This is a genomic window from uncultured Rossellomorea sp. (assembly GCF_947488365.1).
GTDB lineage: Bacteria > Bacillota > Bacilli > Bacillales > Bacillaceae_B > Rossellomorea.
Genome location: NZ_CANKZT010000001.1, coordinates 748,550 through 806,220, shown reverse-complemented (window position 1 = coordinate 806,220; position 57,671 = coordinate 748,550). Strand labels below are relative to the sequence as shown.

Annotated in this window: 54 protein-coding genes and 1 pseudogene (1 of these 55 cut by a window edge); 47 read left to right on the top strand and 8 right to left on the bottom strand. The window is 41.0% G+C overall.

Annotated features, from left to right (window positions below; translation table 11 throughout):
- Positions 1-161: 161 nt before the first annotated feature.
- A complete protein-coding gene (comER, locus tag Q1B03_RS04315) occupies positions 162-983 on the bottom strand; it encodes a late competence protein ComER (protein WP_299738548.1) in 822 nt (273 codons plus the stop codon).
- Positions 984-1,063: 80 nt separating this feature from the next.
- Here comER and Q1B03_RS04310 point away from each other — a divergent pair, with 80 nt between their 5' ends.
- From Q1B03_RS04310 to Q1B03_RS04300, 3 genes are all read left to right on the top strand, one after another.
- Positions 1,064-1,669, top strand: coding sequence for a helix-hairpin-helix domain-containing protein (locus tag Q1B03_RS04310; RefSeq protein WP_299738546.1), 606 nt, complete (start codon positions 1,064-1,066; stop codon positions 1,667-1,669).
- Positions 1,670-1,748: 79 nt separating this feature from the next.
- Positions 1,749-2,312 (top strand): ComE operon protein 2, encoded by a 564-nt coding sequence (locus Q1B03_RS04305; protein WP_299738544.1) that lies wholly within the window; start codon positions 1,749-1,751, stop codon positions 2,310-2,312.
- Positions 2,313-2,358: 46 nt separating this feature from the next.
- Positions 2,359-4,584 carry a DNA internalization-related competence protein ComEC/Rec2 gene (locus Q1B03_RS04300; protein WP_299738542.1) on the top strand — a complete coding sequence of 742 codons (2,226 nt, stop codon included), beginning with the start codon at positions 2,359-2,361 and terminating at the stop codon, positions 4,582-4,584.
- Between the two features lie 150 nt (positions 4,585-4,734).
- Here Q1B03_RS04300 and Q1B03_RS04295 read toward each other — a convergent pair whose 3' ends face one another.
- A complete protein-coding gene (locus Q1B03_RS04295) occupies positions 4,735-4,869 on the bottom strand; it encodes a YqzM family protein (RefSeq protein WP_044339687.1) in 135 nt (44 codons plus the stop codon).
- 294 nt (positions 4,870-5,163) lie between these two features.
- Between Q1B03_RS04295 and holA the strand changes: the two genes are divergently transcribed.
- On the top strand, positions 5,164-6,192 hold the full coding sequence (holA, locus tag Q1B03_RS04290) for a DNA polymerase III subunit delta (protein ID WP_299738540.1): 1,029 nt from the start codon (positions 5,164-5,166) through the stop codon (positions 6,190-6,192).
- Between the two features lie 72 nt (positions 6,193-6,264).
- Here the strand turns inward: holA and rpsT are convergent, their stop codons facing one another.
- On the bottom strand, positions 6,265-6,516 hold the full coding sequence (gene rpsT / locus Q1B03_RS04285) for a 30S ribosomal protein S20 (RefSeq protein ID WP_044339591.1): 252 nt from the start codon (positions 6,514-6,516) through the stop codon (positions 6,265-6,267).
- Positions 6,517-6,717: 201 nt separating this feature from the next.
- Between rpsT and gpr the strand changes: the two genes are divergently transcribed.
- The 14 genes from gpr to deoC all read left to right on the top strand — a co-directional run bounded on the left by gpr (position 6,718) and on the right by deoC (position 24,930).
- Positions 6,718-7,827: a GPR endopeptidase gene (gpr, locus tag Q1B03_RS04280; protein ID WP_299738538.1), complete on the top strand. Its 1,110-nt coding sequence runs from the start codon at positions 6,718-6,720 to the stop codon at positions 7,825-7,827.
- A 468-nt stretch (positions 7,828-8,295) separates the two neighbouring features.
- Positions 8,296-9,504 (top strand): stage II sporulation protein P, encoded by a 1,209-nt coding sequence (locus tag Q1B03_RS04275; RefSeq protein WP_299738536.1) that lies wholly within the window; start codon positions 8,296-8,298, stop codon positions 9,502-9,504.
- 20 nt (positions 9,505-9,524) lie between these two features.
- Positions 9,525-9,860 (top strand): DUF3679 domain-containing protein, encoded by a 336-nt coding sequence (locus tag Q1B03_RS04270; RefSeq protein ID WP_299738534.1) that lies wholly within the window; start codon positions 9,525-9,527, stop codon positions 9,858-9,860.
- 207 nt (positions 9,861-10,067) lie between these two features.
- The gene (gene lepA, locus Q1B03_RS04265) at positions 10,068-11,903 is read left to right on the top strand and encodes a translation elongation factor 4 (RefSeq protein ID WP_299739635.1); all 1,836 of its coding nucleotides are present in this window, start codon (positions 10,068-10,070) and stop codon (positions 11,901-11,903) included.
- A gap of 65 nt (positions 11,904-11,968) precedes the next feature.
- A complete protein-coding gene (gene hemW, locus Q1B03_RS04260; RefSeq protein WP_299738532.1) occupies positions 11,969-13,126 on the top strand; it encodes a radical SAM family heme chaperone HemW in 1,158 nt (385 codons plus the stop codon).
- A 451-nt stretch (positions 13,127-13,577) separates the two neighbouring features.
- The gene (gene hrcA, locus Q1B03_RS04255) at positions 13,578-14,612 is read left to right on the top strand and encodes a heat-inducible transcriptional repressor HrcA (RefSeq protein ID WP_044339688.1); all 1,035 of its coding nucleotides are present in this window, start codon (positions 13,578-13,580) and stop codon (positions 14,610-14,612) included.
- A 97-nt stretch (positions 14,613-14,709) separates the two neighbouring features.
- Positions 14,710-15,276 carry a nucleotide exchange factor GrpE gene (grpE, locus tag Q1B03_RS04250; RefSeq protein WP_299738530.1) on the top strand — a complete coding sequence of 189 codons (567 nt, stop codon included), beginning with the start codon at positions 14,710-14,712 and terminating at the stop codon, positions 15,274-15,276.
- A 39-nt stretch (positions 15,277-15,315) separates the two neighbouring features.
- The gene (dnaK, locus tag Q1B03_RS04245; RefSeq protein WP_044339598.1) at positions 15,316-17,145 is read left to right on the top strand and encodes a molecular chaperone DnaK; all 1,830 of its coding nucleotides are present in this window, start codon (positions 15,316-15,318) and stop codon (positions 17,143-17,145) included.
- A 194-nt stretch (positions 17,146-17,339) separates the two neighbouring features.
- Positions 17,340-18,467 (top strand): molecular chaperone DnaJ, encoded by a 1,128-nt coding sequence (dnaJ, locus tag Q1B03_RS04240; RefSeq protein ID WP_299738526.1) that lies wholly within the window; start codon positions 17,340-17,342, stop codon positions 18,465-18,467.
- Positions 18,468-18,491: 24 nt separating this feature from the next.
- A complete protein-coding gene (gene prmA, locus Q1B03_RS04235; protein WP_299738524.1) occupies positions 18,492-19,433 on the top strand; it encodes a 50S ribosomal protein L11 methyltransferase in 942 nt (313 codons plus the stop codon).
- A 32-nt stretch (positions 19,434-19,465) separates the two neighbouring features.
- Complete coding sequence (locus tag Q1B03_RS04230) at positions 19,466-20,212, top strand: 16S rRNA (uracil(1498)-N(3))-methyltransferase (RefSeq protein ID WP_299738522.1); 747 nt, start codon at positions 19,466-19,468, stop codon at positions 20,210-20,212.
- Positions 20,213-20,217: 5 nt separating this feature from the next.
- The gene (gene mtaB / locus Q1B03_RS04225) at positions 20,218-21,552 is read left to right on the top strand and encodes a tRNA (N(6)-L-threonylcarbamoyladenosine(37)-C(2))-methylthiotransferase MtaB (RefSeq protein WP_299738520.1); all 1,335 of its coding nucleotides are present in this window, start codon (positions 20,218-20,220) and stop codon (positions 21,550-21,552) included.
- 236 nt (positions 21,553-21,788) lie between these two features.
- A complete protein-coding gene (locus Q1B03_RS04220; RefSeq protein WP_299738518.1) occupies positions 21,789-23,453 on the top strand; it encodes an alpha-glucosidase in 1,665 nt (554 codons plus the stop codon).
- Positions 23,454-24,258: 805 nt separating this feature from the next.
- Positions 24,259-24,930, top strand: coding sequence for a deoxyribose-phosphate aldolase (deoC, locus tag Q1B03_RS04215; RefSeq protein WP_044339604.1), 672 nt, complete (start codon positions 24,259-24,261; stop codon positions 24,928-24,930).
- Positions 24,931-24,963: 33 nt separating this feature from the next.
- On the opposite strand, the gene Q1B03_RS04210 is transcribed toward deoC, so the two are convergent.
- Entirely contained in the window at positions 24,964-25,896 is a 933-nt protein-coding gene (locus Q1B03_RS04210; protein WP_299738516.1) for a Na/Pi symporter, read from the bottom strand.
- A 337-nt stretch (positions 25,897-26,233) separates the two neighbouring features.
- Between Q1B03_RS04210 and rpsU the strand changes: the two genes are divergently transcribed.
- The 15 genes and pseudogenes from rpsU (at position 26,234) to recO (ending at position 38,390) form a co-directional block, all read left to right on the top strand.
- Positions 26,234-26,407, top strand: a complete 174-nt coding sequence (rpsU, locus tag Q1B03_RS04205) for a 30S ribosomal protein S21 (RefSeq protein WP_032087602.1) — start codon at positions 26,234-26,236, stop codon at positions 26,405-26,407.
- Between the two features lie 14 nt (positions 26,408-26,421).
- Positions 26,422-26,868 carry a GatB/YqeY domain-containing protein gene (locus tag Q1B03_RS04200; protein ID WP_299738503.1) on the top strand — a complete coding sequence of 149 codons (447 nt, stop codon included), beginning with the start codon at positions 26,422-26,424 and terminating at the stop codon, positions 26,866-26,868.
- Between the two features lie 385 nt (positions 26,869-27,253).
- Positions 27,254-28,537, top strand: coding sequence for a nodulation protein NfeD (locus tag Q1B03_RS04195; protein WP_299739625.1), 1,284 nt, complete (start codon positions 27,254-27,256; stop codon positions 28,535-28,537).
- A 27-nt stretch (positions 28,538-28,564) separates the two neighbouring features.
- The gene (gene floA / locus Q1B03_RS04190; RefSeq protein WP_299739623.1) at positions 28,565-29,566 is read left to right on the top strand and encodes a flotillin-like protein FloA; all 1,002 of its coding nucleotides are present in this window, start codon (positions 28,565-28,567) and stop codon (positions 29,564-29,566) included.
- Positions 29,567-29,595: 29 nt separating this feature from the next.
- Complete coding sequence (locus Q1B03_RS04185; protein WP_299738501.1) at positions 29,596-30,060, top strand: hypothetical protein; 465 nt, start codon at positions 29,596-29,598, stop codon at positions 30,058-30,060.
- Between the two features lie 57 nt (positions 30,061-30,117).
- Complete coding sequence (yqfC, locus tag Q1B03_RS04180; RefSeq protein ID WP_034757499.1) at positions 30,118-30,402, top strand: sporulation protein YqfC; 285 nt, start codon at positions 30,118-30,120, stop codon at positions 30,400-30,402.
- Between the two features lie 11 nt (positions 30,403-30,413).
- Positions 30,414-31,601 carry a sporulation protein YqfD gene (yqfD, locus tag Q1B03_RS04175; protein ID WP_299738497.1) on the top strand — a complete coding sequence of 396 codons (1,188 nt, stop codon included), beginning with the start codon at positions 30,414-30,416 and terminating at the stop codon, positions 31,599-31,601.
- 3 nt (positions 31,602-31,604) lie between these two features.
- On the top strand, positions 31,605-32,564 hold the full coding sequence (locus tag Q1B03_RS04170) for a PhoH family protein (protein ID WP_299738496.1): 960 nt from the start codon (positions 31,605-31,607) through the stop codon (positions 32,562-32,564).
- A 208-nt stretch (positions 32,565-32,772) separates the two neighbouring features.
- Positions 32,773-34,932 (top strand): HD family phosphohydrolase, encoded by a 2,160-nt coding sequence (locus tag Q1B03_RS04165; RefSeq protein WP_299738494.1) that lies wholly within the window; start codon positions 32,773-32,775, stop codon positions 34,930-34,932.
- Positions 34,929-35,402 carry an rRNA maturation RNase YbeY gene (gene ybeY / locus Q1B03_RS04160; RefSeq protein ID WP_299738492.1) on the top strand — a complete coding sequence of 158 codons (474 nt, stop codon included), beginning with the start codon at positions 34,929-34,931 and terminating at the stop codon, positions 35,400-35,402. The genes Q1B03_RS04165 and ybeY overlap by 4 nt, the downstream gene beginning before the upstream one ends.
- A complete protein-coding gene (locus Q1B03_RS04155) occupies positions 35,377-35,775 on the top strand; it encodes a diacylglycerol kinase (RefSeq protein WP_299738490.1) in 399 nt (132 codons plus the stop codon). Before ybeY ends, Q1B03_RS04155 begins: the two co-directional genes overlap by 26 nt.
- Before the next feature lie 238 nt (positions 35,776-36,013).
- Positions 36,014-36,424: pseudogene (locus tag Q1B03_RS04150) on the top strand (cytidine deaminase); the annotation flags it as partial.
- Positions 36,417-37,337 carry a GTPase Era gene (era, locus tag Q1B03_RS04145; protein WP_044339614.1) on the top strand — a complete coding sequence of 307 codons (921 nt, stop codon included), beginning with the start codon at positions 36,417-36,419 and terminating at the stop codon, positions 37,335-37,337. The pseudogene Q1B03_RS04150 and the gene era, both read left to right, overlap by 8 nt.
- 111 nt (positions 37,338-37,448) lie before the next feature.
- Positions 37,449-37,592 (top strand): YqzL family protein, encoded by a 144-nt coding sequence (locus Q1B03_RS04140; RefSeq protein WP_299738481.1) that lies wholly within the window; start codon positions 37,449-37,451, stop codon positions 37,590-37,592.
- Positions 37,593-37,637: 45 nt separating this feature from the next.
- Positions 37,638-38,390, top strand: coding sequence for a DNA repair protein RecO (gene recO, locus Q1B03_RS04135; protein WP_299738479.1), 753 nt, complete (start codon positions 37,638-37,640; stop codon positions 38,388-38,390).
- 197 nt (positions 38,391-38,587) lie between these two features.
- Here the strand turns inward: recO and Q1B03_RS04130 are convergent, their stop codons facing one another.
- Complete coding sequence (locus Q1B03_RS04130) at positions 38,588-39,961, bottom strand: glycine--tRNA ligase (RefSeq protein ID WP_299738477.1); 1,374 nt, start codon at positions 39,959-39,961, stop codon at positions 38,588-38,590.
- 473 nt (positions 39,962-40,434) lie between these two features.
- Between Q1B03_RS04130 and Q1B03_RS04125 the strand changes: the two genes are divergently transcribed.
- The 9 genes from Q1B03_RS04125 to Q1B03_RS04085 all read left to right on the top strand — a co-directional run bounded on the left by Q1B03_RS04125 (position 40,435) and on the right by Q1B03_RS04085 (position 50,181).
- Positions 40,435-41,061 carry a helix-turn-helix transcriptional regulator gene (locus Q1B03_RS04125; protein ID WP_044339617.1) on the top strand — a complete coding sequence of 209 codons (627 nt, stop codon included), beginning with the start codon at positions 40,435-40,437 and terminating at the stop codon, positions 41,059-41,061.
- Between the two features lie 13 nt (positions 41,062-41,074).
- A complete protein-coding gene (locus Q1B03_RS04120; protein ID WP_299739618.1) occupies positions 41,075-41,887 on the top strand; it encodes a pyruvate, water dikinase regulatory protein in 813 nt (270 codons plus the stop codon).
- A gap of 315 nt (positions 41,888-42,202) precedes the next feature.
- Positions 42,203-42,667 carry a YaiI/YqxD family protein gene (locus Q1B03_RS04115; RefSeq protein WP_299738475.1) on the top strand — a complete coding sequence of 155 codons (465 nt, stop codon included), beginning with the start codon at positions 42,203-42,205 and terminating at the stop codon, positions 42,665-42,667.
- 47 nt (positions 42,668-42,714) lie between these two features.
- Entirely contained in the window at positions 42,715-44,526 is a 1,812-nt protein-coding gene (gene dnaG / locus Q1B03_RS04110) for a DNA primase (RefSeq protein WP_299738473.1), read from the top strand.
- Positions 44,527-44,562: 36 nt separating this feature from the next.
- Entirely contained in the window at positions 44,563-45,693 is a 1,131-nt protein-coding gene (rpoD, locus tag Q1B03_RS04105) for an RNA polymerase sigma factor RpoD (protein WP_044339621.1), read from the top strand.
- A gap of 798 nt (positions 45,694-46,491) precedes the next feature.
- On the top strand, positions 46,492-47,634 hold the full coding sequence (locus Q1B03_RS04100) for an acyl-CoA dehydrogenase (RefSeq protein WP_299738470.1): 1,143 nt from the start codon (positions 46,492-46,494) through the stop codon (positions 47,632-47,634).
- A gap of 230 nt (positions 47,635-47,864) precedes the next feature.
- The gene (gene cccA, locus Q1B03_RS04095; protein WP_044339623.1) at positions 47,865-48,239 is read left to right on the top strand and encodes a cytochrome c550; all 375 of its coding nucleotides are present in this window, start codon (positions 47,865-47,867) and stop codon (positions 48,237-48,239) included.
- 116 nt (positions 48,240-48,355) lie between these two features.
- Positions 48,356-49,066 carry a tRNA (adenine(22)-N(1))-methyltransferase TrmK gene (locus Q1B03_RS04090; protein WP_299739616.1) on the top strand — a complete coding sequence of 237 codons (711 nt, stop codon included), beginning with the start codon at positions 48,356-48,358 and terminating at the stop codon, positions 49,064-49,066.
- Positions 49,063-50,181 carry a Nif3-like dinuclear metal center hexameric protein gene (locus Q1B03_RS04085; protein WP_299738464.1) on the top strand — a complete coding sequence of 373 codons (1,119 nt, stop codon included), beginning with the start codon at positions 49,063-49,065 and terminating at the stop codon, positions 50,179-50,181. Before Q1B03_RS04090 ends, Q1B03_RS04085 begins: the two co-directional genes overlap by 4 nt.
- Positions 50,182-50,221: 40 nt before the next feature.
- On the opposite strand, the gene Q1B03_RS04080 is transcribed toward Q1B03_RS04085, so the two are convergent.
- Both Q1B03_RS04080 and vrrA read right to left on the bottom strand, forming a co-directional pair.
- A complete protein-coding gene (locus tag Q1B03_RS04080) occupies positions 50,222-51,178 on the bottom strand; it encodes a 4-hydroxy-3-methylbut-2-enyl diphosphate reductase (protein WP_299738462.1) in 957 nt (318 codons plus the stop codon).
- A 174-nt stretch (positions 51,179-51,352) separates the two neighbouring features.
- Positions 51,353-52,072, bottom strand: coding sequence for a VrrA/YqfQ family protein (vrrA, locus tag Q1B03_RS04075; protein ID WP_299738460.1), 720 nt, complete (start codon positions 52,070-52,072; stop codon positions 51,353-51,355).
- A gap of 311 nt (positions 52,073-52,383) precedes the next feature.
- Here vrrA and Q1B03_RS04070 point away from each other — a divergent pair, with 311 nt between their 5' ends.
- Together Q1B03_RS04070 and Q1B03_RS04065 are read left to right on the top strand one after the other, a co-directional pair.
- Positions 52,384-53,691 (top strand): DEAD/DEAH box helicase, encoded by a 1,308-nt coding sequence (locus Q1B03_RS04070; protein WP_299738457.1) that lies wholly within the window; start codon positions 52,384-52,386, stop codon positions 53,689-53,691.
- Positions 53,692-53,760: 69 nt separating this feature from the next.
- A complete protein-coding gene (locus Q1B03_RS04065; RefSeq protein ID WP_299738455.1) occupies positions 53,761-54,654 on the top strand; it encodes a deoxyribonuclease IV in 894 nt (297 codons plus the stop codon).
- 55 nt (positions 54,655-54,709) lie between these two features.
- Here Q1B03_RS04065 and Q1B03_RS04060 read toward each other — a convergent pair whose 3' ends face one another.
- A complete protein-coding gene (locus Q1B03_RS04060; RefSeq protein ID WP_299738453.1) occupies positions 54,710-54,964 on the bottom strand; it encodes a DUF2624 domain-containing protein in 255 nt (84 codons plus the stop codon).
- 97 nt (positions 54,965-55,061) lie between these two features.
- Between Q1B03_RS04060 and Q1B03_RS04055 the strand changes: the two genes are divergently transcribed.
- From Q1B03_RS04055 to Q1B03_RS04045, 3 genes are all read left to right on the top strand, one after another.
- On the top strand, positions 55,062-55,943 hold the full coding sequence (locus Q1B03_RS04055; protein WP_299738452.1) for a YitT family protein: 882 nt from the start codon (positions 55,062-55,064) through the stop codon (positions 55,941-55,943).
- Positions 55,944-56,094: 151 nt separating this feature from the next.
- Positions 56,095-56,877, top strand: a complete 783-nt coding sequence (locus Q1B03_RS04050) for a metal ABC transporter ATP-binding protein (protein WP_299738450.1) — start codon at positions 56,095-56,097, stop codon at positions 56,875-56,877.
- 18 nt (positions 56,878-56,895) lie between these two features.
- Positions 56,896-57,671, top strand: the 5' portion of a protein-coding gene (locus tag Q1B03_RS04045; protein WP_299738448.1) for a metal ABC transporter permease. The gene runs 82 nt beyond the window's last position; 776 of the gene's 858 nt are visible here — the first part of the coding sequence; its start codon is at positions 56,896-56,898; its stop codon lies beyond the right edge, outside the window.

Here is a 57,671-nt window from a genome sequence, read left to right as displayed (position 1 = left end):
CCAAACGTCCGCGGAAAGCGGAGCAGTTCCCCTCACCATCCAGCACACATTAATTGACAGAGCAATGCAGAACTTATGTTAAAAATAACAATCTTTGCGAAAAGAGCGTTAAAAAAGAAGGGAAAATTCATTTTATGTCGAAATATAAAAAAGGAGTCCTGCTAGACTCCAAATTGTGATTTCGTTCCTTCAATGTCATCCACGAACTTTTCTTGTGTAGCTTCAAATAATTTTTCGAAAACATCTCCTAATTCCCTTTCCATGACTGAAATGCCTATTCCGGTCACTCCTCCTTTTACACAAACTTTCTCTTGAAGTGTCGGTAATGTATAAATATTTTTCTTTAATAAGTCCCCAAGACCAACTAGCATTTCGGATGCCAGAACAGTAGCCGTCTCCCTGTCAATTTCCGTCACTTCCACAGCAGCGTTAATAAATCTTTGTGTGACATAACTGAAAAAAGCCGGCCCGCAGCTGACAATGTCAGAAGCCACTCGCGTCACATTTTCATCAATCACTACAGGTGTGGAAATATGCTCAGCCAGCCTCGTTAAATCTCGTCTCCATTTATCTGAACAATGACTTCCATACGTTAAAAGTGACACCCCGCTTAGTGCGCGATTTGTAATGCTTGGAATGAATCGGGCGCAGGAACTGGTCAGTAACGACTCTAGCTGATCCACGCTAACTGGACTGGTTATCGAAACAACGCATTTGTCCTTTGTAAAGCTTTTCTTATTCTCCTGAATCACATCATACACATCATGAGGTTTCACACAAAGGAAGATCAAGTCAGATGACGCAATTACGTCTTCATTTGAATACCTCACATTCACTTTGTTCCATTTCTCTTTTATATCCTCGGCCTTTTTTATTGAACGATTCGTAATATGAAGATGTGAAGGAGAAATCGCTTTTGATTCAATGAGAGCTTCAATAATGATTTTCCCCATGTTTCCCGTTCCAATGATACCTACTTTCATGTGCAGCCCTCCTTCTATCACACTCTCTCCTAAAACTTATGAATTTCTTGCAATGAATATTCCACCAGAGGTGATTTCCTGTGCAGTCCCTAATTGAAAAATACAGAACAGTCCTTGTGATTCTGATGATTTGTGCCATTGTCCTGATTGCATATATATTAAAAAATGCTTCCGCAGCTCCAGTGAAAGAGGCTACTTTTACAGCAGCCCCTGCTAAAAAAGAAAAGGAGCTTGAAGAAGTGGAATCCGTCGAAAAAGTGTATGTTGACGTAAAGGGAGAGGTTGTTCACCCTGGATTATATGAGGTGAGGCATGGCGATCGGCTGAAGTTTGTAATCGATCGAGCCGGTGGTTTCACCGCAGAAGCAGATAAGAAAGTGATCAATTTAGCTGTAAAGGTATCAGACGAAATGATGATTTATGTCCCCAAAATCGGAGAAATTGAAACAACCCGGCTGGCTCCTTCGATGCCCGGGGCCGATTCAGGAAAGGATGGAATAAACATTAATACTGCCACACAACAGGAATTCGAAACCCTGCCAGGAATTGGTCCTGCCAAAGCGTCGACTTTTATCCAATATCGTGAAGAAAATGGTCCCTTTAAGGCTATAGAAGAAATTAAAAACATCTCTGGAGTCGGTGAAAAAACCTTTGAGAAATTAAAAGAATATATTTATGTTCAATGAATTGACGAACATAGGAAGTCTTTATACACTTAAACAGACAAATAAAATGTAGCTAAAAATCAAAGAAGGAGGAATGGGGATGGAAAGAATCGCTTGGCATCAATATTTTATGGCTCAAAGTCAGCTCCTTGCCCTGCGCAGTACGTGTACAAGACTGGCAGTCGGGGCAACCATCGTTCGTGAAAAACGAATCATTGCAGGAGGTTATAATGGGTCCATTGCAGGAGGGGATCATTGTATAGATGAAGGATGTTATGTGATTGACAATCACTGCGTGAGGACGATCCATGCCGAAATGAATGCCCTGCTGCAATGTTCAAAGTTCGGCGTGGGAACGGAGAATGCGGATATTTATGTTACGCACTTCCCATGTCTTCAATGCTGTAAGGCTCTTATTCAGGCAGGAATCAAAACGGTTTATTACGCAAAAGACTATAAAAATCATCCTTACGCCATTGAACTTTTCGAAAAGGCAAACGTCCATGTTGAGAAAGTTGCTTTTGACGAAAGCAGCACCGACGTAAAACACAAAGAAAAAGCCTCCATGATGGTCCAATTAATTGAAGACTTGAGAAAACAGGGTGCTGCAGAAGAAAAGCTCAATTACTATGAACAAGAATACATAAAACTCTTTAATGAATAGAGGAATATGCCTTTACCTGGCATTTTCAGTACTTTCAGGGACGCTGATGGCACTTCAATTCCATTGGGGTGCTGTCGTTCTTGCTTTGCTCCTTCTATCCCTTTTCCTCAGGAAAATGACCTTCACCGTTCTTCTTTTCTGCTTCTTATTTCTTTTCATTTCCTTTTTCAATACCACTATTCAAGAAAAAAGGCAGAAAACCGTTCTGCCATCAGAACCTGCACCAAACGTCTTTCAAATCGTAATCAATGACATACCAACCATCGAAGGAAGTACCTTTGTTTCCTTGGCCAAAATAAAGAAGGAAAAGGTTCTCGTGCGCTTTTATTTCTCTTCAGAGGAAGAAAAACGACAATTTCAACAAGTGAAGCCCGGTTTTGTCTGCGAAGTGAAAGGAGAGTTGACAGAACCCAAACCGAATAAAAATCCAAACTTATTTCATTATAAAAATTATTTAGCTCAGCGGGGAGTTTATTGGATTCTCGACGTACAAGCTTTCGGGGGATGCGTGGATCAAGGCAAATGGAAACACGCCCTCATACATCTGAGATTCAATGGACTGAAGAAAATCGAAAGGGAATTTCCATCTTCAACAGTAGGAGTGACCCAAGCGTTGATGTTTGGGGAAACGAATATGATCTCAGAAGATACGATGCAGGCATTCAGGGAACTCGGCGTCGTTCATTTACTGGCGATTTCGGGCTTGCACGTCGGGTTGATCTTTGCCATTCTCCATTATTTCCTATTAAGAGTAGGCATTACAAAAGAAGCGGTGACATGGATAGGGATTTTTTTACTCCTATGTTACATCGTACTGACAGGAGCATCACCTTCTGTTATCAGGGCATCCTCCATGCTGATTGTGATTCTTATGAGCAGAAAAGTGGCAAAGAGCTTAAATACGATTGACAGTCTGGCGGTAGTGTTCATCATCATTGTATTATACGAACCCTTTTCTATTTTCAATGTGGGATTTCAGCTGTCATTTATAGTGAGTTTTTCTCTTGTTGTATCTTCATCAGCTATTTTAAATACCTCTTCATCCATCGTTCAATTGCTTAAAGTAACGCTTGTTGCCCAGCTATCTTCACTGCCCATCGTCATCTATCATTTCTATGAATTCTCTTTGATAGGCTTTCTCACGAATCTTCTTTATGTACCCCTTTTCTCGATCATTGTTCTTCCCCTTTGCATCATTGTCTATTTTCTGACGTCTTTTCTATCTCTCGAGTGGTTGCTGCTCATTTATAAATACCTTCTGGATTGCATACAATGGATCTCTTCGGCGATTGCATCTTTTCCATTCAGTACAATTGTGCTGGGGAAGCCTCACTTTCTTTTGCTGCTCGGTTATTTCATCGTTATTTACGTTGTGTTCGTTTGGTTTGAACAAAGGAAATATATGCTTTCCGGATTGTTCTTGATTCTTTATGGAGCCTCGCACCTGCTCATCAACACCTATAATCCCTATGGAGAGATCGTATTCATGGATGTTGGACAAGGTGATGCTACATTGATCAAGCTGCCATACAATCGAGGAACCTATCTTATCGATACAGGTGGGGAAATGCAGTTTCCGAAAGAAAAATGGGAAGAGAGAAAGAATCGTTTTTCTGTAGGGGAAGACATCGTCGTTCCTTTTTTGAAAAGTAAAGGTATCACATCCATTGACACCCTGATATTAACACACGGAGATCTCGATCATATTGGCGGAACAGAAGCGGTTCTTGAGGAAATGAAAGTGAAGGAAGTCTTGATCAGCCCTAACAGCGAGGATAAAGGTGAAATGAAAAAAATCGTGAAATTCGCCCGGCAAAAGAGGGTTCCTGTTAAGGAAGCCCGGTATCCATTCAGTTGGGATGGTGATAAGGATGGGCTGCATGTTGTTTCGCCACAGGATGAGGAATATGAAGGCAATAATGACTCCATTGTCTTATATGGAGAAATCGGATCTTTGAAATGGTTATTTACTGGGGATTTAGAAGAGCGAGGGGAGAAAGAGTTCATCCGAACCTTTGATTTGCCGATTGATGTGTTAAAAGTAGGTCATCATGGGAGTAATACGAGTACAACTGAAGAGTTCCTCGTTGAAACGAATCCGTCTGTTGCGGTGATCTCTGCGGGTGAAACCAATCGATTTGGGCACCCTCATCCTGAAGTAGTGGAACGATTGGAGAGAAGAGGAATGACTATATATAGCACCGGAGAAAATGGGGCGATAACCTATCGTTTTTGGGATAAAAAAGGAACGTTTTCAGCCCACCTGCCATAGGATGTATTACAAAACAAATTAAGCGCTAATGAAAAAGGGGCAGACCCATCACAAAGAGTCAGGCGCCTTCAAACCATCTGTATGATACACCAGTACCATATATGGCGATTGAAGAAACCGGAATCTTTAAGGTCTGCCTCCTATCTTTCATTAAGAGCCAATTAACTTAATAACAGTTGCAATAACGAACATTGTAGCAAAGAATCCAAAAGAAACAATAAAGCCAACGCCTGAATCTACTGCATCATTTCTTTTTGATTGTACATTCTTTTCAAATTGGTTCACAACTACCCCTCCTATTTCTATTCTAGTATAGAACATCGCTATTAAAAAATCTATACTTCCCTTTACTTTTTCCTTTACTGACAAGAGTTGTCACCTATAAGTTCGCCATCCTGGGTGACACTAATCATTACAAAGGAAATACCGCTTAACGGAAAAGGTTCCTAGGTCTTCTCCGTTAACGTTAATATAGATATAGGGGGTGTCCCATATGACGGATGTCCCCTTTACCCCTTGTCAAAACCAAAAAGCTTTTTTACCATAGAGTAGAGAAAAGAATTAATGGAGAGTGCTGACTTGGTTATTGATATTTGGAAGAAAATGGAGAAATCTCAATTCTCAGCTATATATTTAGTTTACGGAAATGAGTCATTTATTATTAATGAAACGAAACAAAGAATAGTCTCAAGTGCCCTTTCAGAAGAAGAAATGGATTTTAATTTTTCCAGTTATGATCTGGAAGAAACTCCGATAGAAGTAGCGATAGAAGATGCAGAAACCTTTCCGTTTATGGGAGGGAGAAGGGTTGTCATTATCCAAAACCCTGTTTTTTTGACAGCTGAAAAAACAAAAGAGAAGGTAGAGCATAACATTAAACGATTGGAACAATACATACAATCCCCTGCTCCCTATACAGTTCTGGTCTTTACGGCGAATTATGAAAAACTGGACGAGCGTAAGAAGATTACGAAGTCCTTGAAGAAACTGGCAGAAGTCGTAGAGGCAAAAAAGCTGAACGAGTATGAGTTAAAATCGTGGGTAAGAGAACGGGCGGCCTCTAATAGTGTTCAGATAGATGAAGATGCAATTGAATTACTGCTCACCCTCGCTGGAACAAACTTAATGATGCTCACCCAAGAGTTGGACAAACTTTCCTTATATGCAAGCGATACAAATAGAATCGATGTGGAAGTGGTGGAACGATTAACAGCAAGGTCCCTGGAACAAAATATTTTTACCCTAGTGGATAAGGTCGTTCAAAGAAGGATTGATGAGGCATTAAGAATTTATTACGATCTCCTCAAGCAAAATGAAGAGCCATTGAAAATTCTTTCGATCCTGGCAGGACAGTTCAGGCTCATATACGGAACGAAAGAACTATCACGAAGAGGATACGGCCAGCAAAAAATCGCGTCCTACTTGAAAGTTCATCCTTTCCGGGTCAAACTGGCAGCAGGGCAGGCGAAGCACTTCAACGATAAACAACTTGCCCATATCATCGAATTGTTATCACAAGGAGATTACGAAATCAAAACAGGAAAAATCAAAAAAGAATTGATGATTGAAATGTTTTTGTTTAAACTTCATGATCAGAGCTTTACATGAAGACTTTCGATTCGTTAATGATAGAGATCAAAAGAAAAACCACCTGCCCTTGGGGCGAGGTGGTTTTTTCAATTAGTTCGCTTTTTTCATTAGGCGAGACTTTTGACGATCCGCAGCGTTTTTGTGGATAAGACCTTTTTGAGCTGCTTTGTCTAATTGACGAACCGCTTCTGTTGCTAATTCTTTTGCGTTATCTGCGCTGTTAGCAGCTGCAGCTTCTGCTTTCTTGATAGCAGTACGCATTGTAGATTTCACAGCAGCGTTTTGAGCGTTACGCTCGTTGCTAGTTTTTACACGCTTGATAGCTGATTTAATATTTGGCATTCCTGTCACCTCCTATAAAAGGATCGAGATTCTATGTGACTCGATTTAAATTCCTAAACAATAAGAACAAATGATATTTTATCAAACGAACAGTGATATTGCAATACTATGTAGTGAAATTAAACGCGTGAATGAACCCATACGAAAAAGGTAAACATAAAAAATAGTAGATAAGATCCCAAGCTTGGAGGTAGAGTCGAAATGAAGAACGAAGAAATCGATCTAAGTAAATATTCCGTACGTACCGATCTTGCCGTTGAAGCAAGAGAAATGGTGGTCAGTGATAAAGCGGAGGATACGTCATCGATACAAGGTGTCATGATTAAAGAGAAAGAAGAAGATGGGGTGAAAGTTTCCCTTGTCACCGTTACACCTGAAGGGGAAGAGAAAATCGGTAAAAAACCTGGTAATTACTTAACCATCGAGGCTCATGGAATTCGCCAGGAAGATGCAGAACTGCAACAAAGAGTAGAAAAAGTATTTGCGAATGAATTTAATCAGTTTTTAATTAACAATAATATCAGTAAAAATGCAAGCTGCTTGATTGTTGGACTCGGAAACTGGAATGTAACCCCCGATTCATTGGGACCCCGCGTATGTGAGGATATCATCGTGACGAGACATCTTTTTGAACTGCAGCCGGAATCAGTGGAAGAGGGCTATCGACCGGTCAGTGCCCTCGTTCCTGGTGTGATGGGGCTAACGGGAATTGAAACGAGCGATATCATTTTCGGTGTTGTGGAAAAATCCAAACCCGACTTTATCATCGCCATCGATGCCCTTGCTTCCCGTTCCATTGAGCGCGTCAATTCCACCATCCAGATTTCTGATACAGGTATACATCCGGGATCTGGAGTTGGTAATAAACGAAAAGGTCTCGATCAGGAAACGTTAGGTGTTCCGGTTATTGCCATCGGTGTTCCGACCGTACTCGATGCTGTCACCATCGTAAGTGATACAGTGGACTTTCTTTTAAAACATTTTGGAAAAGAGATGAGAGAAGGGGGGCGGCCTTCGAGATCTCTCGCCCCGGCAGGATTAAGCTTCGGTGAAAGAAGAAAATTAACCGAAGAAGATCTTCCGGAAGAACAGCATCGTCAAACATTCATGGGAATTGTGGGGACCCTCGAGGATCAGGAAAAACGAAAACTGATTCATGAGGTGTTAGCTCCGATCGGTCACAACCTGATGGTCACCCCTAAAGAAGTGGACGTGTTCATGGAAGATATGGCCAACCTCATAGCAAGCGGATTGAATGCGGCACTACATGATGCCGTTGATCAGGAAAATACGGGGTATCAGACTAGATAGGTTGAAGATGAAAGTAGCGCCTTAGGGGTAGGTAGTGAACCTTGAGGCGTTTTTTTGTAGTGGATTCATTGGAGAGAAACCATTTCGCCGATATATTAGGAATTTCGCCGTTAAATTGAAAAATTCGCCGATATCCAAAAATGTAGATGGAATATATCTATAAAAAATGGGATTTATATGAAGCTGACACCGGAGATGATAGATAAAAGGAGTGATCTTTACCTGAAAGAGATTAATCCATCTTGAAAATTGCAGTTCTCCCTTCAAAAATTGAAACTTCCTACTCACCTCACTACACCTCACCCTAGCTATCGAACCCCACCCCCACCTTGCCACCCATCCTAAAAATAATAGATTCCCCCGTTTAACTTTCCACCAATAACCTCATAATGACTACTAAATATAGTTCTACTATCTCTAGTAATGACATACATTGTACTAGAGTAGAGTAAAGGAAAGGGTGGGAGAATGAGGTCGTATAAAGCGTCCAATTATGTAGTAGCGATTAATATGTCAACGATACTGAAAGGGATGTTGATATTCGTAGTAGGATTACTCTCCGTTTTTTCGATAACGGGCATCCTCACTTCCTTAAACCCTGAGTATAGAATTACATCGCATTCATTGAATCAAGCGGCTTCCAATGTGAAGGGTGATGCATTATATAAGATCTTGGCATTAGAAAACCGGTCTTTTAATCAAATATTGACTGAAGAAGAGCAGGCTTTACCGAATTTTTCATCCCTCCTTTTTCAGGTGGCTACCAATGTGAGCTTTGAAGATCCCCGAAGCTTCCTGGGGAGAGAACTGCCGGGATTTTCGATTTTTGATGGTGACATTCTAGTGGCCGGGGAGGGGACGGATTTTACGAATATGCCGATCGAATCTGTCCCTCCTCCCGAAGCACTTGAGGCTGGGAATGAAGCACCACTCAAGAATGTAGAGAATTTTAATGAATCGGATCAAAAGAGTGGAGATGTGTCCCCGCCTTTATCAACTGGAGATAAAAAGACGGTTCATCTTTACTTCACACATACCCGTGAATCCTATCTGCCTTACTTGGAGGGAGTAACAAATCCTGATTCAGCCATGCATTCGGAAGTAAATGTCACCAAGGTGGGAGATATGGTGAAGAAGCATTTAGAGGGACTTGGGATTGGAACGACCATCGATAAAACCGATGTGATAGCGAACCTGAACAATAAAGGATTGGATTATTGGGCTGCATATCAGGAGTCCAGGCCCTTAGTCCAGGCTGCCATGACGAGTAATAAAGACTTGCTGTATCTCGTTGACATACATCGTGATTCACAAAGAAGGGCTGTTACGACGGGAACCATTAATGGCAAATCCTATGCCAAGCTCGCGTTTGTAGTCGGGGAAGAGCATCCGAATTTCGAACAGAATTTAAAGGTGGCAACAGAGCTTCATAAGTTATTGGAAGCTAACTATAAAGGTATTTCACGTGGAGTGATTGCGAAAAAGGGAAGCGGTACAAACGGTAAGTTCAATCAGGATCTTTCAAGTAACGCCATGTTACTGGAGTTTGGCGGAGTGGATAATACGTTTGAAGAATTGGAACGATCCGCGCAGGCTTTCGCCGAAGTATTCGCTGATTATTATTGGCAGGCTGAAAAGGTGAATCATATACCTGTCACTCCTGCAGTAAGTCAGTAATAAAAAGGATGAATGAAACCATGACGAAATTCTTTTTTAAATGTGCACTGCTTATATCTGCATTATTTATTGGGGTTCTGATGGGAATGCAGTATGCCAATCAGGGGATTGTGGAAATGAAGGGGCATGAACAGCAGAACTTCACTTCTCCGGTGGGAGTGAGTCAGGACGGGGAAGGGAACGTGGAGGCGTCTTTCCTCGGGAATGAAGTTGAATCCAAAACGTTAAGCGAAAAGAAAGAGAAATTAGAAGATATGAAAGCCTTTAATGCCTTTTCTTCGATCGGGAAAGCACTGGCGAATACCATTGAAAGTATTACCAACGAAATAATGAACTTTATCGCTTCGTTAATCTAAATATAAGCGGGAAGAGAAGGCTGGAAAACAGTACTGCCTTCTCTTTTTGATGTCCAATAATAAGTGGATTTGTGCCATCGAATTAAAAGTGTCCTGCTTTAAAATGGACAATTCCTGCATAGCCCTTTAGTTTACATTGAATAATATATTGTCTACTGCTATAATTCAAAATAGTGTACATGTGTGGAAATAACAGGAGTTGAACGTATAATGAACCGTGAAGAGAAATTAGAAAGACAATCAAGAATTAGAAACTTTTCGATCATTGCTCATATAGATCATGGGAAATCTACCCTTGCCGATCGTATTTTAGAGAAAACGAAAGCACTGACGGCACGAGAAATGAAAGAGCAATTGCTAGATTCAATGGATCTGGAAAGAGAACGTGGAATCACAATCAAATTAAATTCTGTGCAATTAAAGTATCAAGCGAAAGACGGGGAAGAATACATCTTTCATCTCATTGATACACCAGGGCACGTCGACTTTACATACGAAGTATCTCGTAGTTTAGCTGCTTGTGAAGGGGCCATCCTTGTAGTGGATGCTGCTCAAGGGATTGAAGCCCAAACATTGGCGAACGTGTATCTTGCCTTAGATAATAACTTGGAAATCCTTCCAGTTATCAATAAAATCGATCTTCCGGCAGCAGATCCGGAAAGAGTGCGTCAAGAAGTGGAAGACGTGATCGGACTTGATGCATCTGAAGCGGTACTTGCCTCTGCTAAAGCAGGAATCGGGATTGAAGAAATCCTGGAGCAAGTGGTTGAGAAGGTACCTGCACCAGTTGGAGATCCCGATGCGCCATTAAAAGCGCTGATCTTCGATTCCTTATATGATGCATATAGAGGAGTCGTTGCCTACATCCGTGTGATGGAAGGCAGCGTCAAAGTAGGGGATAAGGTTCGTATGATGGCAACAGGGAAAGAGTTTGAAGTGACCGAGATCGGTGTCTTCACTCCGAAAGCGACGGGTCAGAAAGAACTGACAGTCGGGGATGTTGGTTACCTGACGGCCGCTATCAAAAACGTTGGGGACACCCGTGTAGGGGATACCATCACCCTGGCGAAAAACCCTGCACAGGAAGCATTACCTGGATACCGCCGACTGAACCCGATGGTCTATTGCGGTTTATATCCAATCGATTCAAACCGCTATAACGATCTTAGAGAAGCACTTGAAAAGCTTGAATTGAATGACTCTGCACTTCAGTACGAGCCGGAAACATCTCAAGCGTTAGGATTTGGATTCCGTTGTGGATTCTTAGGCCTTCTTCATATGGAAATCATCCAAGAGCGTATTGAGCGTGAATTTAAGATTGACCTTATTACGACAGCGCCAAGTGTTATCTATCATGTTAAGCTGACAGATGGGGAAGAAGTGAAAGTGGATAATCCGTCCATGATGCCGGATCCTCAAAAAGTGGATCATGTTGAAGAGCCTTATGTTAAAGCTACCATCATGGTTCCAAACGATTACGTCGGTGCCGTAATGGAGCTCTGTCAAGGAAAACGAGGTAACTTCATCGACATGCAGTATATGGATGATACGCGAGTGAACATCGTATATGAAATTCCACTTGCTGAAATTGTGTATGATTTCTTCGATCAGCTAAAATCCAATACGAAAGGATATGCTTCATTTGATTATGAGCTGATTGGATACAAAGAATCCAAGCTTGTGAAAATGGATATCCTTTTAAACGCTGAAAATGTCGACGCTTTAAGCTTTATTGTTCACCGCGACTTCGCTTATGAACGCGGGAAGCTAATTGTTGAGAAGTTGAAGGAATTAATTCCAAGACAGCAATTCGAAGTTCCCGTCCAGGCAGCGATCGGTCAAAAGATCGTCGCAAGATCGACCATTAAGGCCATTCGTAAAAACGTTCTGGCAAAATGTTACGGTGGAGATATCTCACGTAAACGTAAACTTCTTGATAAACAAAAAGAAGGTAAAAAACGTATGAAGTCCGTTGGTTCTGTTGAAGTTCCACAAGAGGCCTTTATGGCCGTATTGAAAATGGACGATACAGATAAAAAATAATTGTCTTGATGATAAAGGGGGAAAGTGGCTTGTACTAAACAAGCACTGCTTACCCCCTTTTCTCTATGAATGCCCCCAAAGGAGGGATAAACTTGGTGAAATCAGCTTATATTCATATACCTTTCTGTGAACATATCTGTCACTATTGTGATTTTAATAAAGTCTTTTTAGAAGGACAGCCTGTAAACGAATACTTAACAAGCTTAGGGAATGAAATGAAGCATAGGGTCATGACCCAAGACAAACTTGATACAATTTTTGTCGGGGGCGGCACTCCTACTTCATTGAATGCAAGCCAGCTGGAAACGTTATGCGAATCCATCACTACTCATTTGCCTTTTGATCAGGGTGAATTCACTTTTGAAGCAAACCCTGGAGATTTGACCGAAGATAAACTCCGAGTCTTAAAGGACCACGGTGTGAATCGGTTGAGCTTTGGTGTCCAGTCATTCAATGATGAGCTTCTAAAAGGAATAGGACGCACGCATAAAAGCGAAGATGTGTATACATCTGTGGAAACGGCTCAAAAAGTAGGATTCTCGAATATCAGCATTGATCTGATTTATAGCCTGCCTAAGCAAACAGAGCAAGATTTCCAGGATACATTAAAGAAAGCACTTGACCTTGATCTTCCCCATTACTCGGCTTATTCGCTTATCGTAGAGCCAAAGACGGTTTTCTACAACCTGATGAGAAAAGGGAAGCTGCCACTTCCAACTCAAGATCAGGAAGCGGCCATGTACGAAATCTTGATCGAAACGATGGAGAAATATGGGATCAATCAATATGAAATCAGTAATTTTGCTAAACGGGGATTTGAAAGCCAACATAATCTCGTTTATTGGGACAATAATGAATATTATGGTTTAGGTGCCGGTGCACACGGATATATAAACGGAGTACGTTATTCCAATTACGGTCCCCTAAAAAAATATATGGACCCGATTGCAGAAGGTTTCCTGCCCACCATCCAGCAGCATGAAGTCACCAAAGCCGAAATGATGGAAGAGGAAATGTTCCTCGGCTTACGTAAGGTAGAGGGAGTGAGTAAATCTGTATTCCAGCACAAATTTGGCTGCAGTATCGAATCTGTATTCGGTTCATCCATTGAAGAAATGGAGAAACGAAAACTGCTTACTGTGAATGAAGAGCGGGTTGCGCTTACGAAACAGGGTCGCTTTTTAGGAAACGAAGTATTTCAATCTTTCCTTGGTGTAATCTAATGGATGCATCCTAAAGGTGTATGGTATTTATGTTCGTCTACAGCTAGTAACTCATGCTTAGAAAGTTGATTGGAGCGGAAGGTGCTCGACTCCTGCGGGGATAGCGGGAAAGTAGGAAAAGCGGAGGCGGCTCGACCAGCCCCGACAAGCATAAGGTGAATGGGCCGGGAAGGCGTTTCTTGCCTTCTTGGGCCATTTAGCTTATGACCTCGAGGGGCTAGCCGCCGGAGCTAGACAGTTGAGACCTCACAGCGAAGCCCGAGGAGGCTCAACTCACGCCCCGCGGAAAGCGAGCACCTGAAGCGGAAATCAACCACTACTCGCTTTTTCAAAAGCAACTGACTTTACGAAAAGAGCCAATCTAATATATTGACATCCCTTTTCTGATTTGATAATTTATTAATTAGATTTAGCACTCATCAGAAGAGAGTGCTAACAGGGGTGATGAATGTTGTTAACAGATCGACAACTTCTAATTCTTCAAGTGATCATTGATGATTTTATTCTATCAGCTCAGCCTGTCGGTTCCAGGAGCTTGTCCAAGAAGGATGAGATTTCGTTCAGTTCGGCTACGATTCGAAATGAAATGGCTGATTTGGAGGAATTGGGTTTTATTGAAAAAACACATACTTCTTCAGGACGTGTTCCATCTGAAAAGGGTTATCGTTATTACGTGGATCACTTGCTTTCTCCTCAGAAATTAAAGAAGAACGATGTTCATGCATTACGCTCTATTTTCACAGAGCGAATATATGAATTGGAGAAAGTGGTCCAGAAATCGGCAAAGATTCTATCAGAGCTGACGAATTATACGACAATCGTATTAGGACCTGATTTGAAGGAGAATAAGCTGAAGAAAATTCAACTTATCCCTCTGAACAAAGATACGGCTATTGCCATTATCGTGACGGATAACGGGCATGTTGAAAATAAACTGTTCCACATCCCGCCTACAATGGACGCAGCAGAGCTTGAGAAGCTCGTGTACATCCTGAATGACCGGCTATCGGGGGTCCCGATTAGTGAATTGAACGATAAAATCTTTAAGGAAGTCGCTCTTTTACTTAGAGAGCATATTCAGAACTATGATTTTATCCTCCACTCCATCACGGACTCTTTTAATCCATCGGTCACAGATAAGCTGTTCTTTGGAGGGAAAACCAATATACTTAATCAGCCTGAGTTTAATGATGTCCAAAAGGTTCGTATGCTCCTTGAAATGATTGAACAGGAAGAGAGTATCTACAACTTGATTCGGCCTTCCGCTACAGGATTGAATATTAAGATTGGGAAAGAAAATGATCATCTTGCTATGGAGAATTGTAGTCTCATAACCGCTACTTATTCTATTGGTAAAGAACAATTAGGTTCCATTGCGATTATCGGGCCTACTCGAATGGAGTATTCCCGTGTCGTTAGTTTACTTAATTTCTTTTCAAATGATATGTCCAAGGTTCTTACGAAACTGTATCAAAGTGAAGATTAGTGGACATATTGTATAAAGGAAAAAAGGCCCCCGGAAGCAGGTTTGATTGACTTCCGGCGCCTTGAATTGGTCGCAGATTTTTAAGGAGGTGAATGTTATGTCTGAAGAAACAAAACAAGAACAGCAAGAAGCAAAAGAGGAAAAAAGCGAAGCGGTTGAAGAAGTATTCGCTGAAGAACCTCAAGTAGAAGTAGTAACAGAAGAAGAACACGAATCAGATGAGCTTTCACAATTAGAAGAAAAGCTGAATGAGTCTGAAAATCGTTATCTTCGTTTAAGAGCTGATTTCGATAACTTCCGCCGACGCGTAAATGTTGAAAACGAAGCGAAGGAGAAATATCGTGCTCAAGGTCTGATTACTGAACTATTGCCAGCACTTGATAATTTCGAGCGTGCTTTAAATATAGAAGCTGATAATGATCAAACGAAAACACTGCTACAAGGAATGGAAATGGTTCACAGAAGCATTGTTGAAGCCCTTAAGAAAGAGGGAGTAGAGCCAATTGAATCAGTAGGTCAACAGTTTGATCCTCATTTGCATCAAGCTGTTATGCAAACAGAAGAGGAAAACGTCGATAGCAATGTTGTTGTTGAGGAATTCCAAAAAGGATACAAACTGAAAGACAGAGTAATTCGTCCTTCCATGGTGAAGGTCAATCAATAATAAAGACATTACATATACAAATTAGGGAGGTTTCTTACTATGAGTAAAATAATCGGTATTGACTTAGGTACGACAAACTCATGTGTATCAGTACTTGAAGGCGGAGAGCCAAAGGTCATTGCAAATGCAGAAGGAAACCGCACAACTCCTTCAGTTGTTGCGTTCAAAAATGGTGAAAAGCAGGTTGGGGAAGTAGCGAAGCGTCAAGCCATCACGAATCCAAACACGATCATCTCAGTGAAACGTCACATGGGGACAGATCACAAAGTAGAAGCTGAAGGAAAAGAATATACGCCACAAGAAATTTCAGCTATGATTCTTCAACATTTAAAATCATATGCAGAAGACTATCTTGGGGAAAAAGTTGAAAAAGCGGTTATCACAGTACCTGCTTACTTCAATGATGCAGAACGTCAAGCTACAAAAGACGCCGGGAAAATCGCGGGTCTTGAAGTTGAGCGTATCATCAACGAACCAACGGCAGCTGCACTGGCATACGGCTTAGACAAGATGGACCAAGATCAAACGATCCTTGTTTATGACCTTGGTGGCGGTACATTTGACGTATCCATCCTTGAACTTGGTGACGGTGTATTCGAAGTACGTTCTACTGCCGGCGACAACCGACTAGGTGGAGACGACTTTGACCAAGTGATCATCGATTATCTTGTAGCTGAATTCAAAAAAGAGAACGGCATCGACCTTTCTAAAGATAAAATGGCTCTTCAACGTCTTAAAGACGCTGCTGAGAAAGCGAAGAAAGATCTTTCAGGAGTTACTTCAACTCAGATCTCACTTCCATTCATCACGGCTGGAGAAGCTGGACCACTTCACCTGGAAGTGACTCTTTCAAGAGCGAAATTCGATGAAATCTCTTCAGATCTTGTAGAACGTACAATGGGTCCAACTCGTCAAGCGATGAAAGATGCTGGTCTTTCTGCAAGTGAAATCGATAAAATCATTCTTGTTGGTGGGTCAACTCGTATCCCGGCTGTACAAGAAGCGATCAGAAAAGAAACAGGTAAAGAGCCATCTAAAGGTGTTAACCCTGACGAAGTTGTAGCGATGGGGGCAGCGATTCAAGGTGGAGTTCTGACTGGAGACGTAAAAGACGTTGTCTTACTTGACGTTACACCACTATCACTTGGTATCGAAACAATGGGTGGCGTATCAACGAAGTTGATCGAGCGTAACACTACGATCCCGACGTCTAAATCACAAACATTCTCAACTGCTGCGGATAATCAGACAGCTGTTGATATCCATGTATTACAAGGTGAGCGCCCAATGGCTGCTGATAACAAAACGCTAGGTCGTTTCCAATTAGCGGACATTCCGCCGGCACCACGGGGCGTACCTCAAATCGAAGTGAAATTCGATATTGATAAGAACGGTATCGTGAATGTAAGTGCGAAGGACCTTGGAACAGGTAAAGAGCAAAACATCACAATCAAATCTTCTACAGGTCTTTCAGATGATGAAGTAGAACGCATGGTGAAGGAAGCAGAAGAAAATGCCGAAGCGGATAAAAAACGTAAAGAGGAAGTTGAACTTCGCAACGAAGCCGACCAACTTGTATTCCAAACGGAAAAAACGTTAAAAGATCTTGAAGGCAAAGTAGAAGAAGATGAAGTGAAAAAAGCGGAAGATGCGAAAGCTGAACTGAAAGAAGCGATCGAGAAAGACGATTTAGATCTTATCCGTGAAAAGAAAGATGCATTACAGGAAATCGTTCAAAGCTTAACGATGAAGCTTTATGAGCAGGCTCAAGCGGAAGCTCAAGCAGCTCAAGGAGCAGAAGGCGAAGCTTCGAAAGACGACGATGTAGTCGACGCTGAATACGAAGAAGTAAACGACGACAAGAAATAATCCAGAATGAACGAAAAAGTCAAAGTCAGGGCGGTTCTTGGCTTTGACTTTTTCTATGATTGAAGAGAGTGGAAGATGATTCAATTCATCTAACAGACACAATCAAATATAAGGAATGTTGAGTTTTTATTGATAATAGTCGAAGCTCAATGTTAAAATAACCTTTATGCAAAGGATTCGGGAGTGGTGTTTTAATGAGTAAACGGGACTATTATGAGGTACTCGGTGTCGGAAAAGATGCCTCAAAAGACGAAATGAAGAAAGCATACCGCAAGCTCTCCAAAAAATATCATCCGGATATTAATAAAGAAGCGGATGCGGACGAGAAATTCAAAGAAATATCGGAAGCCTATGAAGTATTAAGTGATGATCAGAAACGTGCACAATATGATCGTTTTGGACATACGGACCCTAACCAAGGTTTCGGCGGTGGCGCAGACTTTGGCGGCGGCGGTTTCGGTGGTTTCGAAGACATCTTTAATACGTTCTTCGGTGGCGGCGGAGGCCGCAGAAGAGATCCGAATGCCCCTAGACAAGGTGCGGACCTTCAGTATACGATGTCTCTGACATTTGAAGAAGCGGTATTTGGAAAAGAAACAGAAATCGAGATTCCGAGAGAGGAAGAATGTGACACTTGCCATGGTTCTGGTGCGAAGCCGGGAACAAAGGTCAATACATGTTCTCACTGTAATGGATCTGGTCAATTAAACGTGGAACAAAATACACCGTTCGGCCGCATTGTGAACAGACGCGTTTGTCACTACTGTAACGGTACAGGTAAACAAATCAAGGAAAAATGTTCTACATGTGGCGGTGCTGGTAAAGTACAGAAGCGCCGTAAAATCTCTGTGAAAATTCCGGCTGGTATCGATGATGGTCAACAGCTGCGTGTTACTGGTCAAGGTGAACCAGGTATAAATGGTGGACCAGCGGGTGACTTGTACGTTGTCTTCCACGTTCGCTCACATGATTTCTTCGAACGTAACGGAGATGATATTTATTGCGAAATGCCTGTGACGTTTGCACAAGCTGCATTAGGTGATGAAATTGAGGTACCAACGCTGCACGGAAAAGTAAAGCTGAAAGTACCTGCGGGAACTCAAACAAGCACGAGATTCCGTTTGAAAGGTAAAGGAGTACCGAATGTACGTGGATACGGTACAGGTGATCAGCATGTTCAAGTGAAGGTGGTTACTCCTTCTAAATTAACGGATAAGCAAAAGCAACTATTAAGAGAGTTTGCGGATATTAGCGGACAGGTACCAGACGAACAGCATGAAAGCTTTTTTGATAAAGTAAAAAAAGCCTTTAAAGGCGAATAACTAAAGAACGGAGTTGGTAGATCAATGAAATGGTCAGAAATCAGTATTCTTACTACGAATGAAGCGATTGAACCTATTTCAAACATTCTTCATGAATCTGGAGCAAGCGGTGTGGTCATTGAAGACCCTGCCGAATTAATTAAGGAAAGAGAAGATATGTTTGGAGAGATCTACCAACTCAATCCTGATGATTATCCGAGTGAAGGTGTCTTAGTCAAAGCGTATTTACCCGTAAATAGCTTTCTTGGTGAAACCGTTGATGAGATCAAGCAGGGCATTACGAACCTGGTTACGTATGATATCGACATTGGTGAAAACAAAGTGGAGATTTCAGAAGTGAATGAGGAAGAATGGGCAACGGCGTGGAAGAAATACTACCATCCTGTGAAGATCTCCGATAAATTTACAATCGTCCCTACTTGGGAAGACTATACACCGGTTCACAGTGACGAACTCATCATTGAACTGGATCCAGGAATGGCATTCGGGACAGGAACTCATCCTACAACGGTCATGTGTATCCAGGCTCTTGAGAGAATCGTTAAAGAACATGATACGGTCATCGATGTAGGAACAGGTTCAGGTGTATTATCCATTGCTGCTGCACAGTTGGCTGCAGACAATGTAAGAGCGTATGACCTGGATGAAGTGGCTGTTCGTTCAGCAAGACTAAACGTGAAGCTGAACAAAGTCCAACAAACTGTGACGGTCGACGAGAACAATTTATTGAATGGCGTTACAGGGCAAGCCGATGTGATTGTAGCGAACATTTTGGCTGAAATCATTTTACGCTTTACAGATGATGCCTACGAACTTGTGAAACCGGGCGGATTCTTTATCACCTCTGGGATTATCCAGCCTAAGAAGCAAGAAGTACGTGACGCACTGGAGACTGCCGGATTTATAATAGAAGAAATTATGGTTATGGAAGACTGGGTCGCTATTATCGCTAAGAAGCCTATGTAAAGGCAAGTAAAAAACGGTGGAGTTGAAACTGTATGCAACGATATTTTATAGATGACATATATCGAGAAAATGATCCGATTACGATAACAGGGGATGACTATCATCATATTGTTCGTGTCATGAGAATGAAGGAAGATGATGAAGTATTTGCTGTTTTCAAGGATCAAGCATCAGCGCTTGCCCGTATTGAAACGATTTCCAGTGACGCAGTAGAACTATCAATAGTAAAATGGGAAACAACGACGAAAGAATTACCAATTAAAGTAACCATTGCGAGCGGACTGCCGAAAGGGGATAAATTGGAGTTGATTTTCCAAAAGGGAACAGAGCTTGGAGCCACTCAATTTATCCCTTTTAATGCGGATCGCTCCATTGTGAAGTGGGACGATAAGAAAGCAAGGAAAAAGGTAGAGCGATGGGAGAAAATCGTCAAGGAAGCAGCTGAACAGTCTCATAGACTCCTTGTTCCCGATGTATCTGCACCCATTTCATTGAAACAATTAATACAGGCGCAGTTTGATTTCAAACTGATCGCTTATGAAGAAGAAGCAAGAGCTGGAGAAAAAGGAAATCTTTCAAAGGTGTTATCGACGATTGAGAATGGACAAAGTGTCCTGGTCGTATTCGGTCCTGAAGGTGGATTAACGGAAAAAGAAGTAGAGATGTGTAAGAGCGCAGGATTTATTTCCTGTGGTTTAGGTCCCAGAATCTTACGGACGGAGACTGCTCCATTGTATGTCCTATCAGCCATCAGCTATCAATTAGAACTTATGAGGTGATTGTAATGCCATCAGTAGCGTTTCACACTCTAGGGTGTAAAGTGAACCACTACGAAACAGAAGCCATTTGGCAACTATTTAAAGAAGAAGGATACGAACGTGTAGAATATGATTCGATCGCAGATGTATATGTCATTAACACATGCACGGTAACGAATACAGGGGATAAGAAAAGCAGACAGGTCATTCGTCGTGCCATCCGTAAGAACCCTGACGGTGTGATTTGTGTAACAGGGTGCTACGCTCAAACATCCCCTGCCGAAATTATGGCGATTCCGGGCGTTGATGTCGTGGTTGGTACCCAAGACCGAAGAAAAATGTTAACGTACATTGAAGAATATAAACAAGAACGCCAACCAATCAATGGTGTTACAAACATTATGAAAAATCGTGTATATGAAGAGCTGGATGTTCCGGCATTCACGGATCGTACTCGTGCCTCTCTTAAAATCCAGGAAGGGTGCAATAACTTCTGTACATTCTGTATTATTCCATGGGCTCGTGGACTTATGAGATCCCGTGACCCTGAAGAAGTGATTCATCAAGCTCAACAGCTTGTGGATGCAGGGTATAAAGAGATTGTCCTGACAGGAATTCACACAGGTGGATACGGAGAGGACATGAAAGACTACAACCTTGCCATGCTTCTTAAAGACTTGGAGCAAAAAGTGAAGGGTCTGAAAAGAATTCGTATCTCTTCCATCGAAGCCAGTCAACTGACGGATGAAGTCATTGAAGTGATTGATCAATCCAATATTGTTGTCAGACACTTACACATTCCACTTCAATCAGGATCCAATACGGTCCTTAAGAGAATGCGCAGAAAGTATACGATGGAATTCTTTGCAGAGCGCTTGGAAAAGCTTAAAAAGGCTTTACCGGGTCTTGCAGTTACATCTGATGTCATTGTCGGTTTCCCTGGTGAAACGGAAGAAGAATTTATGGAAACATATAACTTCATCAATGAACATAAATTCTCAGAGCTTCATGTGTTCCCATACTCGAAGCGAACAGGTACACCTGCAGCACGTATGGACGACCAAATCGATGAAGATATCAAGAACGAACGAGTTCATCGTTTGATTGAACTTTCGAATCAATTAGCGAAAGAATACGCTTCTCAGTTTGAAAATGAAGTATTAGAGGTTATCCCTGAAGAAATTTACCAAGATGATCTCTATGTTGGATACACGGATAATTACTTGAAAGTGGTTTTCCCTGCAACGGAAGACATGGTAGGAAAGCTTGTGAAAGTGAAAATCGCGAAAGCAGGCTATCCTTTAAACGAAGGTCAATTTGTACGTGTACTTGAAGAAACAGAAGAAAAAGCCGCAATTTAACGATCAAGGCACCTGACAATGGTTGGGTGCTTTTTTGTTTTTGCACAATAATACTTTGTAACCACTTTCTTTTTTTTGCTTAGAATCAATTTATCTATTGATAAGTGAAGAAGAAGGTTGTAAACTATTAATGTCAATATATTAAATGAAATGGTTCTTTTTTTTAAACTAATAGTGCAAACGATTGCATTAAATGTAAGCGTTTGTATCTTACTATACTTTGATGAGGTGTTACGATGAAAAAGGCATGGCGTAAAGAAGCGGTAGGCTATCAAATCTATCCTAGAAGTTTTCAGGATTCAAACGGAGACGGAATTGGCGACTTACAGGGCGTGATTCAACGTTTGGATTATATTAAAGAATTAGGTATCGATGTGATCTGGATTTGTCCAATGTACAAATCACCTAATGATGATAATGGATATGATATTTCAGATTATCAGGATATCATGGAGGATTTCGGTACGATGGAAGACTTCGATCAACTCCTTAAAGAGGTCCATAAGAGAGATATGAAGCTGATCATCGATCTTGTGCTTAACCATACAAGTGACGAACATCCATGGTTTATTGAGTCTAAGAGTTCTAAAGACAATCCAAAACGTGATTGGTATATTTGGAGAGATGGGGTCAAAGGCAAGGAGCCGAATAACTGGGAGAGCATCTTTGGAGGGTCGGCATGGAAGTATGACGAAGAAACAGATCAATATTTCCTTCACGTATTCTCTACGAAGCAGCCTGATTTGAACTGGGAAAATGAAGAAGTGCGCGATGCTCTTTATGATACTGTCAACTGGTGGCTTGATAAAGGAATCGATGGCTTTAGAATCGATGCCATCAGCCATATTAAGAAACGTCCGGGTCTTCCTGATATGCCAAATCCGAAAAAGCAAAAATACGTTTCTTCTTTCGATATGCATATGAACCAAAAAGGGATTCATACGTTCCTTCAAGAATTCAAAGATCGGACGTATGGAAATTATGATGTCATGTCTGTAGGAGAAGCGAATGGCGTGAAGGCTGATGAAGCAGAACTATGGGTTGGTAAAGAAAACGGTAAAATGGATATGATCTTCCAATTCGAACATCTAGGTTTATGGGACGCTGAAACAAATCCTGACCTGGACATCGTCGAATTGAAAAAGGTGCTCTCGCGTTGGCAAAAAGGACTTGAAGGCAACGGCTGGAATGCACTATTCATTGAAAATCATGATAAACCCCGCGTTGTGTCCACTTGGGGGAACGACAAAGAATACTGGAAAGAAAGTGCCACAGCTATGGCAACCATGTATTTCTTAATGCAGGGAACACCGTTCATTTACCAGGGACAAGAAATTGGCATGACGAATGTTCAATTTCCTTCCATTGAAGATTATGATGATGTAGCAGTCAAGAATTTATATCGTCTTAAGCGTGAAGAAGGCGTATCTCATAAGGATATTATGGAAATCATCTGGGCATCATCCCGTGACAACAGCAGAACGCCAATGCAATGGTCAGACGGTGAAAACAGCGGGTTTACTAGCGGAACACCTTGGATGAAAGTGAATCCAAACTATAAAACAATCAATGTAAAAGCTCAGGAAAAGGATGAAAAATCCATCCTGAATTTCTACAAAAAGATGATCCAATTAAAGAAAAATGAAGATGTCTTCACGTACGGAATCTATGACCTGCTACTTGAAAAAGACAAGCAAATTTATGCTTATACCCGCACAGGTGAAGATCAATCCATGATCGTGATCACAAACCTTTCCACCAAGAACACCGTTTGTGACCTTAAAGACTTAGAAGTATCTTCATCGGACCTTTTACTGAATAACTATGATGTAGACAGCCATGAAAATGTAAGCAAGTTAACTCTTAAGCCATATGAGGCGAGAGTGTATCGTTTGAAATAATGAGGATTGCAACCCTGGTGATTGAATACCGGGGTTGTTTTTCATTGGCTCTATTCTTAAAAATTGTTGTTATTTAAGAGAAGGAAACAGGTAGAGTGATCAAAACTTAGACCGTTCCTTTCCGCTCCAGGCACTTGCTTTCCGCGGGGAGGAAGTCGAGCCTCCTCGACGTTCCGTCTGTGGGGTCTCGACCTTTCCTCTATATCCCGCAGGAGTCAAGTGCCTTCCGCTACAATCCACTTTGTTCTTCTACATTCTGAATGCCTAATAATATAGATAGACGGACTTGGGTTGAATTTACGGTTGCTTTGGATTAAAACCAAGAAGGACATCGAAACGCAAGAAGAAGGTCACTGATAAATCTAATCAACTTTTTCAACTTGAAGTAATTCTAATAAAATCAATATAAATTTCTTTGGAAAACAACCTCATTTAAAGAGAGTAGTGGTCGATTTCCTCTTGTGTAATTCTGTTTTCTTAAGATTGTTTTTTTGTCCCTATAAGCTCTGACACGAATATTTCTTATAGATGGTGAGGGGAACTGCGTAGACTCCTGCGGAAGAACGGCCGTACGTCCGTGGAAAGCGAAGCGGTTCCCCTCACCATCTAAGCACACACACTGGTTGACGGAGCACCTTGCACCTTGGCAGACTTTATGTTAGAAAACAACAAACTTTGTTAAAAGAGAATTAAAAAATGAAAAGGTTTTCTTTTTTTGGAGATGCTATGAAGAAATGCTCGTCTTTTTCTCTTTGATTTGATATGATAGGAGAGGTACGGACAACTGTTAAAGGAGAGATAATGAATGACTACGAACATTGCAAGTATGATTGATCATACTTTACTTAAACCTGAATCAACGAAAGACCAAGTAGAAGTACTTTGCCAGGAAGCAAAAGAATTCAAGTTTGCTTCTGTGTGCGTTAACCCAACATGGGTTCAATATTCAAGCGAATTATTAAGCGGTACTGAAGTAAAAGTGTGTACAGTTATCGGTTTCCCACTGGGAGCTTCTACACCTGAAACGAAAGCATTCGAAACAAAAGATGCAATCGAAAAGGGAGCAACAGAGGTAGATATGGTCATCAATATCGGCGCATTAAAAAGTGGCGACCATGAACTGGTTAAGCGTGATATCGAAGCTGTTGTGGCAGCATCTAAAGGTAAAGCACTTTCAAAAGTAATCATCGAAACGTGCCTACTGACGGACGAAGAAAAAGTGAAGGCCTGCCAATTGGCTGTAGAAGCTGGAGCAGATTATGTGAAAACATCTACAGGTTTCTCTACTGGAGGAGCGACTGTGGAAGATATCGCTCTTATGAGAAAAACGGTTGGACCTGAAATCGGTGTGAAAGCTTCAGGTGGCGTACGCTCTGCTGAGGATGCACAAGCGATGATTGAAGCTGGAGCTACTCGTCTGGGAGCGAGCTCTGGTGTGAAAATCGTACAAGGCTTAACAAGTGACTCTGACTATTAATAAAAAAAGCTGATCGAGGTTATCATACCTCGTTCAGCTTTTTTTTGGATGGTGAATTCTTTCAATGAAACGTGCAAATTGATTAGTGAACGGCAGAACAAGGATCGAGCATAATATGTTAAATACGACACTGGCATGGGCTAATTGTAAATCGGGAGAGCCCGCTAAAGATTGAACCACGGTTCCGAGTAATGGGATTAGAGGAATAAAAAGAGCGACCCCGATAACGTTAAGCCATATGTGAGCGTAAGCCGTCAGCTTTGCTTGGATACCTCCACCAATGCTTGCGATAAAGGCGGTTATACACGTACCGACATTTGCTCCGAGCATAATGGCGATTCCTGCATGAAGATCAATGGAGCCGGCAGCCAGAAACCCCATCGTCACACCTGTCACAACGGTACTGGATTGAATGATCGCCGTTAATATACAACCAATCAAGAGTGCCAGGACAACATGCTCGTTCACTTCTGTGATATACGTGCGCAAGGATTCGTGAGAAGTTAATGGAGTAGCTAACCACTGGATCGCACGGATCGACGTAAAGATCAATCCAAACCCGATAAATATCATGCCCGTACTCCGTAAGGAAGGTGAGGGGAAGAAATACAGGATGCATCCGATGATCATGGATGGGACAATAAGATAATTCATATCCAGTGTGAACATTTCAAGGGTAAACGTTGTTCCAATATTGGATCCGAGCATAATTCCAATGGTCTGTCTGAACGGTATCAAGCCAGAGGAAGCAAGTCCCACAGTGAGTACCATAACGGCAGAACTGCTATGAATAAAGGCTGTCACAATCGTTCCTGTAAGAACACCCTTAGTGGGAGTGCTTGTTAAAAAATGAAGCCATTTCTTTATCTTCTGATTCGCAATATTAAAAAGTCCTGACCGCAGCCAAGTCATCCCAAGCAAAAAACATAAGATAAAAAAAATAAAGGCGATTCCATGTAAAATCATTTCATTCCTCCTACACACCAGCCTGCTTAATACAAATGTATGGAAGGAACGAGTGAGACATGCCTAATTATATGAGTGTTTTATGATAAATTGTTGACCTATTACATATCATATATTATAATGGCAAAGTACATGGATTTCTTTATGTAGATAAAGAATTCATCCAAGAAAGACATACACTTTCTGTCCCCTTGTGACAATGATCCAAGGGCAAAGCCATAACCTATTGGTGAAGTAAAGGACGCTGGGATTACATCTTGCGTCTGAAGAAATTGGTACAAACCATTTCTTGACTTTAACATGTAAGTGTAGTGTGTTCGGAGGGAGGGAAAGAGAGATGTCAAAAACAGTTGTTCGTAAAAACGAATCGCTTGAAGATGCTCTTCGTCGCTTCAAACGCTCAGTTTCTAAAACAGGAACTTTACAAGAGTTTAGAAAGCGCGAATTTTATGAAAAGCCAAGCGTAAAACGCAAAAAGAAATCAGAAGCTGCAAGAAAGCGTAAGTTCTAAGAGAGGGTGTAAGTATGAGTCTTCTCAATCGTTTAAATGATGATATGAAACAAGCGATGAAAAATAAAGAAAAAGAGAAGCTTTCTGTTATTCGTATGCTTAAAGCTTCACTTCAAAATGAAGCGATTAAACATGGGAATCAGGAACTCTCTGAAGACGAAGAGTTGACTGTCCTTTCTCGAGAAGTGAAGCAACGGAAAGACTCCCTCCAGGAATTTCAAAACGCTGGTCGCGAAGACCTCGTTGAAAAAATTCAAACAGAACTGACTTACGTCGAAATATATATGCCGAAGCAGCTTTCAGAAGAAGAAGTCTCTGCTATTGTTCAAGAAACAGTAGCGGAGGTAGGTGCTACTTCTAAAGCCGACATGGGCAAAGTGATGGGAGCAATCATGCCTAAATTAAAAGGGAAAGCCGATGGAGCTCTCGTCAACAAACTTGTTCTTCAACATTTATCATAAGATTAGAAAAACCGGGAAGCCTTGATGCTTTCCGGTTTTTTTATTATTGTTGAATGGATATTCATACCGGAGCGATAAGGGTTGAAAATAAGGATGCGAAAGTTGATAATAAAATGGATAAAGTCGATAATAAAAGGACCAAAGTCGATAATAAAGTGTCTAAAAACCATAATGAAAAGTCCCAAACGAGTCGTATCTAAGGTCAACCCATCAAAAACCACCCACATTTTTCAATTTTTTTACTATATTAATAATTTCCGCCCCAATAACATAATATTTTTAAAAAAGTTGAAACTATATTAATAGGTCATACGTACATAGAGTATCAAGGAATATTACCTGAAACGAGGGGGTTGCGTTGAAAAGAGGTCTACTTATATTTTTCATGATGATTCTCGGGTTTAGTTTCTTACAGCCCTTGTTAAGCTCTGCTGAGAATACAAAAAAAGTATACGTTATTCCTATTCACAAAGAAGTCGAGAAAGGCCTTCATGCATTTTTGGAGAGGGCGATAAGTGATGCAGAAGAAAACAATGCTGAACTTATTATATTTAATATTGATACGCCCGGTGGTCTGGTAACGGCAGCGGGTGATATTGGTCAGCTCCTTGATGGCGTGGAGACAAAGACGGTTTCCTTTGTGAATAATCATGCTTTATCGGCAGGTGCCTTCATATCCCTTCATGCAGATGAGATCTATATGGTTCCGAATGCTCAAATCGGTTCTGCGGCCGTGATTGATCAGGCGGGAAATGCAGCGGATAAGAAAGCTCAGAGTTACTGGCTTTCTGCCATGAAGAGTGCCGCCGAATCAAATGGGAGAGATCCTCAATATGCTTTAGCCATGGCCGATGAATCGGTAGTGATCGAAGAATTGGGGATTGAAAAAGGAGAGCTGCTGACTCTCGGTTCAAAAGAAGCCAAGCAAGTCGGCTACTCTGAAGGAACCGTTGCAAATCTGGATGAATTATATGAAACCCTTGGTGTCAATAAATCTTCGGTTGTAAATGTCGAAGAGACCTTTGCAGAGAAGTTGGCCCGATTTATTACAAATCCGGTCGTTGTACCAATCCTTCTTTCGTTGGCGAGCCTTGGGTTGATTGTTGAACTGTATTCACCAGGCTTTGGAATTGCCGGTTCAATCGGGTTGATTTCTCTTCTATTATTCTTTTATGGCCACTTAGTGGCAGGACTTGCCGGTTACGAAACCATCATCCTCTTTATCATTGGAATCGCCCTTATCGTTGCGGAATTTTTCCTCCCGGGGGGCATTGCAGGCGGACTTGGCATCGGGGCGATTCTCGCAAGTATCATGCTGGCAGGGGGCGATGTAGTGCAAATGGGAATTTCTCTTCTTATCGCTATTCTTATTGCCGTTGTGACAATGATTATATTTGTAAAGGTGTTTGGTAAAAAAATGAAATTATTTAACAAAATCATTTTAAAAGATTCAACAAGCACAGAAAGTGGATATGTATCAAACATCAATCGATTAGAGCTGATCGGTAAAGAAGGTGTAACCAAAACTCCTTTAAGACCATCTGGAACCGTGATCGTGGATGATGAAAGAATCGATGCTGTGACAGAAGGCGGCTTTATCAAAGCAGGCGAAAAGGTTAAGATAGTGAAGGTAGAAGGTTCAAGGATTGTTGTAAGAGACATTTCATAATACTTTAGGAGGTAAAAAGATATGGTAATAGGACCAAGTACGATTTTACTGCTCGTTGCGATCGTGGTGGGCATCATCGTTTTAGCTGTTTTATTTACATTTGTTCCAGTCATGCTGTGGATTTCTGCAATCGCAGCAGGAGTAAGAATCAGTATTTTCACACTAGTGGGGATGAGGTTGAGACGTGTTATCCCGAGTCGTGTGATCAATCCATTAATTAAAGCCCATAAAGCTGGAATCACGGTAACGATCAATCAGCTGGAGAGTCACTATTTAGCTGGTGGTAACGTAGACAGAGTGGTTAATGCACTGATTGCGGCTCATCGTGCGAATATTGAACTAACCTTTGAGCGTTGTGCGGCGATTGACCTTGCTGGTCGTGACGTACTTGAAGCGGTTCAAATGAGCGTTAACCCTAAAGTGATCGAAACACCGTTTATTGCCGGTGTTGCAATGGATGGAATAGAAGTGAAAGCCAAAGCGCGTATTACGGTTCGTGCAAATATTGACCGCCTTGTCGGGGGTGCCGGGGAAGAGACGATCGTTGCCCGTGTAGGGGAAGGGATTGTATCAACAATCGGTTCATCCGATAATCACAAGAAGGTGTTGGAAAATCCAGATCTGATTTCTCAAACGGTCCTTTCAAAAGGACTGGATGCAGGTACGGCATTCGAAATTCTCTCGATTGATATCGCGGACGTTGATATCGGCAAGAATATCGGAGCAGAACTGCAAACAGAGCAAGCAGAAGCTGATAAAAACATTGCACAAGCGAAAGCGGAAGAAAGAAGAGCAATGGCCGTTGCCAATGAGCAGGAAATGAAAGCAAGAGTAGAAGAAATGAGAGCGAAGGTTGTGGAAGCGGAAGCAGAAGTACCTCTTGCCATGGCTGAAGCACTAAGATCAGGCAATATCGGAGTGATGGACTATATGAACTTAAAGAACATCGACGCTGATACGGATATGAGAGACTCGATCGGGAAACTAACCGGGGATAAAAATGATCCGAAAAATTCTAAAGATAAGTAATTTCCCCTTGTGAGAAAGGAGTTTTCTCCATGGAACCTTTAATCATAGCCATACTGATCGGGCTCATCACGTCGATTTTCAATAAAGTGAAAGAGTCGCCTTCTACTAAACCAGTAAGGCAAAAACCGATTCAAACGGCGTCTCCCCCTCCTTCCGAACCTTATGAAAGAGGAAGAGAAAGGGAGAGAGAGAGACCGGCACGCAGCAGAGTGCCAAGAGAATACAAAGAACCATTGAAAGACGCAGCCTCTTCCATTCAAACCCGTTTTGAAGAAAAGAAGAAGGAAGCAGAATCAACGTATGCAGACTTGCAAAAGAAAGAAGAGCGGTATTCCCGCCGACTGGAAGCTCATCAAACAAGGGCAAAGAAAATAAGGGAGAAAAGGTCAACTCTCAACATCGATTTCAAAAATGAAGATGATATCGTAAAAGGATTTATCTTCTCAGAGGTATTTGGACCTCCGAGATCAAAAAAACGCCATCATCAAAAATAAGAGTGATGAAACCCCTTTTCATTTCATAAATATGAGATGAAAGGGGGTTCTTTTTTTATGGCGAAAAGCTTTTTACAACAAATGCGTAAGTGGATGACACAGAAGATGGATTTACCTGAAGATGTCATGATGGACCTTCCTCGCGTCACAATGATTGGACAAATTCATATCTATATAGAAAACCATCGCGGTCTGCTGACGTTCACAGATCGAGAGGTGCGGCTTCTGCTAAAACAAGGTCAACTTTTAATAAAAGGTGAGCAATTTGTCATCAAGATGATTCTTCCTGAAGAAATTCTTCTTCAGGGGAAGATCGTAGAAGTGATCTATTTAGAACAATAGGGGGGACCGATTTGAAGAACCAGTGGTTTACCTTTTTGAGAGGAAAGGTATTTGTAAAAATGGAAGGCAGATTAATTGAGAGGGTTATTAATCAATTGCTCCGGGCGGGTATCACGATTTGGAATGTGAAGAGGGCTGGAACGGAGACCATCACCTTTTACTTATCTTTAGAAGATGTACATAACTTCCGAAGAGCGGTACGGACATCCGAGTGTAAAGTGACATTTCTAAGAGGTCAGGGAGTTCCATTTCTGTTTAAGCGTTCCCTGAAGAACTCAGGGTTCATGATAGGTGGACTTGCTTTCTTCGTCATTGTGTTCCTGCTTTCCAATATGGTTTGGGACATTCAAATTAAAGGAGCATCACCCCAAACGGAGCACAGTATAAGAAAAGAGCTGGAAGAAATGGGAGTGTCGAAAGGAAAGCTGCAATTCTCCCTGCCGGATGTGGAAAATATCCAACGGGAGCTATCCTACAGGATGAACAATATTACATGGGTGGGGGTGGAATTGCAAGGGACAACCTTTCACTTCCAAGTGGTTGAGAAGAATGCCCCTGAACCATCTGAATCATCTGGTCTGCAGCATATTGTAGCCAAGAAGAAAGCAATTATCACTCAAATGTTTGTAGAAGAAGGAGACCCCCAGGTGAACGTCAATGACTATGTAAACAAAGGTCAGCTCCTCGTATCGGGTTTGATCGGGAATGAAAAAGATCCTAAAGGGGTTTCGGCCAAGGCGAAAATCCTGGGGGAAACATGGTATAAATCAAACGTGGATCTTCCATTGAAATCCCGATTTGTGGTTTTTAGCGGTAATGAAAAAAGAAAACATTATGTCGGAGTCGGTTCTTTCAATATTCCGATTTGGGGATTTGGCAAGGTTGAGTACAAAGAGTCCATCGTGGAAGAGAACAAAAAGAACCTTCGTTTTCTTAAATGGGAGCTGCCTATATATTATATTGATAAAAGCTTTAAAGAGAAAGAAGATGTAGAGAGAACGTATACAAAATCAGAAGCCATTGATGCTGCTAAGAAGCTGGCCAAAAGTAATTTGGAATCCAGCCTCCCTGAGGATGCAGAAGTCACAGGTGAAAAAATTTTGCAAGAAAAGGTTGAGAATGGTAAAGTTAGGGTAACAATTCACTTCAAAGTATTAGAAAACATTGCAGTAGGACAACCAATTATTCAAGGAGACTAACGAATGTCAGATGAAATCTTAATGAAATTACAACTTGAAAACCCCAACGAAGCCATCGCATTGTTTGGTGTTTCAGATTCTCACCTTAAATTAATAGAACAGGAATTACACGTTTCCATCGTAACAAGAGGCGAAGAATTGCTGGTTTCAGGTAAGGAAGAAGATGTAAGTCTCGCTCTTGAAGTTTCAGATCGACTCGTAGCTGTGATACGTAAAGGAATCAATATTGGCCAAAGAGATGTTCACTATGCACTGGAAATGGGCAAACAAGGCACACTTGAATACTTTACAGATTTGTACAATGAAGAAATTACGAAAAATGCAAAAGGTAAATCCATCAGGGTGAAAACTCTTGGGCAACGCCAATACATCCACGCTATCAAGAAACACGATATGGTGTTTGGGATTGGTCCTGCAGGTACGGGGAAAACCTATCTGGCTGTTGTAATGGCAGTACATGCGTTAAAAAACGGGCAGGTTAAAAAAATTATCCTTACACGCCCTGCTGTTGAAGCAGGAGAGAGCCTGGGCTTCCTTCCAGGTGACTTAAAGGAAAAGGTAGATCCTTATCTGCGTCCCCTATATGACGCCTTGCATGATGTACTGGGGGCCGAGCATACAGCTCGATTGATTGAAAGAGGAACCATTGAAATCGCTCCTCTGGCATATATGAGGGGTCGTACACTGGATGATGCGTTTGTCATATTGGATGAGGCCCAAAATACAACGAAAGCACAAATGAAAATGTTTTTAACCAGACTTGGCTTTGATTCGAAAATGATCATCACTGGAGATCGCTCTCAAGTGGATTTACCAAGAGGTAGCGAGTCAGGATTAATTTCTTCTGAAAGAATATTAAAGGATGTAAAAGGAGTATCGTTTATTTATCTTGATCAAGCGGATGTGGTTCGTCACCCATTGGTCGCTAAAATAATCGATGCGTATGAAACAATAGAAAAGTAATACGATAAAGAGATTGATCCAGTGTGTCATCCTTGAACAGAGATGACACATGCAGGATCAATCTTTTTTATAGGGTTTAACATAGATAATTAAGTAAAAAACTGTTATCATTTTACATAATTGCTGGATTATTTTTTACTCGTGCTTTTTTTGTAAGCTCTTTACCTTGAACTGGTTGAAATTGTACTTACATAACAGGGGGTTCTTTATGCAAACGCACCCATTTTTACTCAAAATAAGGAGCATTCTTAGCTACCGACTCTTTACCAATCTCTTATTTGTGTTACTTGGTATTATTGTTTTTGGGGTTTTATATGGAAACGTAAAACCAAAAACCCTGGATATCAATTTGTATGAAGAAGCTCCTACAACGATAAGGGCTCCTAAGAAATTCGTTGATGATGAGGCTACTGAGAAGAAGAGGGAAGAAGCAAAGGCTGAAGTAGCGAATGTCTATACCACGAAAGAAGGAGCCGTCGACAACTCCATATCCCTTCTTCGCTCACTCATTGAAAGTGTAAAAGAAGTGAAGGCGGAAACGAAGGATGAAGAAACCGAGGATCTAAAGCCTTCTCCCGGGGCTGATATAAATGAGCAGCTAAAGCTGCTTAAAGGGAAGCTTCCAAAGGATAAAGATAATAATGTGACCAATGGTTTGAATGACTCAGTATTAAAAACCCTTTTAGAAGCACCAGAAGAAGACTTGGATCGATTGGAGACGATCGTTTCCACTCAATTGAAAGTCATTATGGAGAATGGTGTGAAAGAGGATGAGTTAAAAGAAGCGAGATTCAATTTAGAACAAAGGATCACGAGCTATAGTTTTAAAGGTGATCTGACTACAGCGGCTGTTGCGCTTGGAAATGTTGCCCTTGAGCCTACTCAGTATTACGACGCAGAAAAAACCGATGAGTTGAAGAAACTCGCTGAAGTTAATGTTCAAAAGGTTGAAATCATTGAAGGTGGAGTCATTGTACAGGATGGAGACCTGATTACACCGAAAGTATACAGTATCCTGAAATCAATGGGGATGGTAGAAAATACGTTCTCTTTCAAGCCCTATATTGGACTAGCCCTCTTTGTCCTTGTCATAATCAGTTCTCTGTATTACTTTTTCTACACCCTGGAAGTAACAGAAGAACGAAAACAGAACTATTTAATCCTTACAAGTATCGTATTTGTGATTTCACTGCTGATCATGAAGATTGTGGGATTAATAGACCAGATGGAGATCAATGATATTGCCTTTATATTACCTGCTGCATTCACGGGGATGATACTGAGGATTTTATTGAATGAGCGGATTGCCATGATGATGATATTTATACTATCAGCCTGCTCAAGTATCGTCTTTCACCATCAGTTCTCTGGTTCAATCGATATAGAGATCGCTATTTATACGTTATTCAGTGGAGTTTCAGGGATTCTTTTCCTGGTGAGCCGCAATCAGCGCTCGAATATTTTAAGAGCGGGTATTTATGTAGCTCTTGTGAATATATTGATCCTGGCGTTTTTAGTTCTGTTAAGCGGTACTTCTTATTCCAATAGCGAATATGTGTATTATCTCGTGTTTGCCCTGGTATCAGGAATCGGTTCCTCTATATTAACAATCGGTTTCCTTCCGTTTTTCGAGGCCGGGTTTGGCATACTTTCTTCCATGAGGCTGGTGGAGCTATCAAGCCCTACACAACCATTATTAAAGAAGCTGCTGACCGATGCGCCGGGTACTTATCATCACAGTGTGATGGTAGCGAATCTTGCAGAATCTGCATGTGAATCCATTGGCGCAAACGGACTATTAGCGAGGGTCGGATGCTACTATCATGATGTTGGGAAGTCAAAGAGGCCACACTTTTTTATAGAAAATCAGCTAAATATGGAAAATCCCCATGATCGGGTCTCGCCTGAGACGAGTAGGGATGTTATTATAAGTCATGCTTCAGACGGTGCCGACATGCTGCGTAAGCATAAGTTGCCAAAGGAAATTGTAGATATTGCCGAGCAGCATCATGGAACGACGTTGTTGAAATATTTTTATTATAAGGCAAAGGAACAAGGGAAAGATGTTAAGGAAGAAGATTATCGATATCCCGGTCCTAAACCACAAACAAGGGAAGCGGCCATTATTAGCATTGCAGATAGTGTAGAAGCGGCTGTCAGATCGAAGACATCTCCCACTCAGGGAGAGATTCAACAGCTTGTTCATTCCATTGTACAAGACCGCCTGCAGGACGGTCAGTTTAACGAATGTGATATTTCATTGAAGCAATTGGAAACAGTCAAGAGGTCTCTCTGTGAGACGTTGAATGGAATCTTTCATCCGAGAATAGAATATCCGGAACTTAAAGCAAAAGGAGAAGAAGCATGACATTATTGATCGACTTTATTGATGAAACTGAAAAATTATCCGAAGAGGAAACAAGTTTGGTGCAAAACATCTTAAACTTTGCAGCAAAAAAAGAAGAGGTCGAAGATGACAGCGAAGTATCGGTTACGTTTGTGACGAACGAAAGAATCCAGGAAATCAATCGTGAATACCGCCACAAGGACCAGCCCACAGATGTGATTTCCTTTGCTCTTGAAGAATTGGGAGAGGACGAAGTTGAAATTGTAGGTGGTCAAATTCCCCGTGTACTCGGTGATATTATCATTTCCATCGATCGAGCCAAAGAGCAGGCGGAAGAATATAATCATTCATTTTCCCGTGAACTGGGTTTTCTTGCTCTTCACGGTTTCCTGCATTTATTGGGCTATGATCATATGGAAGCAATGGATGAAAAGAAAATGTTTCAGAGACAAAAGGATATTTTAGATGAATATGGACTCAAAAGGGACTAAGTTCGGCCTATTCAGGTTCTTGAAGTCTTTTGAGTATGCCGTAGATGGGATTAAATCTGTATGGGCCACGGAGCAGAATTTCAGGATTCACTCATGTGTAGGGATAATTGTTTTTATCTTAGCGTATATGCTGTCTGTATCTGCCATGGAATGGATCATCCTGATCATATTGGTGTTTTCGGTGTTGGCACTTGAAACAATGAATACAGCGATTGAAAAGGCTGTGGACCTTTCAACTTCAGACTACCATCCCTTGGCGAAAGCGGCAAAGGACCTTGCATCGGCTGCCGTATTACTCTTTGCGTTCTGTACTGCGATTGTTGGTGTCATTATATTTCTTCCAAAGCTACTTGAGCTTATTTCTGCTCTTTGATGGAAGCAAAGAAGATACGAATATCTGGAAAACAAAGGCTGCAAGAGAGAAATTGAACGATTTCTCTCTTGCAGCCTTTAATTCATTTGAAAACGTTCTTATACTTGTATAGAATAAGTGGAGCAAAGGACAAAATCAATAAATAGTTTGAATTATCTAACTATTTTATTACAAAATGATAACAGCCCATTTTCTTTTATGAAAATTGTAGTAAAATGAATGTGTAAGGGTTAAAAGGAGAGTTAAACGAATGAATGCAGAACAATTGATACAAGAAGCTAAACTAGCGAGAGAAAAAGCATACGTACCCTATAGTAAATTCAAGGTGGGAGCGGCCCTTCTGTCAAAGGATGGTAAGGTCTATCACGGTTGTAATATCGAGAATGCAGCCTATAGCATGTGTAATTGTGCCGAACGAACAGCTCTATTCAAAGCTTACTCAGAAGGCGATACAGACTATTCAATGATTGCGGTTGTAGCAGACACGGCAAGACCGGTGCCACCATGTGGAGCCTGTCGTCAGGTCATTTCGGAATTATGCCCGAAAGAAATGAAAGTCGTACTGACAAATCTTAAAGGCGATGTGGAAGAACTAACCGTTGCAGAACTATTACCAGGAGCTTTTTCACCGGAGGATTTAAATGAGTAATATTGGAAGTAATACAGAATACAAATCAGGCTTCATCTCCATCATCGGACGACCGAACGTTGGGAAATCCACTTTCCTGAACCGTGTAATCGGTCAAAAGATTGCAATTATGAGTGATAAGCCTCAAACAACACGAAACAAAGTTCAGGGAGTTTACACGACAGATGATGCACAAATGATATTCATCGACACTCCAGGGATACACAAACCGAAACACAAACTGGGAGACTTCATGATGAAGATTGCTCAGAACACTTTAAAAGAAGTGGACGTCATTTTGTTCATGGTCAATGTTGAAGAAGGATTAGGAAAAGGGGATCATTTCATTATTGAGAAGTTAAAAGGGGTAAAAACACCCGTTTTCCTTATTCTGAATAAAATTGACCAAATCCATCCAGATGCGTTATTGCCAATGATTCAACAATACAATGACCTGTTTCCTTTCGCGGCGACTGTTCCGATTTCAGCACTTGAAGGAAATAACGTAGATAATCTTTTGCAACTATTAAAGGATCAATTACCAGAAGGACCTCAATTCTATCCGGCTGATCAAATTACCGACCATCCGGAACGTTTCATCGTTTCAGAACTCATTCGTGAGAAGGTCCTGCATCTGACAAGGGAAGAGATCCCTCACAGTATTGCAGTCGTAATCGATAAAATGGAGAGAAAGCAAGAGAAGGATCTTATCGATGTTATCGCCACCATTATTGTGGAGAGAGATTCACAAAAAGGAATTGTGATTGGAAAACAGGGATCCATGCTTAAAGAAGTTGGAAAGCGTTCCCGTGTAGACATTGAGAACCTATTGGGATCAAAGGTTTATCTTGAACTATGGGTGAAGGTCCAAAAGGATTGGAGGAACCGATCTTCCACCCTTCGTGACTTTGGCTTTAGCGATGACGAATATTGATGATTAAATTAACAATATTTAGGCCACATCTTTTAGAGAGAAAATGCTCATTCTAATCACAAGAAAGCTTATGAAGTCTTGCTAGTTTAAATCCAGAAAGGTGGGTTTTTTATGTTAGACTTAACATGGAAATTTTTTTCGCAGACAGGAAGTATAGACACCTATTTACTTTTTAAGGAGCTTGAAAAGGAGACGGTTGAGGATCCTTACAGCTTTGATGAAGAAACAGCGGAAGTTGATTTTCCTTTAACGTGATAAGTTTGTCATCACCCGGGTGGATTGATATCGGGAGGTGGCTATATGCTACAGAAGTGTGAAGGAATCGTTATTCGAACGAATCATTACGGTGAGTCGAACAAAATTGTTACCATATACACACGAGAATTCGGAAAGATTGGATTGATGGCTAGAGGGGCAAAGAAACCTAATAGCCGTCTATCCGCCATTTCACAATTGTTTACATATGGTTATTTCCTTTTTATTAAAGGAAGTGGGCTGGGGACTCTCCAACAGGGAGAAATGGTTGAATCGTTAAGGCATGTAAGGGAAGATTTGTTTAAGACGGCTTATGCCACTTACATCGTCGACCTTCTCGACAAAGCGACGGAGGACCGGAAACCGAACCCATTTCTATTTGAATTGCTTTACAAGACCATTCACTATTTAAATGAAGACTATGATCCTGAGATTCTTATGCACATATTTGAAATGAAGATGCTCCCGGTATTGGGGCTGTATCCTCATTTGAATGGATGTAGTGTATGCGGGGAAGCTGATGGTGAGTTCGCCTTTTCCTTTAAAGAAAATGGATTCATCTGTCATCGCTGTCTAAGTGAAGATCCTCATCATTTTCCGATCTCACAAAGCACTGTGAAGCTTCTGAGGGTATTTTACTATTTTGATCTCAATCGATTGGGAAATATATCGGTAAAAGATGAAACAAAACTTCAATTGAAGCGGGTAATCAGGACTTATTACGATGAAAATTCAGGTTTAACATTAAAATCCAGAAGGTTCCTCGACCAAATGGATAACCTAAAGGACTTATTCTAGCTTATAAAGCTGCTTGTGATTATATAGAAATGGCCCATTCACGATATGTGAATGGGCCTGTTTTTTATGTGTCTGCTAGCTCCGGGGCTTAGAGGCTCGAGGTCATAAGTCAAACATACCAAAAAGGCAAAGAACGCTTTTCCGGTATGTTCGTCTTATGCTTGTCGCCTCTGGGCAAAGCCCCTCCGCTTTAGGTTTTAAAATTGAATTTTTCCCTGTAAAAATGCTTTAACTTCGCTGATAGGCATTCTTACCTGATCCATTGTGTCACGGTCACGCACGGTCACTTGACGATCTTCAACGGAGTCAAAGTCAAATGTGATACAGAATGGTGTACCGATTTCATCTTGACGACGGTAGCGTTTACCGATTGATGCTGTTTCGTCGAAGTCAATCATAAGATCCTGTGATAATTCTTCATACACCTTGAATGCATCATCAGACAACTTCTTCGAAAGCGGCAGTACCGCAGCCTTGAATGGAGCCAGTGCCGGATGGAAACGAAGCACTGTACGTGAATCATTTTCAAGCTCCTCTTCTTCAAAGGCATCACACAGGAACGCAAGAGTTACACGGTCTGCTCCGAGAGACGGTTCGATACAGTATGGTACATACTTTTCGTTTGTTTGAGGATCCATGTAATGGAAATCCTCATTAGAATGTTCCATATGACGCTTTAGATCAAAGTCTGTACGATCTGCTACGCCCCAAAGCTCTCCCCATCCGAATGGGAATTTGTATTCAATATCCGTAGTTGCATTGCTGTAATGGGATAATTCGTCTTTATCATGATCGCGTAAACGCATGTTATCTTCGTTCATTCCCAGGTTAAGTAACCAGTTTTTACAGAATTCACGCCAGTAAGAGAACCACTCGAGGTCTTCGCCTGGTTTACAGAAGAATTCCAGTTCCATTTGTTCAAATTCACGTGTTCTGAATGTGAAGTTACCAGGTGTAATTTCATTACGGAAGCTTTTTCCGACTTGTGCAATACCAAATGGCATTTTCTTACGCATGGAACGCTGCACATTTTTGAAGTTGACAAAGATTCCTTGAGCCGTTTCAGGGCGTAAATAGATTTCGTTTGTTGAAGATTCCGTAACGCCTTGGTGAGTTTTAAACATTAAATCGAATTGACGGATATCCGTGAAGTCCTGGCTTCCGCAATCCGGGCACGCTATGCTGTGCTCCTTGATGATTTCTTCCATTTTCTCAAACGAAAGTCCATCCACTATCATTTCAATACCTTTTTCTTCAAGGGCATTTTCAATGATTTTGTCTGCACGGTGGCGTGTTTTACACTGCTTACAGTCGATCATTGGATCGTTGAAGTTTCCAACGTGACCAGAGGCTACCCAGGTTTGTGGATTCATTAAAATACTTGCATCGAGACCCACGTTGTAAGGGGACTCCTGTACGAATTTTTTCCACCATGCTTTTTTAATATTGTTTTTTAATTCTACACCTAATGGACCGTAATCCCACGTGTTAGCAAGTCCTCCGTAAATTTCAGAACCCGGGAAAACAAATCCGCGATGCTTCGCTAAATTTACTACTTGTTCCATTGACATAAAAGTCACTCCTTTTCATCATGTATGTAAATAAAATAAAAAAGCTCGTCCCTAGGCGCATGGCCTAGGGACGAGCTTGATACTCGCGGTTCCACCCTAGTTGATATACGTGTCATACATGTATACCCACTTTTAAAGTTTAAATAGCTCGGGATTGCCGTTTCCTTGCTTTCCAGGCTTTCACCCTCCCTGGTCGCTTGAGTGCAGCAAGTACTTATCGATCCGTCATAGCATTATTGGTTGTAAGATGAAGATATTTTATCATGATGCTTGAATAAAAACAACTATTGATCTCATGAAGAGAAAAGATTTGAAGTTTGTTTTAAAAAAAGATACTCTTTGTAAAGTGAAATTTAAAATATAGTGTTGACACAATAGAATGATAATATGCTCTTTTCATTTCGATTAAATAGTATATAATATTTCATATAAAGTATAACATAAATAGTCTGTTCGTTAGGTGGTGAGTAACAATCGAACTTAATAAGCGTCAAGAACATATCTTACAAATAGTTAAAGACAACGGACCTATCACTGGTGAACAAATCGCCGATCAATTAAACTTGACCAGGGCAACTCTCAGACCTGATCTAGCCATTCTAACCATGGCGGGTTACCTTGATGCCCGTCCCAGAGTGGGATATTTCTATACAGGGAAAACAGGAACGCAGCTGTTGACAGAAAACCTTAACAAAATATATGTTAAGGATTATCAATCGATTCCTGTAGTGGTAAATGAAAATGTTTCTGTGTATGATGCCATTGTTACAATGTTCCTGGAGGACGTAGGGACATTATTTGTAGTCGATGCCAATACGTATTTAGTTGGAGTTCTATCTCGTAAGGATCTTTTAAGAGCGAGCATCGGGAAGCAGGAACTTAGTACCTTGCCGGTGAATATTATTATGACGAGAATGCCCAATATTACCGTCTGTGAAAAAGATGACCAGCTAATAGGCGTAGCCAAAGACTTGATTCATAAGCAAATTGACTCTGTTCCTGTGATTAAGAAAACAGAAAAAGGCGATTTAGAGGTAATAGGCAGAATTACGAAAACCAATATCACGAAAGCATTTGTAGCATTAGCAGATGAATATTAGAAGGTGGTGAACGATCGTGAGAGAACCGATCATCTATGTTGTTTCCGACTCGGTGGGTGAAACTGCTGAACTAGTCACAAAAGCGGCGATTAGCCAATTCAATGGTTCCAATACGGTCATTAAACGCTTTCCGTATGTAGAGGACCTGGAACATATCGACGAAGTGATTTCCTTAGCGAAATTAAACCAGGGGCTTATTGTTTACACCCTGGTAAAGCCGGATATGCGGGCGTATATTAAAAAAGAAGCTGAAAGAGAAGAGTTATACGCTTTCGATATTATCGGTCCATTAATGGATAAATATCAATCAGTTTACCAAAAGGAACCATTGTTCGAGCCAGGAACGGTAAGAAAGTTGGATGATGATTACTTTAAGAAAGTAGAAGCCATTGAGTTTGCCGTTAAGTACGACGACGGCAGAGATCCTCGCGGTATCCTTAGAGCGGATATTGTCTTAGTGGGTGTATCAAGAACATCGAAAACGCCATTATCACAATACCTTGCACTGAAGAGAATTAAAGTGGCCAATGTACCACTCGTACCGGAAGTCGATCCTCCAGAGGAACTGTTTATGGTTTCTCCGAAGAAATGTTTCGGATTAAAGATCAGCCCTGAGAAGTTAAATACAATCCGCCGTGAAAGATTAAAATCATTGGGATTGAACGATCAGGCGAGCTATGCGAATATTCAACGGATCGAAGATGAGCTGAAATATTTCGAGAAAATCACCGATCGGATCGGGTGTCATGTGATCGACGTAACGAACAAAGCGGTTGAAGAAACAGCGAATGTCATTACCAATATCTATCAGCACTCAAACGATTAACTTTTAAGTAAAAAAGAATGATTCTTTCCCTGAATAAAGTGGAAGAATCATTCTTTTTTTGGGTGAATATAAACATTAGCATAGAAAGGTTTCATTTACCTGAGTTTTTATAGTGGTCAAACCTGTCCGATTATACTATAATAAAAAATTGTGATAAAAATATTTAAAATAGGTTTAGACTAAACCCTTAAGGAATAAACTAATTATTGTGATATGTCAAGTCTCGTCTCAATTAAAATTCGACAATTTTAATCAAATCTCTAGGAAAGTTCATAAAGAGAGAAGGATAATACGGAGTGATGTAGAATAGTTAGTATGAGCGAACATAAGTCTATCGTCTATGTAGATGCAGATGCTTGCCCGGTAAAACAGGAAATCATTAAAATTACCAGAGTATATGGATTTGAAGTTGTTTTTGTTGCTTCTCATGCCCATAGAAAGAACACACCTGACCAAGGCAGGTGGGTATATGTCGATAGTTCGAAAGAAGCGGCTGACTTATACATTATGAACCATGTCAGACCCCAGGATGTACTGGTAACCCAGGATATTGGATTGGCAAGCTTGGTCTTGCCGAAAAAAGTTTATGCCATCTCTCCCAGGGGAAAAGCCTACAGGGAAGAGAGTATAGTCACCGCACTCGATTATCGATACGTCGCAGCAAAAGAACGCCGTAAAGGAAACTATGGTAAAGGTCCTAAACCTTTTACAAATGAAGACAGAGAAACATTTTGTATTTGCTTCGATAAAATCTTGTCGGAAATTGCAGGAGAATCTTAATAAATACAGAATGGATTAAGAGGGTAAATAAAAACAGGTGATAAATCGTGTCTGAAAGAATCCCTGAAGATAAGTTAAATAAAATTTTATCGTCAACTGATATCGTAGATGTCGTCAGTGATTATGTACAACTGAAAAAGCAGGGGCGCAATTATTTTGGTTTGTGTCCGTTTCATGGAGAGAATACTCCATCTTTTTCTGTTTCCCCTGACAAACAAATATTTCACTGCTTCGGATGCGGAGCCGGAGGAAATGCGTTTACGTTTTTAATGGATGTTGATGGTTTAAGCTTCCTGGAAGCAGCGCAAAAGCTTGGCTCTAAAGTAGGAGAAGAAATCTCCATTCAAACCTCTTCATCTGAAAGGGAACTTCCCCCTCAAGAAGATGAAAAGCAAATGATGGAAGCTCATGGGTTATTAAGTAAATTTTACCATCATCTCCTTCTAAATACAAAGGAAGGTCAGGAAGCCCTCGAATATTTGTTGGACCGGGGGTTTACTACTGAAAGTATTACTAAATTTCAGATTGGATGGTCACTTCCAAGCTGGGATTTCACGGTTAAGTTCCTTCAGAAACGAGGCTATTCCCTGGAGCTGATGGAAGAGGCGGGTTTACTCGTTAGAAGAGAAAGAGACAATTCCTTCTTAGATCGCTTCAGAGGAAGAATCATGTTTCCTATTGTTGATACCAAAGGGAACACGGTCGCATTTTCAGGAAGAAGCATTGATTCAAATGATGAACCGAAGTACTTAAACAGTCCGGAAACGAAAATTTTTAACAAAAGCAGCATTCTTTATAATTATCACGGCGCACGTGCAATGATTAGAAGAAAGCAACAGGCCATCCTGTTTGAAGGATTTGCCGACGTCATCTCAGCTAATGAAGCAGAAGTGGAAAATGGTGTAGCCACTATGGGTACTTCATTAACAGAGCAGCAAATAGGCTTGCTCAAGCGTCTAACGGATTCCGTTATCATTTGTTATGATGGTGATTCTGCTGGAGTGGAAGCTGCATTCCGGGCAGGAAATCTTCTTCACAATCATCAGCTGAATATTCGTGTCGCTTCAATACCGGAACAATTAGACCCTGATGACTACATTTCCAAATATGGTTCAACAAAGTTTCAACAAGATGTAATAGGGGCAAGCTTAACGTTCATGGCATTTAAGCTTCGGTACTATAAGCTGAAGAAAAACTTAAACGATGAAGGAGATCGCCTGAAGTATATAGAAGAAATACTTAAGGAAATTACTCATCTGAGTAAGGCGGTTGAAAAGGATTATTATTTAAGGTATTTGGCGGATGAGTTCGAACTATCTTTAGAGGCTCTTCAAGAGCAGTTAACTGAACTGGAAGGCCCGGACAAACGGAAGTCTAAACCACCTAAACAGATAGGTATGCAAGGTACTTTCACCAGGCAGACTCAGTCTAAATTGTTACCCGCATACCAAACTGCTGAGAGAAGATTGATTGCCTATATGCTTAAGGATCCGAATATCGCTTACAAGGTGCAAGAGTGGCTTGCAGGTACTAACCTTAATATTGATGAACATCAGGCTATTATTACTTATTTATTGGGTTATTATGAAGAAGGTCTACCTCCAAGTGCCAGTGCCTTTATTGGGTATCTTCCCGATGAGAGGTTAAGAAGGATCGTAACGGACATTGAAATGATGTCTATTAGCGAAGAAAGTACGGACCAAGAATTAGTAGATTATGTCAATCAGGTGTTAAAACATCAAAAGATGTTGAGAATAAAAGAAAAAGAAGTGGAAAGAAAAGAAGCAGAACGACTGAAGGATTACCGAAAAGAAGCACAAATAGCAATGGAAATCTTACAGCTGCGTAAGTCTCTATAATAAGGTTTTGTAAGGAAGTTGGAAGGAGGGGAACAAATGGCTGAAAAGTCAGCGCGTTCCAAACAAATAGCGTCAGAATTAACTGTTGATCAGGTGAAAGAATTTTTAGTTAACCAAGGTAAAAAAAGAGGAGTCCTCACATACGAAGATATTGCTGATAAATTATCAGGGTTCGAGTTGGATTCAGATCAAATGGATGAATTTTACGAACAATTAGGTGAACAGGGTGTAGAAATCATCAATGAAAATGACGAAGATGATGATCCGGGTGCCACGGAGTTAGAGAAGGAAGAAGAAGAAGAATTCAATCTGAATGATTTAAGTGTTCCTCCAGGGGTTAAAATAAATGATCCGGTTCGTATGTATCTGAAAGAAATCGGAAGAGTCGACCTTTTATCTGCAGAGGAAGAGATAAATCTAGCCAAGAGAATTGAAGAGGGCGATGAGGAAGCTAAACGACGTCTCGCTGAAGCGAACTTAAGACTGGTTGTCAGTATCGCTAAGCGTTACGTCGGTCGCGGTATGCTATTCCTGGACCTTATCCAGGAAGGGAATATGGGTCTGATTAAAGCGGTAGAAAAGTTTGATTACCGCAAGGGGTACAAATTCAGTACGTATGCAACTTGGTGGATTCGCCAAGCCATCACACGTGCTATCGCTGATCAGGCCAGAACGATTCGTATCCCGGTTCATATGGTGGAAACCATTAACAAACTGATTCGCGTTCAAAGACAACTATTACAAGACTTAGGGCGTGAACCGGCACCGGAAGAAATCGCAGAAGAAATGGATTTGACACCTGAAAAGGTTCGGGAAATTCTTAAAATTGCTCAAGAGCCGGTATCCCTTGAAACACCGATTGGTGAAGAAGACGATTCTCATCTTGGTGACTTCATTGAAGATGCAGAAGCTCAATCTCCTTCAGAACATGCTGCTTACGAACTTTTAAAAGAACAGCTTGAAGATGTACTGGATACTTTAACAGATCGTGAAGAAAATGTTCTTCGTTTACGCTTTGGTCTGGATGATGGCAGGACACGTACGCTTGAAGAAGTAGGAAAGGTCTTCGGTGTAACACGGGAGCGTATTCGTCAGATAGAAGCAAAAGCTCTTAGAAAACTGCGTCATCCAAGCAGAAGCAAACGATTAAAAGACTTTTTGGAATAGAACCCATTTGCTGCCTCTATTATGCGTAGAGGTGGTTTTTTTTTGCCCAAATTAAAGGGTTTTTTATCACCTTTGACGAATGTAGCTAAAGGATTCATCTGCTAAAGGTGTGGCAATTGTGAATACAGAAAGAGATGCAAGAAAAGAATTGATTGTAAATAAAATACAATTTCGGAAGCAAACCAACATGCTGCCAGAGCACTAATGTGATCATCTCCTTGCATTGTATACCGAAGGAAAAACACAATGATCAAAAGAATGCCCAAACGAGAAACTTATTTTCAACCTGTGCGATTTGATAATTTCATTATTTGTCATTTATTTTACTGAATTGTCAATCGTTTTGCAAACAACGATTTTGGCAAGTTTTGTCGGATTAATAGTAGGGATAGGAATTTATTATACTAAGAAACAATTGTCTCCTCTACTCTTGTATATGGCTACCACTTGTATACTTCTTCTCCCCTCCATAGAAATAACAGGAGAGTTATTCGCTGTGAGTTCTTTCGGAATGTACATAACCTTATTTTTGAACAGTTTCCTTTGGAAAAGTGCAGGTTGGAAATAGAGGCTGAGTTATTTTCGCTTTCAGGTTACGCAGTGGAACCCTACTAATTATTTATATATTACTATAACTTCTGAAAATTTAAAAGTTTTTTAAAGTTGAGAAAATTCACCATTCCCTTTTATAATAAGAATGAGAGCGCATTCATAGAGTGCAGTGATTATGTTTGAAAGCGCTATTATGGAAATGGAGTTAGGGCTTTCAGTCATCAAAGTTAGACAAGGGGGATAAGGATGAATTTTGACTTAACACAAGAACAAACAATGATTAAAAAGACAATCAGGGAATTTGCTGAAGAAGAAGTGGCACCTGGTGCGTTGGACCGGGACCGCACAAAGGAGTTTCCTAAAGAAATTTTCAAGAAGCTTTCTGATCTGGGTATGATGGGACTTCCGTTTCCCGAGGAATATGGGGGGGCAGGCGCCGATACGGTCAGTTTCGCAATTGTAACCGAAGAGCTAAGCCGGGCTTGTGCGTCGACAGGTATTACGTACTCTGCTCATATTTCTCTGGGGGGAGCCCCCATTAACCTATTTGGTTCTCATGAACAAAAGCAGGAATACTTAACGCCAATCTGTACAGGGGAATCATTTGGCGCTTTCGGCCTGACTGAACCTAATGCAGGTTCCGATGCAGGTGGAACCCAAACCACTGCAGAGGATAAAGGGGATAAATGGGTTATTAACGGTAATAAGTGTTATATTACCAATGCAAGCTACGCCAATCATCTCGCTTTAACAGCGATTACAGGTAGAAACAATGGAAATAAGGAAATAAGTGCGATTATCGTTCCGACTAAAGCAAAAGGATTTACGGTCATCGATAATTATGAAAAAATGGGGCTTCATTCATCAAACACGACTGAGTTGGTCCTTGAAGATGTAGAAGTCCCTAAAGAAAACCTGTTGGGGAATGAAGGAGAAGGATTCAAGCAGTTCCTTGTCACCCTGGATGGGGGCAGGATTGGAATCGGTGCTATGGCTGTCGGTGTGGCACAGGCTGCCTTTGATAAAGCCCTGCAGTACTCCAAGGAAAGAAAGCAATTTGGCAAAACCTTATCCCAATTTCAAGTCACTCAATTTAAGCTTGCTGACATGGCAATGAAGATTGAACTGGCAAGGAACATGGTTCATAAGGCAGCATGGTTGAAAGATCAGGGAAGACCATTTTCGAAAGAAGCCTCCATGTGTAAGCTGTATGCTTCAGAAATCAGTATGGAAGTAGCGGATGAAGCCATTCAGATTCATGGTGGATACGGATACATGAAAGAATATCATGTTGAAAGGTATCTACGGGATGCCAAGCTCCTTGAAATCGGGGAAGGGACCTCAGAAGTCCAGAGAATGGTCATTTCAAGGCTGATAGGATGTCAATAAGGTGAAAACACTATAACAGCAATCAGGAGCTCTATTGGTCCGCTCTGGGACAGTAGGGCTCTCCTTCTTTAAATGAAAACTTACCTTATTTAACATGAAATGTGTCTAATTTGTGAGAAAGATGGAAAAGTTAATTGATAGTACTTTTACTTTGTCGTTTTTTACAGTAAAATATAAAGTGTTGAAAAGAGCACTATTTTTGGATTTTGTACATAAAGGAGGTTAAAATCATGAATCGTAATCCAATCATTCCATTCGTACTTATCATGGCTCTTGGAATTGGTCTTGTTTTCTTCTTATCTTTAGAAGGCCTTAACAACGCTGATGAAAAAGCAAAAGAAGAAGGTCACGGGGAAATGGAAGGTAAAGAAGGGGAAGAGGCTTCCAGCGGGGAATTCGATCCTGAAGCAGCTTACAAAGATAACTGTTTATCTTGTCATGGTGGGAACTATGAAGGTGGAGCAGGTCCAGCCCTAAAGGGAACTGAACTTTCTAAAGATGAAATTAAAGAAACGATTAAAAATGGTAAAGGTATCATGCCAGCCGGTTTAATTGCTGAAGAAAATCTAGATGCGATGGCAGACTGGATCAAGTCACTTAAATAATCAATGATTGAAAAAGGTTCTTTGTCTTTTAGGCAAAGGGCTTTTTTTATAGAGAAAAGTTGGTTAAAATGATTAACGTACATGATGTATCCAATAAAAATGATAAAGGTGAACGAATGAATATTCAACAATTATCAAAACGACTAGAAACAGTTGTTTCATACATACCCAAGCAATCTAAAATCGCTGATATCGGTTCGGATCATGCATACTTACCGTGCTATGCCGTCAATAAAGGCATTGCGTCCTCTGCCATTGCAGGAGAAGTAGTGAAGGGTCCATATTTTTCTGCCAAGAAACAAGTGGAAGATGCCGAATTAACTCAAGAGGTCGAAGTAAGATTAGGGAATGGCCTGGAAGTGATTTCTCCAGGTGAAGTGGATTGTATTACGATCGCCGGAATGGGGGGCACATTGATTGCCTCTATCCTGGAGGCGGGTAAAGCAAAGCTGACCAATCAACCCAGGTTGGTCCTTCAGCCTAATGTGAGTGCAAGGTCCATCCGAACGTGGCTTATGGACAATGAATGGGACTTAATAGGGGAAGACATTCTTGTAGAAGATGATAAGGTATATGAAATTCTAGTGGCGGAGAAAGGGAATCCGAGACGCCACTACTCTGGCGAGCTTGAAAAAGAGTTGCTGCTCGGTCCATTTTTGATGAAGGAGCGTAATAATGCATTTTTGAAAAAATGGAATCAGGAACTTCATCAATGGAAGAATATATTGAATAACATGGAAAAAGCCGAAAAAACGGATGCGTTGGAAGAACGTAAACGGGAACTTATTCAAAAAATAAAAATGGTGGAGGAGGTTCTTATCCTATGAAGACCGTAAACGGCCATGAGATCATCCAGCTGTTTGAGCAATTTTCACCAAAATATTTAGCAGAAGAAGGGGATCCGATTGGTCTTCAAATTGGTAAGGTGAACGAAAAGGTTGAAAATGTGATGATCACCCTGGATGTATTGGAGAATGTGGTGGATGAAGCAATCAAAAACAACGTGAAATTAATCATTGCTCACCATCCACCGCTTTTTCGTCCACTAAAGTCCCTGCAAACGGACACGTATCAGGGACGGATGATCGAGAAGTTAATCAAGCATGATATTGCCGTGTATGCGGCTCATACGAATCTTGATGTGGCGACGGGGGGAGTGAATGACCTTCTGGCCGATATGCTGCATTTGCAGGATACGTCTGTACTCGTTCCTACTCACCATGAGGAGCTCCGTAAATTGGTCGTTTATGTGCCTAAAGAAAATGCAAAGGAACTTCGAACGGCCCTCGGTAATGCGGGAGCCGGGCACATCGGAAACTATTCACATTGCAGCTTTTCGACTGAAGGAAAGGGAAGATTCCTCCCTGAGGAAGGCACGAACCCTCATACCGGGAAGCAAGGCTCCCTTGAGGAAGTAGCTGAAGAGAAAGTGGAGACGGTTTATCCTGTTTCTTTAGAGAAAAAGGTGTTGAAAGCCATGTTTACCCACCATCCTTATGAAGAAGTTGCCTATGATATCTATTCCCTTAAAAACGGATCACCCGCTTTAGGCTTAGGTAGAATCGGACATTTACAAAATGAGATGAGTCTTAAGGAATTTGCTTTAGTTGTGAAAGAAACATTTGGTATGGACGGAATCAGAGTCATCGGTGATGGGGACGCGAAAGTGAAGAAAGTAGCGGTGCTTGGCGGAGATGGAAATAAGTTTATCGGAAAAGCGAAAAGACAGGGAGCGGATGTATTCGTTTCAGGAGATATTTATTACCATACCGCCCACGATGCCATGATGATGGGGCTGAATGTAGTTGATGCAGGTCATCACATCGAAAAGGTCATGAAGGATGGAGTGGCCAGTCATTTAGCGAAAAAATCCTCTGAAAAAGGATATATCGTCAATATATTCGCGTCAAAAGCTGAAACCAATCCATTTACGTATATGTAAAGATGAAAGGCCCCTTAGAAATCCTAAGGGGCCTTTCGCTTTATTTTGTTCCCAATTTCGCTTTTCGTACTTTAGGGAGAATTTTATTTAATGGAACATTTCGCTCTCTTGTCCAAGTGGATTCATCATTTGGATCAAATACTTCAAGGAATTTAATGACTTCTTTTACGATTGGAGTAGGAGTGGATGCCCCGGCTGTTACAGCAACGATGCCCGCATCTTTAATCCATTCGATATCCAATTCACTAATGTCGGAAATCCGATGTGCAGGAGTACCTGCGATATCTTTTGATACCTGAGCAAGGCGGTTGGAGTTATTACTCTTGGGATCTCCAACAACGATAAGGACATCTGCATCTCCAGCTTGTTCAGCGACTGCTTCTTGTCGAACCTGGGTAGCCAGGCAGATTTCTTTATGCAGTTCAACGTGAGGATACATTTCTTTCACTTTATCCATCGTATCCAATACATCCCATTGACTCATCGTCGTTTGATTGGTCACAATGATTTTTTCGTTTTCGATTGAAAGCTTCTCTACATCTTCTGCTGTTTCCACGAGATGCACGATCTCAGGTGCAACCCCGACAGCTCCTTCAGGTTCTGGATGTCCTTTTTTACCGATATAGATCACGTCGTAACCTTCGGCTTCTTTAGCGCGAATCAAATCATGTGTTTTCGTTACATCGGGACACGTTGCGTCCAGTGTGACAAGTCCTTTTTGTTTGGCTATTTCTTTCACTTCGGGAGAGACTCCATGAGCGGTGAAGATAACCGTTCCTTCATTGACTTGCTCGATGATTTCTTTTCTGTTGCTGCCATCCAGGGTAATGATCCCGTCTTCTTCGAATGCGTCAGTCACATGCTTGTTGTGAACAATCATGCCTAAAATATAAATTGGACGAGGAAGCGATTTGTCTAACGCGGCGTTTCTTGCAATGACCATTGCGTCTACTACACCGTAACAATAGCCTCTCGGAGTAATCTTAATAATTTCCATCTATGAATATCCTCCTACATGAGAAAAGGTTTTGTCTTCATTATAAAGGAGAACAGTCTTCCTGACAAAGAGAACGATAATAATGTGCACCTTTCCCTCTCAAAATGCCTTTGATTTGGCGTTAAATAGAAAAATCCCTAAACAGGTGATTCAGTACCTTTAGGGATCACGTTCTTAAATATACAATTTGGGTTTTGATCCTGATTTAAACTTTGATGGTGTCTGGTTATCTTCAAGATCTTCACTATCCTCTGAAATTTCTACGGGTTGTTTCTTCTTCTTTTTTTTCTTAACGGTGGATTCGACTTCTGGGATGTCGATATCCTCATTTTTGTCTTCATTATTTCCACCATCGGATACATCTTCTGCAGACATATCTTTGAATCCTCGATATAACTTCCATAGTGCAGGGATATTTTTCACCATAGGACCATATTGTTGGAACATCGGACCCAGCTGTTGAGCGGTCTGGAGCATTTGCTGTGTATTGGATAAAAATGAATTCACATTGCCTGGGTTTAAGAGGCTTTGTAGGATTCCGCCAGCTGCCTGTGGAGATCGGTCAAAGCCTGTTGTGTTGGCAGAAGAATCTCCTCTGGAAAATTGTTGTAATAATCCTCCGCCGGAATTCTGATGATCACCCTTTTTAAGAAGCTTAGATAATAGACCACCTTTTCCTGGCCCTCGGCTTCTTCCCCTCTGATTGAATCCCATATTGAGGCCCTGATTTTGACGTTGTCCTCCAAATTGAAACGGAGGTGGCTGCGTCTGCCCCATTCCAAAACTATTTCTTCCAGGCTGCTGCATTCCGAACCCATTGAATCCCCGCTGCTGTCTCATTCCGAAAGGATTTCGCAAATCCTGGCCCTGATTCCTCATTCTTCTAGGCGGCATAATGACAGCCTCCTTTCATTCGAATAAATTCCTCGTCAGTATAGAGTATGCAATAGGTGAAAAAAGGGTATTGATACACTATCATCTCAAATTAAAATAAGTATGAACTAGATGTTTTGCCAAAAAAATATTATAATGGTTAGATGTTCTTTAAATATGACGCTTGCTAACGTTAAGATAAAATCACTCGCGATGATAAAGTGATCCGTAAATTTTATATATATCTATGGTGATGATGTGTTCGACTTGGCCTTCATCCCGATAATAGCGTAAATAAAAGGATATTTTGAAAAAAGGAGATGTAAAGAAGAATGAAAAATAATTTATTTCTACAATTTGGATTCCAGTCCTTCATTAATGAAGCAGTAGAAGAACTGGGTTTCTACGAACCAACAGAAATTCAAAAGAAAATGATCCCCCTGATATTAAAAGGGCAAAGTGCGATTGGTCAATCTCAGACAGGAACGGGAAAAACACATTCATATCTATTGCCGATCATTGAGAAGGTGACTGCAGATTCTGAACAGGTACAAGCAGTGATCACTGCTCCAACCCGAGAACTGGCACAACAGATTTATCAAGAAGTATTGAAGATCACGAAAGATAGCAACATTGTTTCCCGTTGCTTTATTGGTGGAACGGACAAGCAGAGAACGATTGAGAAATTAAAAACCCAGCCTCATATTGTGGTTGGTACTCCGGGCCGAATCAATGATTTAGTGAAAGATCAAGCCTTATTTGTTCATACTGCCAGTATATTGGTGATTGATGAAGCGGATCTGATGCTTGATATGGGATTCATTGAAGATGTGGATCAGATTGCCGCTAAGATGCCTGAAAAATTACAAATGCTTGTATTCTCTGCGACGATTCCAGAGAAACTGAAACCATTCTTGAAAAAGTATATGGAAAATCCACAATATGCACATGTCGAGCCCGAGCAGCTATCGGCAAAGAATATCCAACATGTGATCGTCCCTCTTAAGAGTCGCGATAAAATTAACCTATTATACAATATTTTAGTGGAAATTAATCCATATTTAGGTATCGTTTTCACTAATACAAAACAAAAAGCAGATGAAGTGGCAGATGCTTTGATCGCTAAAGGATTAAAGGTTGGAAGGATTCACGGAGACCTTTCTCCACGTGAGCGTAAGAAAATGATGAAGCAAACGAGGAACCTGGATTATCAGTACATCGTAGCGACTGATTTAGCAGCAAGAGGGATCGACATTGAAGGTGTAAGTCATATCATTAACTTTGAACTGCCACAAGATCTTGATTTCTATGTTCACCGTTCCGGCCGTACAGCGCGTGCAGGTAATACAGGGATTGCCTATACCATTTATACACCTTCGGATGAAGATGCATTGAATCGTCTGGAGAAGCTCGGAATCAGCTTTGCTCATCAAGATATTAAGAAAGGGGAATGGTCTGAGCTACCACCCCTGAACAAACGTAAGAACCGTCAAAAAACGAATGTTGATGAGATTGATGAAAAAGCGAAATCAATGGTTCGAAAACCGAAAACAGTCAAGCCGGGCTATAAAAAGAAAATGAAATACAAAATGGATCAAATCAAGAAACGTGAGAGAAGAAAGAAAAACAGAAGCAAATAAGTGTTTTAACGTGATTCATTTGTACACATTCGATACAATATAGAGAGATTTTCTTAGGAGTTGAGAAGAATGGTTAAGATTGGATCCCATGTTTCAATGAGTGGTAAAAAAATGCTATTAGCCTCCAGTGAAGAAGCCGTTTCTTATGGAGCGAATACTTTTATGATTTATACAGGTGCCCCTCAAAATACGAGAAGAAAAAAAATCGAAGACTTAAATATTGAAGCGGGAATCGCTCACATGAAAGAAAATGGGATAGAGGACATCGTTGTTCATGCTCCCTATATCATCAACATAGGAAATACGACGAACCCTGCTACATTTGAATTAGGTGTCAATTTCCTCCGTTCTGAAATCGAGCGCACAGAAGCTCTGGGAGCGGGGCAGATTGTGCTTCACCCCGGTGCTCACGTAGGTGCAGGAGCAGATAAGGGAATCGATAAGATCATAGAAGGTCTGAATGAAGTGTTAACAAAAGACCATAAAGTGCAAATTGCTTTGGAAACAATGGCAGGGAAGGGTTCTGAATGTGGAAGATCGTTTGAGGAATTAGCTCAAATCATCAATGGAGTAGAACTGAATGACCGCCTTTCTGTTTGCTTCGATACTTGTCACACCCATGATGCAGGATATAATATTGTGGAAGATTTCGATGGAGTCTTGGAAGAATTCGATAAGATTGTCGGGATTGATCGCTTAAAGGTTCTGCACATTAATGATAGTAAGAATGAACGTGGAGCCAGTAAAGATCGCCATGAAAATCTAGGATTCGGACATATTGGATTTAAAGCACTGAACTATATCGTTCATCATCCACAGCTGAAAGAAATACCTAAGATTCTGGAAACACCGTATGTAGGAGAAGATAAAAAAAATAAAAAACCTCCTTACAAGTTCGAAATTGATATGCTTCGTAATCAAACATTCGAAGAAGATGTATTAACGAAGATACTGAATCAATAAAAAAGGCAATAGAGGAGGTCATCTCTCATCAATAGGGACGCCTCCTCTTCTTTTACTATCTGATGAGCTGCAAAAAGAGTTGGTTGATTTCCTTCGCCTTAGTGGGACCTATGATCCTGGCCAAGTCCTTCACCAATTTACTGCGTTTCTTGTCATCAAAAATATTGATGTTCTTTCCTTTAACACTTGCGACGATGCTTGTTGCCTCTTGGGACGTCAATGAAATGTTATATTGTTTGGCGTACTTTAATAATTCTTCATTTGTAATGTTGTTGATTTTGTGATTAATCACATTTTGTAATAGCTTCATGTTTATCACTCCTCAACAGATACATATGTAACTCTTGATCAGAAAGTGACATTTTTATAAGAAAATAAAGTGAAAGGAAAGGAATTGACGATGACCGATGACCCAAAGAGTACATAAAAAAGAAAGTCCCCTTCATTTTATTTACCGATTGATTTTTATTACGATTGGAGCAGCCTTGGCTGCTATATCCATTGAGTTATTCCTTGTTCCAAATAATATCATCGATGGTGGGATTATTGGTGTTTCGCTGATATTGGATTATTTAGTTTCAGACACCATTCCATTTGTAAACTTTGCAACCCTGCTCGTTTTCCTCAATCTCCCTTTCATGTATTACGGGTATAAACATATCGGGAAAACCTTTGTCGTTTCATCTCTGTTTGCCATTATCGCACTGGCAGGTATCGAAAGCCTTTTACACCATATTGACCCGTTTGTAACAGAGAAAGTGTTAGCCACTGTTTTCGGTGGATTGACCCTTGGAGTGGGGGTTGGCCTTGTGATACGTCATGGTGGATCTCTGGATGGAACTGAAATCCTTGGTATCCTTTTAACGAAGAAGCTTCCGTTTTCAGTGGGGGAGTTTGTTATGTTCATCAATATTTTCATTTTCGCCTGGGCAGCATTTGTCTTCGGACTAGAAGAAGCGATGTATTCCGTTATGACCTACTATATTGCCTTTAAGACGATTGATACGGTGATTCAGGGAATGGATGAAACGAAGGCCGTTATCATTGTTTCTGACCATTACCTGGATGTATCCGACGCAATATTAAAGAGACTGGGCAGGGGAACAACGATGTTAAAGGGTCGTGGAGGATACACAGATAATGATAAAGAGGTCATTTATGTCGTGGTCACCAGACTTGAAGTAACAAAGTTGAAATCCATCGTTTCCGATGTAGATCCCAATGCCTTCATAACGATTATGAGTACACAGGAAACAAAGGGTGCACGATTTAAGTCTGCCATACATTAATGCAGCATTGGAGTAAAGGACTGCTCACTCAAATTGAGCAGTCCTTTTAATTTGGTATCAAGGCATGAACATTTACAATTGTGCACCCATCATGTATACTACCCTATGTACTTTTAAATCGTAATGATTCTTATAAAGAGAGATGATAAAAATGGATACTACAAATCCTATCATTAAAATAGAAGATGTAAATTTCAGGTATGAGCGGGAAAGAGTGCTCGAAGATATTAACCTAACCATTCCCAGAGGGGCATTCCTTGGAATCGTCGGACCTAATGGTTCAGGTAAATCGACCTTACTAAAGCTTGTTCTGGGCCTGTTACGAGTGAAACAAGGGAATATTGAGTTATTTGGAGTCCCCCAGCAAAAGTTCAAACAATGGGACCGCATAGGATTTGTATCCCAGAAGGCCAATAGCTTCAATACAGGTTTTCCAGCCACGGTTTATGAGGTGGTGGCGAGCGGATTAGCGAAAAAAGCAGGTTTGTTCAAGAGGATTTCATCTAAATACAAACAAGATGTGTATGGAGCCATTGAATCGGTTGGGATGAGTCCATTCGCTAAACGTAATATTGGGGAATTATCAGGAGGACAACAGCAAAGGGTGTTCATTGCCCGGGCGCTCGTAAGCCAGCCTGATATATTGATTCTTGATGAACCGACAGTGGGAGTGGACAGTCAAAACGTCCAAAACTTCTATGATATGTTAGAAACGTTAAATAAAGATTTAGGTATTACACTCGTTCTTGTCACTCATGACATAGGATCGATTTCGAATAAAGTGACCCATGTCGCTTGTCTAAATAAACATTTACATTTCCATGGCAAAACAGAAGAGTTTGAAAAGCTAAAAGAAAATCAGCTTTCCTCTTTTTATGGTCATGATGTACATTTTTTAAATCATGAGCATGAACATGAACATCATCATTCATGATCGATTGGAGGGAAGACAATGCTTCAAGCTATTTTTCAATATGAATTTTTACAAAATGCATTTCTTACGGGGATCCTTATTGGAATCATCGCCCCCTTATTAGGAGCATTCATCGTCGTAAGGAGGCTATCTTTAATTGCGGATGCCTTGAGTCACGTCACTCTGTCAGGTATTGCAGCGAGCCTGTATTTAAGTAAAACGATACCTGCTTTTTCGGGTTTGAATCCCCTGTATTTTGGAATGGTATTCTCAGTCATGGGCTCCTTGTTTATTGAACGTTTACGTATGTTATATAAGCATTATCAGGAGCTTGCGATTCCGATCATCCTATCTGGAGGAATCGGGATAGGGGTCATTTTCATTTCACTCGCAGACGGTTTTAATACAGATTTATTTAGTTATTTGTTTGGAAGTGTCAGCGCAGTCAGCAGAGGAGACTTGTATTTGATTGGAGGGATCAGCGTTCTTGTCATTGGCGTGATCTTTCTGCTATATAAAGAATTGTTTCTTCTATCCTTTGATGAAGATCATGCAAAGGCGTCAGGAATCCCAGCTAAGGCGATCCACTTTATCTTTATGGTCATGGTGGCACTTGTGATTGCCGCTTCTATGCGCATCGTAGGGATCCTGCTGGTTTCGTCTCTTATGACATTACCGGTTGCAGCAAGTATCAGGATTGCCAATGGATTTAAGCAAACGATCGGGTTTTCACTGTTATTTGGTGAAATTTCTGTTATTGTTGGATTAATCAGTGCCTTCTATTTGAATCTTGCACCAGGTGGTACGATTGTCAT

Excerpts from the sequence above, each read along its gene's own strand:
- gpr (WP_299738538.1), top strand. The coding sequence starts at position 6,718 with ATGAAGAACGAAGAAATCGATCTAAGTAAATATTCCGTACGTACCGAT.
- Q1B03_RS04060 (WP_299738453.1), bottom strand. The coding sequence starts at position 54,964 with ATGAAGCTATTACAAAATGTGATTAATCACAAAATCAACAACATTACA.
- Q1B03_RS04085 (WP_299738464.1), top strand. The coding sequence starts at position 49,063 with ATGAAGACCGTAAACGGCCATGAGATCATCCAGCTGTTTGAGCAATTT.
- Q1B03_RS04270 (WP_299738534.1), top strand. The coding sequence starts at position 9,525 with ATGACGAAATTCTTTTTTAAATGTGCACTGCTTATATCTGCATTATTT.
- Q1B03_RS04165 (WP_299738494.1), top strand. The coding sequence starts at position 32,773 with ATGCAAACGCACCCATTTTTACTCAAAATAAGGAGCATTCTTAGCTAC.
- prmA (WP_299738524.1), top strand. The coding sequence starts at position 18,492 with ATGAAATGGTCAGAAATCAGTATTCTTACTACGAATGAAGCGATTGAA.
- Q1B03_RS04130 (WP_299738477.1), bottom strand. The coding sequence starts at position 39,961 with ATGTCAATGGAACAAGTAGTAAATTTAGCGAAGCATCGCGGATTTGTT.
- Q1B03_RS04090 (WP_299739616.1), top strand. The coding sequence starts at position 48,356 with ATGAATATTCAACAATTATCAAAACGACTAGAAACAGTTGTTTCATAC.
- grpE (WP_299738530.1), top strand. The coding sequence starts at position 14,710 with ATGTCTGAAGAAACAAAACAAGAACAGCAAGAAGCAAAAGAGGAAAAA.
- Q1B03_RS04100 (WP_299738470.1), top strand. The coding sequence starts at position 46,492 with ATGAATTTTGACTTAACACAAGAACAAACAATGATTAAAAAGACAATC.
- Q1B03_RS04195 (WP_299739625.1), top strand. The coding sequence starts at position 27,254 with ATGATGATTCTCGGGTTTAGTTTCTTACAGCCCTTGTTAAGCTCTGCT.
- Q1B03_RS04185 (WP_299738501.1), top strand. The coding sequence starts at position 29,596 with ATGGAACCTTTAATCATAGCCATACTGATCGGGCTCATCACGTCGATT.
- Q1B03_RS04305 (WP_299738544.1), top strand. The coding sequence starts at position 1,749 with ATGGAAAGAATCGCTTGGCATCAATATTTTATGGCTCAAAGTCAGCTC.
- Q1B03_RS04080 (WP_299738462.1), bottom strand. The coding sequence starts at position 51,178 with ATGGAAATTATTAAGATTACTCCGAGAGGCTATTGTTACGGTGTAGTA.
- vrrA (WP_299738460.1), bottom strand. The coding sequence starts at position 52,072 with ATGCCGCCTAGAAGAATGAGGAATCAGGGCCAGGATTTGCGAAATCCT.
- Q1B03_RS04050 (WP_299738450.1), top strand. The coding sequence starts at position 56,095 with ATGGATACTACAAATCCTATCATTAAAATAGAAGATGTAAATTTCAGG.
- ybeY (WP_299738492.1), top strand. The coding sequence starts at position 34,929 with ATGACATTATTGATCGACTTTATTGATGAAACTGAAAAATTATCCGAA.
- Q1B03_RS04170 (WP_299738496.1), top strand. The coding sequence starts at position 31,605 with ATGTCAGATGAAATCTTAATGAAATTACAACTTGAAAACCCCAACGAA.
- rpoD (WP_044339621.1), top strand. The coding sequence starts at position 44,563 with ATGGCTGAAAAGTCAGCGCGTTCCAAACAAATAGCGTCAGAATTAACT.
- Q1B03_RS04220 (WP_299738518.1), top strand. The coding sequence starts at position 21,789 with ATGAAAAAGGCATGGCGTAAAGAAGCGGTAGGCTATCAAATCTATCCT.
- Q1B03_RS04230 (WP_299738522.1), top strand. The coding sequence starts at position 19,466 with ATGCAACGATATTTTATAGATGACATATATCGAGAAAATGATCCGATT.
- hemW (WP_299738532.1), top strand. The coding sequence starts at position 11,969 with ATGAATGCCCCCAAAGGAGGGATAAACTTGGTGAAATCAGCTTATATT.
- Q1B03_RS04300 (WP_299738542.1), top strand. The coding sequence starts at position 2,359 with ATGGCACTTCAATTCCATTGGGGTGCTGTCGTTCTTGCTTTGCTCCTT.
- cccA (WP_044339623.1), top strand. The coding sequence starts at position 47,865 with ATGAATCGTAATCCAATCATTCCATTCGTACTTATCATGGCTCTTGGA.
- Q1B03_RS04070 (WP_299738457.1), top strand. The coding sequence starts at position 52,384 with ATGAAAAATAATTTATTTCTACAATTTGGATTCCAGTCCTTCATTAAT.
- recO (WP_299738479.1), top strand. The coding sequence starts at position 37,638 with ATGCTACAGAAGTGTGAAGGAATCGTTATTCGAACGAATCATTACGGT.
- mtaB (WP_299738520.1), top strand. The coding sequence starts at position 20,218 with ATGCCATCAGTAGCGTTTCACACTCTAGGGTGTAAAGTGAACCACTAC.
- rpsU (WP_032087602.1), top strand. The coding sequence starts at position 26,234 with ATGTCAAAAACAGTTGTTCGTAAAAACGAATCGCTTGAAGATGCTCTT.
- dnaJ (WP_299738526.1), top strand. The coding sequence starts at position 17,340 with ATGAGTAAACGGGACTATTATGAGGTACTCGGTGTCGGAAAAGATGCC.
- Q1B03_RS04115 (WP_299738475.1), top strand. The coding sequence starts at position 42,203 with ATGAGCGAACATAAGTCTATCGTCTATGTAGATGCAGATGCTTGCCCG.
- Q1B03_RS04200 (WP_299738503.1), top strand. The coding sequence starts at position 26,422 with ATGAGTCTTCTCAATCGTTTAAATGATGATATGAAACAAGCGATGAAA.
- Q1B03_RS04065 (WP_299738455.1), top strand. The coding sequence starts at position 53,761 with ATGGTTAAGATTGGATCCCATGTTTCAATGAGTGGTAAAAAAATGCTA.
- Q1B03_RS04155 (WP_299738490.1), top strand. The coding sequence starts at position 35,377 with ATGAATATGGACTCAAAAGGGACTAAGTTCGGCCTATTCAGGTTCTTG.
- Q1B03_RS04210 (WP_299738516.1), bottom strand. The coding sequence starts at position 25,896 with ATGATTTTACATGGAATCGCCTTTATTTTTTTTATCTTATGTTTTTTG.
- yqfC (WP_034757499.1), top strand. The coding sequence starts at position 30,118 with ATGGCGAAAAGCTTTTTACAACAAATGCGTAAGTGGATGACACAGAAG.
- comER (WP_299738548.1), bottom strand. The coding sequence starts at position 983 with ATGAAAGTAGGTATCATTGGAACGGGAAACATGGGGAAAATCATTATT.
- dnaK (WP_044339598.1), top strand. The coding sequence starts at position 15,316 with ATGAGTAAAATAATCGGTATTGACTTAGGTACGACAAACTCATGTGTA.
- era (WP_044339614.1), top strand. The coding sequence starts at position 36,417 with ATGAGTAATATTGGAAGTAATACAGAATACAAATCAGGCTTCATCTCC.
- deoC (WP_044339604.1), top strand. The coding sequence starts at position 24,259 with ATGACTACGAACATTGCAAGTATGATTGATCATACTTTACTTAAACCT.
- Q1B03_RS04055 (WP_299738452.1), top strand. The coding sequence starts at position 55,062 with ATGACCCAAAGAGTACATAAAAAAGAAAGTCCCCTTCATTTTATTTAC.
- Q1B03_RS04275 (WP_299738536.1), top strand. The coding sequence starts at position 8,296 with ATGAGGTCGTATAAAGCGTCCAATTATGTAGTAGCGATTAATATGTCA.
- rpsT (WP_044339591.1), bottom strand. The coding sequence starts at position 6,516 with ATGCCAAATATTAAATCAGCTATCAAGCGTGTAAAAACTAGCAACGAG.
- Q1B03_RS04140 (WP_299738481.1), top strand. The coding sequence starts at position 37,449 with ATGTTAGACTTAACATGGAAATTTTTTTCGCAGACAGGAAGTATAGAC.